Origin of the sequence: Chitinilyticum litopenaei DSM 21440, from assembly GCF_000428145.1 — a bacterium.
GTDB lineage: Bacteria > Pseudomonadota > Gammaproteobacteria > Burkholderiales > Chitinibacteraceae > Chitinilyticum > Chitinilyticum litopenaei.
Map to the genome: position 1 here is coordinate 110,522 of NZ_KE386629.1, position 57,671 is coordinate 168,192.

At 64.0% G+C, this 57,671-nt stretch carries 42 protein-coding genes (2 of these 42 running past the window's edge); 21 read left to right on the forward strand and 21 right to left on the reverse strand.

Annotated features, from left to right (window positions below; genetic code table 11):
• Together C515_RS0116955 and C515_RS0116960 are read left to right on the forward strand one after the other, a co-directional pair.
• A protein-coding gene (locus tag C515_RS0116955; RefSeq protein ID WP_028456463.1) for a methyl-accepting chemotaxis protein crosses the window boundary here: on the forward strand, positions 1–932 show its 3' portion. The gene continues 1,255 nt to the left of window position 1, outside the view; 932 of the gene's 2,187 nt are visible here — the last part of the coding sequence; the start codon falls outside the window, past its left edge; the stop codon is at positions 930–932.
• An 83-nt stretch (positions 933–1,015) separates the two neighbouring features.
• The gene (locus tag C515_RS0116960) at positions 1,016–7,084 is read left to right on the forward strand and encodes a hybrid sensor histidine kinase/response regulator (protein ID WP_028456464.1); all 6,069 of its coding nucleotides are present in this window, start codon (positions 1,016–1,018) and stop codon (positions 7,082–7,084) included.
• Between the two features lie 50 nt (positions 7,085–7,134).
• On the opposite strand, the gene C515_RS0116965 is transcribed toward C515_RS0116960, so the two are convergent.
• Complete coding sequence (locus tag C515_RS0116965) at positions 7,135–8,034, reverse strand: LysR family transcriptional regulator (protein WP_028456465.1); 900 nt, start codon at positions 8,032–8,034, stop codon at positions 7,135–7,137.
• A gap of 114 nt (positions 8,035–8,148) precedes the next feature.
• On the opposite strand from C515_RS0116965, the gene C515_RS0116970 reads away from it, so the two are divergent.
• Positions 8,149–9,042 carry an MBL fold metallo-hydrolase gene (locus C515_RS0116970; RefSeq protein ID WP_028456466.1) on the forward strand — a complete coding sequence of 298 codons (894 nt, stop codon included), beginning with the start codon at positions 8,149–8,151 and terminating at the stop codon, positions 9,040–9,042.
• Positions 9,043–9,304: 262 nt separating this feature from the next.
• Here the strand turns inward: C515_RS0116970 and C515_RS0116975 are convergent, their stop codons facing one another.
• Positions 9,305–12,913 (reverse strand): hypothetical protein, encoded by a 3,609-nt coding sequence (locus tag C515_RS0116975; protein ID WP_028456467.1) that lies wholly within the window; start codon positions 12,911–12,913, stop codon positions 9,305–9,307.
• Positions 12,914–13,124: 211 nt separating this feature from the next.
• Between C515_RS0116975 and C515_RS23800 the strand changes: the two genes are divergently transcribed.
• Positions 13,125–14,237 (forward strand): hypothetical protein, encoded by a 1,113-nt coding sequence (locus tag C515_RS23800; RefSeq protein WP_028456468.1) that lies wholly within the window; start codon positions 13,125–13,127, stop codon positions 14,235–14,237.
• A 28-nt stretch (positions 14,238–14,265) separates the two neighbouring features.
• Here C515_RS23800 and C515_RS22770 read toward each other — a convergent pair whose 3' ends face one another.
• Positions 14,266–16,113 carry a sensor histidine kinase gene (locus C515_RS22770; RefSeq protein ID WP_158380859.1) on the reverse strand — a complete coding sequence of 616 codons (1,848 nt, stop codon included), beginning with the start codon at positions 16,111–16,113 and terminating at the stop codon, positions 14,266–14,268.
• On the opposite strand from C515_RS22770, the gene C515_RS23805 reads away from it, so the two are divergent.
• Positions 16,070–16,714 (forward strand): response regulator, encoded by a 645-nt coding sequence (locus C515_RS23805; protein WP_211234100.1) that lies wholly within the window; start codon positions 16,070–16,072, stop codon positions 16,712–16,714. The genes C515_RS22770 and C515_RS23805 overlap by 44 nt on opposite strands.
• 117 nt (positions 16,715–16,831) lie before the next feature.
• On the opposite strand, the gene C515_RS0116995 is transcribed toward C515_RS23805, so the two are convergent.
• On the reverse strand, positions 16,832–19,117 hold the full coding sequence (locus tag C515_RS0116995; RefSeq protein WP_081687033.1) for a glycosyl hydrolase family 18 protein: 2,286 nt from the start codon (positions 19,115–19,117) through the stop codon (positions 16,832–16,834).
• Between the two features lie 808 nt (positions 19,118–19,925).
• On the opposite strand from C515_RS0116995, the gene C515_RS24835 reads away from it, so the two are divergent.
• Positions 19,926–21,797, forward strand: a complete 1,872-nt coding sequence (locus tag C515_RS24835) for a glycosyl hydrolase family 8 (RefSeq protein ID WP_051305056.1) — start codon at positions 19,926–19,928, stop codon at positions 21,795–21,797.
• Between the two features lie 158 nt (positions 21,798–21,955).
• On the opposite strand, the gene C515_RS22780 is transcribed toward C515_RS24835, so the two are convergent.
• The 4 genes from C515_RS22780 to C515_RS0117020 all read right to left on the reverse strand — a co-directional run bounded on the left by C515_RS22780 (position 21,956) and on the right by C515_RS0117020 (position 25,217).
• Positions 21,956–23,467: a S41 family peptidase gene (locus tag C515_RS22780; RefSeq protein WP_028456472.1), complete on the reverse strand. Its 1,512-nt coding sequence runs from the start codon at positions 23,465–23,467 to the stop codon at positions 21,956–21,958.
• A 104-nt stretch (positions 23,468–23,571) separates the two neighbouring features.
• On the reverse strand, positions 23,572–24,453 hold the full coding sequence (locus tag C515_RS0117010) for a LysR family transcriptional regulator (RefSeq protein ID WP_028456473.1): 882 nt from the start codon (positions 24,451–24,453) through the stop codon (positions 23,572–23,574).
• 57 nt (positions 24,454–24,510) lie between these two features.
• Positions 24,511–24,981: a DUF2938 family protein gene (locus C515_RS0117015; protein WP_028456474.1), complete on the reverse strand. Its 471-nt coding sequence runs from the start codon at positions 24,979–24,981 to the stop codon at positions 24,511–24,513.
• On the reverse strand, positions 24,978–25,217 hold the full coding sequence (locus tag C515_RS0117020) for a DUF2798 domain-containing protein (protein WP_028456475.1): 240 nt from the start codon (positions 25,215–25,217) through the stop codon (positions 24,978–24,980). Before C515_RS0117020 ends, C515_RS0117015 begins: the two co-directional genes overlap by 4 nt.
• A 134-nt stretch (positions 25,218–25,351) precedes the next feature.
• Here C515_RS0117020 and C515_RS0117025 point away from each other — a divergent pair, with 134 nt between their 5' ends.
• Both C515_RS0117025 and C515_RS0117030 read left to right on the forward strand, forming a co-directional pair.
• Positions 25,352–25,693: a hypothetical protein gene (locus C515_RS0117025; RefSeq protein ID WP_028456476.1), complete on the forward strand. Its 342-nt coding sequence runs from the start codon at positions 25,352–25,354 to the stop codon at positions 25,691–25,693.
• A gap of 123 nt (positions 25,694–25,816) precedes the next feature.
• On the forward strand, positions 25,817–26,074 hold the full coding sequence (locus C515_RS0117030; protein WP_028456477.1) for a hypothetical protein: 258 nt from the start codon (positions 25,817–25,819) through the stop codon (positions 26,072–26,074).
• A gap of 111 nt (positions 26,075–26,185) precedes the next feature.
• On the opposite strand, the gene C515_RS0117035 is transcribed toward C515_RS0117030, so the two are convergent.
• On the reverse strand, positions 26,186–27,631 hold the full coding sequence (locus C515_RS0117035) for an aminotransferase-like domain-containing protein (protein WP_028456478.1): 1,446 nt from the start codon (positions 27,629–27,631) through the stop codon (positions 26,186–26,188).
• A 384-nt stretch (positions 27,632–28,015) separates the two neighbouring features.
• Between C515_RS0117035 and C515_RS0117040 the strand changes: the two genes are divergently transcribed.
• Positions 28,016–28,639 carry a LysE family translocator gene (locus C515_RS0117040; protein WP_028456479.1) on the forward strand — a complete coding sequence of 208 codons (624 nt, stop codon included), beginning with the start codon at positions 28,016–28,018 and terminating at the stop codon, positions 28,637–28,639.
• A gap of 105 nt (positions 28,640–28,744) precedes the next feature.
• On the opposite strand, the gene C515_RS0117045 is transcribed toward C515_RS0117040, so the two are convergent.
• Together C515_RS0117045 and C515_RS0117050 are read right to left on the reverse strand one after the other, a co-directional pair.
• Positions 28,745–29,995, reverse strand: a complete 1,251-nt coding sequence (locus tag C515_RS0117045) for a hypothetical protein (RefSeq protein ID WP_028456480.1) — start codon at positions 29,993–29,995, stop codon at positions 28,745–28,747.
• A 64-nt stretch (positions 29,996–30,059) separates the two neighbouring features.
• The gene (locus C515_RS0117050) at positions 30,060–33,566 is read right to left on the reverse strand and encodes a Dyp-type peroxidase (protein ID WP_028456481.1); all 3,507 of its coding nucleotides are present in this window, start codon (positions 33,564–33,566) and stop codon (positions 30,060–30,062) included.
• 1,162 nt (positions 33,567–34,728) lie between these two features.
• On the opposite strand from C515_RS0117050, the gene C515_RS0117055 reads away from it, so the two are divergent.
• From C515_RS0117055 to C515_RS24140, 4 genes are all read left to right on the forward strand, one after another.
• On the forward strand, positions 34,729–36,336 hold the full coding sequence (locus C515_RS0117055; protein ID WP_028456482.1) for an alpha/beta hydrolase: 1,608 nt from the start codon (positions 34,729–34,731) through the stop codon (positions 36,334–36,336).
• 456 nt (positions 36,337–36,792) lie between these two features.
• Positions 36,793–37,644, forward strand: coding sequence for a protein NO VEIN domain-containing protein (locus C515_RS0117060; protein ID WP_051305058.1), 852 nt, complete (start codon positions 36,793–36,795; stop codon positions 37,642–37,644).
• A 70-nt stretch (positions 37,645–37,714) separates the two neighbouring features.
• Positions 37,715–38,380 (forward strand): DUF2026 family protein, encoded by a 666-nt coding sequence (locus C515_RS23305; RefSeq protein ID WP_081687036.1) that lies wholly within the window; start codon positions 37,715–37,717, stop codon positions 38,378–38,380.
• A gap of 352 nt (positions 38,381–38,732) precedes the next feature.
• Positions 38,733–38,870, forward strand: coding sequence for a hypothetical protein (locus tag C515_RS24140; protein WP_158380861.1), 138 nt, complete (start codon positions 38,733–38,735; stop codon positions 38,868–38,870).
• A 194-nt stretch (positions 38,871–39,064) separates the two neighbouring features.
• On the opposite strand, the gene gyrB is transcribed toward C515_RS24140, so the two are convergent.
• The 3 genes from gyrB to dnaA form a co-directional block, all read right to left on the reverse strand.
• Positions 39,065–41,482 carry a DNA topoisomerase (ATP-hydrolyzing) subunit B gene (gene gyrB, locus C515_RS0117070; RefSeq protein ID WP_028456485.1) on the reverse strand — a complete coding sequence of 806 codons (2,418 nt, stop codon included), beginning with the start codon at positions 41,480–41,482 and terminating at the stop codon, positions 39,065–39,067.
• 140 nt (positions 41,483–41,622) lie between these two features.
• Positions 41,623–42,729, reverse strand: coding sequence for a DNA polymerase III subunit beta (gene dnaN / locus C515_RS0117075; RefSeq protein WP_028456486.1), 1,107 nt, complete (start codon positions 42,727–42,729; stop codon positions 41,623–41,625).
• A gap of 97 nt (positions 42,730–42,826) precedes the next feature.
• Positions 42,827–44,257, reverse strand: coding sequence for a chromosomal replication initiator protein DnaA (gene dnaA, locus C515_RS0117080; RefSeq protein WP_028456487.1), 1,431 nt, complete (start codon positions 44,255–44,257; stop codon positions 42,827–42,829).
• Between the two features lie 249 nt (positions 44,258–44,506).
• Here dnaA and rpmH point away from each other — a divergent pair, with 249 nt between their 5' ends.
• From rpmH to C515_RS21765, 7 genes are all read left to right on the forward strand, one after another.
• A complete protein-coding gene (rpmH, locus tag C515_RS23310; protein WP_028452555.1) occupies positions 44,507–44,641 on the forward strand; it encodes a 50S ribosomal protein L34 in 135 nt (44 codons plus the stop codon).
• A gap of 15 nt (positions 44,642–44,656) precedes the next feature.
• On the forward strand, positions 44,657–45,049 hold the full coding sequence (gene rnpA, locus C515_RS0117085; RefSeq protein ID WP_051305059.1) for a ribonuclease P protein component: 393 nt from the start codon (positions 44,657–44,659) through the stop codon (positions 45,047–45,049).
• Positions 45,034–45,243 carry a membrane protein insertion efficiency factor YidD gene (yidD, locus tag C515_RS0117090; protein WP_028456489.1) on the forward strand — a complete coding sequence of 70 codons (210 nt, stop codon included), beginning with the start codon at positions 45,034–45,036 and terminating at the stop codon, positions 45,241–45,243. Before rnpA ends, yidD begins: the two co-directional genes overlap by 16 nt.
• 24 nt (positions 45,244–45,267) lie before the next feature.
• Positions 45,268–46,914 carry a membrane protein insertase YidC gene (yidC, locus tag C515_RS0117095; RefSeq protein ID WP_028456490.1) on the forward strand — a complete coding sequence of 549 codons (1,647 nt, stop codon included), beginning with the start codon at positions 45,268–45,270 and terminating at the stop codon, positions 46,912–46,914.
• A 217-nt stretch (positions 46,915–47,131) separates the two neighbouring features.
• Entirely contained in the window at positions 47,132–47,437 is a 306-nt protein-coding gene (locus tag C515_RS0117100; RefSeq protein ID WP_028456491.1) for a hypothetical protein, read from the forward strand.
• Between the two features lie 69 nt (positions 47,438–47,506).
• Positions 47,507–47,875: a hypothetical protein gene (locus tag C515_RS0117105; RefSeq protein WP_028456492.1), complete on the forward strand. Its 369-nt coding sequence runs from the start codon at positions 47,507–47,509 to the stop codon at positions 47,873–47,875.
• Positions 47,876–47,959: 84 nt separating this feature from the next.
• The gene (locus C515_RS21765; RefSeq protein WP_043650223.1) at positions 47,960–48,457 is read left to right on the forward strand and encodes a DUF6803 family protein; all 498 of its coding nucleotides are present in this window, start codon (positions 47,960–47,962) and stop codon (positions 48,455–48,457) included.
• 145 nt (positions 48,458–48,602) lie between these two features.
• Here the strand turns inward: C515_RS21765 and C515_RS0117115 are convergent, their stop codons facing one another.
• Positions 48,603–50,429, reverse strand: a complete 1,827-nt coding sequence (locus C515_RS0117115; protein WP_028456493.1) for an ABC transporter ATP-binding protein — start codon at positions 50,427–50,429, stop codon at positions 48,603–48,605.
• Between the two features lie 439 nt (positions 50,430–50,868).
• On the opposite strand from C515_RS0117115, the gene C515_RS0117125 reads away from it, so the two are divergent.
• Entirely contained in the window at positions 50,869–51,348 is a 480-nt protein-coding gene (locus tag C515_RS0117125; RefSeq protein WP_211234101.1) for a fasciclin domain-containing protein, read from the forward strand.
• Between the two features lie 118 nt (positions 51,349–51,466).
• Here C515_RS0117125 and cysN read toward each other — a convergent pair whose 3' ends face one another.
• The 6 genes from cysN to C515_RS0117155 form a co-directional block, all read right to left on the reverse strand.
• Positions 51,467–52,897, reverse strand: a complete 1,431-nt coding sequence (gene cysN, locus C515_RS0117130) for a sulfate adenylyltransferase subunit CysN (protein WP_028456496.1) — start codon at positions 52,895–52,897, stop codon at positions 51,467–51,469.
• Between the two features lie 133 nt (positions 52,898–53,030).
• Positions 53,031–53,957: a sulfate adenylyltransferase subunit CysD gene (gene cysD, locus C515_RS0117135; protein ID WP_043650228.1), complete on the reverse strand. Its 927-nt coding sequence runs from the start codon at positions 53,955–53,957 to the stop codon at positions 53,031–53,033.
• Between the two features lie 156 nt (positions 53,958–54,113).
• Positions 54,114–54,485, reverse strand: a complete 372-nt coding sequence (gene rsfS, locus C515_RS0117140; RefSeq protein WP_211234102.1) for a ribosome silencing factor — start codon at positions 54,483–54,485, stop codon at positions 54,114–54,116.
• A gap of 2 nt (positions 54,486–54,487) precedes the next feature.
• On the reverse strand, positions 54,488–55,141 hold the full coding sequence (gene nadD / locus C515_RS0117145; protein ID WP_158380863.1) for a nicotinate-nucleotide adenylyltransferase: 654 nt from the start codon (positions 55,139–55,141) through the stop codon (positions 54,488–54,490).
• A gap of 113 nt (positions 55,142–55,254) precedes the next feature.
• Positions 55,255–56,868 carry a flagellin N-terminal helical domain-containing protein gene (locus C515_RS0117150; RefSeq protein WP_043650229.1) on the reverse strand — a complete coding sequence of 538 codons (1,614 nt, stop codon included), beginning with the start codon at positions 56,866–56,868 and terminating at the stop codon, positions 55,255–55,257.
• Positions 56,869–57,558: 690 nt separating this feature from the next.
• On the reverse strand, positions 57,559–57,671 hold the end of the coding sequence (locus C515_RS0117155; protein ID WP_028456501.1) for a glutamate-5-semialdehyde dehydrogenase. 1,144 nt of this gene lie beyond the right edge of the window; only the last 113 of its 1,257 coding nucleotides appear in the window; its start codon lies off the right edge, out of view; the stop codon is at positions 57,559–57,561.

Sequence of the window (57,671 nt, forward strand, 5' to 3'; positions counted from 1 at the left end):
ACCTGACCGTGCGTGCGTCGGTAACCGAAGACCTGACCGGTGCGATTGCCGACTCGATCAATTACACGATTGAAGAACTGCGTACACTGATCGGCGGAATTAACCGCGCAACCGAGCAGGTAAACCAGACGGCAGGGCAGGCGCAAGCGATCTCCAATGAACTGCTGGCCGCGGCAGAGCGCCAGTCGCGTGAAATCGAGCAGACCTCAAGCAACGTTGACCAGATGGCCCGGTCGATTCAGGGCGTATCGGCGAATGCCGCGCAATCCGCGCAAGTGGCCCAGTCCTCGCTGGATGCCGCCGAGCAGGGCGCCGATGCGGTAAACAACCAGATCAAGGGCATGGGCGAAATTCGCGAGCAGATTCAGGAAACCGCGAAGCGCATCAAGCGCCTGGGTGAATCCTCGCAGGAAATCGGTGAAATCGTTGAACTGATTTCCGACATTACCGAACAGACCAACGTGCTGGCACTCAATGCCGCGATTCAGGCCGCAGCCGCCGGTGAAGCCGGTCGTGGTTTCTCGGTGGTGGCGGAAGAAGTACAGCGGCTGGCCGAGCGCTCGGCCGAGGCGACCAAGCAGATCGGCGCGATCGTGAAGACCATTCAGACCGATACCCACGACGCCGTTGCGGCGATGGAAGTATCGACTCAGGGCGTGGTGGAAGGTGCCAAGCTGTCCGATGCCGCCGGTACGGCACTGACCGAAATCGGTCGGGTATCGCGCGAACTGGCCCGCCTGATCGAGACGATTGCCCGTGAAACCGAGGCGCAAACCGAGCTGGCCGGGCGCGTGACCACGGCCATGCGCGACATTCTGTCGATTACCCAGCAAACCACGAACGGTACCAAGCAGTCCGCCGATTCGATTGGCCGGATTACGGCTCTTGCCGGTGACCTCAAGTCCTCGGTATCCGGCTTCAAGCTCTCCTGATCGGTTCCACGGTCATTGTTTTCACTGTGTGCTGCCGGCCGGGATAAGCCCGGCCGGGCGCCACTCTGCAACGGGGTTTCCCCATGAGCGTTCATACCGAATTCGATAAAGGTTCGCTGGTCTGGGTAAAGGGCGAGATTGACAGCGCCCTGCAACGTTCCCGCGAAGCCTTGCAGCAAGCCGCCACCAGTGGTGATGCCGCCTCCCTGCGCCATGCCCGTACCCATTTGCACCAGGCTTATGGTGCGCTGGAGCTGGTCGAACTGGCCGGCTTGGCACGATTTTGCGAAGAAGCCGAACAGCTGCTGATGCATCTGGAAGGGCAGGCCGAGGTCGAGGTGCCGCCGGTGCTCGACCAGGCCCTGCTGGAAATGGCCCAGTATCTCGAGCGGCTTTCCAGCGGCATGCCCAATGTGGCGCTGGCGCTGTTGCCCAGCTTTCGCGAGCTGGCCAGCGCGCGCGGCGCAGAGACATCCGGCGCGGAGCTGTTTTTCCCGCAACTGATGCTCGATTTGCCCGACAGCCTGCCGGTGCACAAGCTGGCCGCCAGCGACTGGCCGGCCTTTGTGCGCCAGCGGCGTGCGCTGTTTGAAAGCGGCCTGCTGCGCTATCTGAAGGGGCAGCCCAATATTGCCCGCGTCATGGCCTCGGCACTGGCCGATCTGGCCAAGGTGCAGACCAGCTCGGTGGCGCGCGCCTTCTGGTGGACGGCCACCGCGCTGCTGGATGCACTGGAAAGCTCGCGCAATCTGTCCGCGCTCGATCTGCCGCCACGACAGTTGCTGCTGCGCCTGAATCTGCAGTTGCGCAAACTGGCCGAAGGCTCGAACAAGGTAGCCGAACGCCTGTTCCGCGACATGCTGTATGTGCTGGCCCAGCTGGATACCGACAGCAATCTCGCCCATCTGCTGGTCAACAGCTTCGAGCTGCATTCGCTATTGCCGGATCAGGACAGCGACATGTCACCGGCTGCGCAATCCGCGCAGCGCGAAGCGCGTCGCCTGCGCGATGAACTGGCGCAGCTGAAAGATGCCTGGTCGCGACTGGCTGCCGGTCAGCGTGACCGCCTGCCCGCCGTGCGCCAGCAGGTGGACGACTTTGCCGCAAAGCAGGCCGCGCTGGCATTGCCGGAGCTCGCACGCCTGTGCAGTGGCCTGCAGCAATCCCTGACGCTGGCTGCGGATGCGGTCAGCGAAGCCTTTGCGCTGGAATTCGCCACCGGCCTGCTGCTGGCCGACCATGCGCTTGCCGCGTATCCGCTGCAGGCCGATGACTTTGAATTGCAGGTCGATGCGCTCCTGGCCCGTCTGCAAAACCCTGGCCAGGGCGGTGATCTGCCTCATCTGGACGTGGTGAGCCAGGCCGCGCAGGAACGTTTGCTGCTGGCGCAGCTGGCGCACGAAATGCGCATCAATCTGCGCGATCTGGAAGAAGTGCTGGATGCCTTCTTCCGCAATCCCGAGGCGCGAGCCGATCTCGGACGCGCCGAGCCGATGCTGCGCCAGGTACAGGGCGCGCTGATGATGCTGGAGCGCCCGCTGGCCGTCTCGCTGCTGGAAGAATGCCGACTGCGCATCCAGCGCTATGCCGGCACGGACGAAGCCATCGAACAACAGGAACTCGAGCGGCTGGCCGAAGCGCTATCCGCCCTGGGTTTCTTCGTCGACGATCTGGAGCAGGGCCGCGATCAGGAGCTGACCTTGCAGCCGCTGCTGGAGCAGCTGACCGGCAAGAAGCACGCCGCGACCGCCGCCCCGGAAGAATTGCAACAGGCGCTGGATGTCGAGCAGGAGCCGGAGCATCTCTTGCCGGCAGGCGCCGTGGCCGAGCTGCATGCACCGGTGGAAGCGGTGGTGCCGGCCGAGCCCGAGCCGCAGCGCCCGCTGCCGGTTTCCGAAGCCGCTGTCGATGCCGAGCTGCTCGAAGTCTATCTCGAAGAAGCCGTCGAAGTGCTGGCCACCATCGCCGAGCATCTGGCGATTTCGCAAGCCAATCCGCATGATCGCGAAGCGCTGACCGTGATTCGACGCGGCTTCCATACGCTCAAGGGCAGTGGCCGCATGGTCGGTCTCAATCAGCTGGGCGAGGTTGCCTGGGTGATCGAGCAAGTGCTCAACAAGTGGCTGCAGGCCGAACGCCCGGTTTCACGCGCGTTGCTGGAGCTGATCGGTAGTGCCCACCAGTCCTTTGCGGGCTGGGTGGCCCAGCTGCAGGCTACCGGCGTCGCTGCCGTGGAAGCCAGTATCATCGAGCATGCGGCGGAACAGGTGAAGGAAAGCCTCGACGCGCCAGCCGAAAGCGCCGATGCCCACGCTGGCGCGGCCAGTGATCTGGCCGAGCCGCTGACGGTCAGCACGCCCGACGAGCTGCAGATCGGCACCGTTACCGTGTCGACCACGCTGTTCGACATTTTCCGCGACGAAGCCGCCGAGCGGCTGGCCACGCTGCAGCATGGCGTGTCCGTCTTGCAGGAGCGCGGCATTGTCGAGGAAAGCTTTGTGCTGTCGGCGCACACGCTGGGCGGCATCGTCTCGACCACGGGCTTTCGCGAGCAGGGCGAGCTGGCCTACGCGCTCGAGCATGCGTTGCAGCAGCTGGGCGCCGATGCAGTGCAGCATGTTGCCATGTTTGTCGAGGCCGTTGGCCTGCTCAGCACCATGCTGGAAGACATTTTTGCCCAGCGCGCACCGCAGGCGGCTCCCGACTGTGTCGCCCGTCTGGAGGCCATGCGCCCGCAGGCCGCAGCAGACGAGGACAGCCTCGCCATCGAGCTGGACGCCGACGAGCCGCTGAGCGTGCCGCTGGCCGTTGAGCCGGCTGCAGACATGCTGCCGGCGCTGGACACGGACTTTGCAGCCGCCTTGCCGGCGGCAGAGGCCTTGCCGCTGGAGGCACCGAGCGCGGCTGAGCCGCTCTCCGAGCTGGTTTTGCCTGATTTCGACACCACAGCAGCTCCGCAGCCCGCCGCCCCGCAGGCAGCCGATGAGCCTGCCGCGGTATTCGCCGATGAACTGTTGCTCGCAGACGTGGGCGAGATGCCGCCACTCCGTGCGGTTCAGCAGTCCGCTGCCGAGCAGGCGTTGCCCGAGCTTTCCGCCTTCGAGCTCGACCTTGATGCTGCGCTGGCCGAATCTGCCCAGCTGCTTGCGTCCGACGCCGCTGCGCCGGCCCCCGCAGAAATCGCCGCGCCTGCCGAGGCTGCGGCTGAGTCTGTAGAAGCCCCCGCGTTTGCCGAATTGGCCAGCATCAGTCTGGATGAGCCCCTGGCCAGCGAGGCTGGCCTGCCCGAGCCGCAGCCGGAATTGCAGGATGCCGGCGAGGCGCTGGTGCTTGAGGATCTCGAGCTCTTGCCAGAACTGGAAGCCGATGAACTGCTGACGCTCGATCTGCAGCTTGGCGAGACAGTGGTTCCGGATGGTGCTGAAGTTGTCGCCGCAGAGGGTATGTCGTCAGAGCCCAATGAGGTTCAGGGTTCTGAGGCTATCGATCTTGGGGTATCCTTGCCGGATGAAGGCGATATCCTACTGGAGGCGCCGGCCGCCGCAGCCACGGAAACCGTTGACGCCTGGCTTGAGTCTCCGCGCCTTGCGCCCGAGTACGAGCCGGCGGCCGAAGCGCCTGAGCTGATCCTGGATGCCGTGACGGGCAGCGAAGTCAGCATCACGCTGGATGAAGCACTGCCGCTGCCCGAGGTACTGCAGGCCGAATCCGAAGCCGCAGTCGAGTTGCAGGCGCAGGCGGTCGAGCCCGCTGCCGGGCCGCTGGGGCCGGAGGCGCTGCTGTCCGGCCTGCCGCTGGCCGCCGCTGGCGTAGCCAGTGCTGCCGCCATGCCGGAAATGCTGGCCGGCGAAGCCGTGCACGCCGAACTCGACCCGGCACTGGCCGACGACATCGACGAACAACTGCTGCCGATCTTCATCGAAGAAGCCGATGAACTGCTGCCGCAGCTCTCCGGGCAATTGCGCGCACTGGCGGCACCCGATGCCCCGGTGGAAGAAGTCATCAAGGGCATCAAGCGCACGCTGCACACCATCAAGGGCAGCGCGCGGATGTCTGGCGCCATGCGCATGGGTGAAGTCGCCCACCACATGGAGTCGCGCCTGATCGAAGCCGGCGGCGACATCGGTCCGGCCTTGCTGGCCGGTCTGGATGCCGAATACGACCTGATGCTCTCGCTGTTTGACGAGCTCAATGGCCGTGCTGCTGCCGCTCCGGCGGCGCCTGCCGACGACGAGGCCGCGCCCGCCAGTGCGGTACTGCAGGCTGCCGTGGCGCGCGAAGCGCCGCGCCAGCTGCTCGCCGCCGCCGAAGGCGACAGCAAGACCTCGATTCGCGTGAAATCCGAGCTGGTCGACCAGCTGGTCAACCAGGCCGGTGAAGTGGCGATTTCGCGGTCGCGCATCGAAGCCGAAATGCTGGCGCTGAAGTCGTCGCTGATGGACCTGACCGAAAACGTTTCCCGGCTGCGCACCCAGCTGCGCGAGCTGGAAATCCAGGCCGAGTCGCAGATGCAGGCGCGCAATCGCGAGTTGCAGGACAGCCACGGCGATTTCGATCCGCTGGAATTCGACCGCTTCACCCGCCTGCAGGAAATCACCCGCTTCATGGCCGAAAGCGTCAATGACGTGGCGACCGTGCAGCACAACCTCTTGAAGAATCTGGACGAATCCAGCGCCGCGCTGCTGGCGCAGTCGCGCATGACCAAGGAGCTGCAGCAAAGCCTGATGCGCGTGCGCATGGTGCCGTTCGGCAGCGTGTCGGATCGTTTGTATCGTCTGACCCGTCAGGCCGGCAAGGAAACCGGCAAGAAGGTCAACCTGGAAATCAAGGGCGCGCGCGTCGACATCGACCGTGGCGTGCTGGAAAAAATGATTTCGCCCTTCGAACACATGCTGCGCAACGCCATCGACCATGGGCTGGAGTCGCCCGAGGCGCGTCTGGCCGCCGGCAAGTCCGAGTTTGGCGAAATCCAGCTGGAAGTGCGCCAGGAAGGCAACGAACTGGTGCTGCAGCTCAAGGATGACGGCCAGGGCCTGAATCTGGAGCGCATCCGCGCCAAGGGCATCGAGAAGGGCCTGATCCGCGCCGACCAGGAGCTTTCGCAGCAGGACATCTGTCAGCTGATCTTCGAGCCGGGCTTCTCCACTGCCAGCCAGGTCACGCAGCTCTCGGGCCGCGGCATCGGCATGGATGTGGTGAAGAACGAGATTTCCAACCTTGGCGGCAAGATTGATGTGAGTACCAGCGCCGGTCAGGGCTCGACCTTCACCATCCATCTGCCGCTGACGCTGGCCGTCACGCAAGTGCTGCTGGTCAAGGCCGGCGAACGGCTGATCGCCATCCCGTCGGTGATGATCGAGCAGGTGCAGGAACTGAAACAGGAAGCACTGCAGCGCCTCTACGACACCCGCGAACAGGAATGGCTGGGCCATCGCTACCGTTTTGCCTATCTGCCGCGCCTCTTGGGCGATGCCACGACGCTGCCGGAGCAGAAGCGCTACAGCACCGTGGTGCTGCTGCGCTCCGGCGCCGAGCGGATTGCGCTGCACCTCGACGAGCTGGTGAAGAACCTGGAAGTCGTGGTCAAGCCCATCGGCCCGCAGCTGGCGCGTGTTCCCGGTGTGGTGGGGGCGACGGTGCTCGGTACCGGCGAAATCGTGCTGATCATGAATCCGCTGGCCCTGCTGGCCATGGCGCCGCAAATCAGCGCCGCGGCCCAGCAGGCCACACCGCAGGGCCAGGCCGCCGTGGCTGGCGCCGCCGCGGTGGACGAGCAGCTGACCGTGGCGCCGGTGGTGATGGTGGTCGACGATTCGCTGACGGTGCGCAAGATCACCAGTCGTCTGCTGACGCGCGAAGGCTATCAGGTGGTCACCGCCAAGGATGGCGTCGATGCCCTGCAGCAGCTGCACGACGTGAAGCCCTCGGTGATGCTGGTCGACATCGAAATGCCGCGCATGGATGGCTTCGAGCTGACCCGCAATATCCGCGCCGATGACGGCACGCGCGAGATTCCGATCATCATGATCACCTCGCGCACCGCCGACAAGCACAAGAACTACGCCTTCGAGCTGGGGGTGAATGTCTTCCTCGGCAAGCCTTATCAGGAAGACGAGTTGCTGGGCCATATCCGCCATTTCGCCGGGCAGTAAAGCTTGCCCCCCAAGACAAAGCCCCGCTGCTGCGGGGCTTTGTCTTGGGGTCAGTTCACGTGCGGGCTGTCCAGTCGCTGCGCCAGAAAATCCAGCATGCTGCGCAGCGTGGCAGGCAGGTGCTTGCGCGAGCTGTAGACCCCCCAGATACCCAGCCGGCGCGGTGCGTAGTCGGGCAGCACCGCCACGAGGCTGCCGGCTTCCAGCATGGGCTGCGCCAGATAGACCGGCAGCATGGCCAGCCCGGCGCCGGCCGCGCAGGCCTGCTGCAGCGCGGTGGCATCGTTGGCGCTGAGGTTGCCGCTCACCGCCACGCTGGCAGGCTCGCCATCGGCGCGTCGCGTGAATTGCCACAGGCTCTTGCCGAAATAGCTGTGCGTCAGGCAATTGTGCCGGGCGAGATCGGCCAGCTCGCCCGGCATGCCGTGTTGCGCCAGCCAGGCCGGCGCCGCGCACAGCACGGAGGGGCAATCGGCCAGCCGGCGCGCGATCAGGTTGGGATCGAGCTCGCCGGCGATGCGGATCGCCAGGTCGATGCGCTCCTCGACCAGATTCACCGCGCGGTCGAGCAGCTGCATGTCCACCGTCACGCCGGGATGCGTCGCCACATACTCGGCAACCCGTTGCGCCAGCACCGCATGGCCGAAAGAGCTGCTCGCGGTGATGCGCAACAGCCCGCGCGGCGCGGCATCGCTGGCCGTGGCGGCGCTTTGCAGCTCGCCGCTGAGCTCCAGCAGCTGGCGGCAGCGCGGCAGCAGCTCCATGCCGGCCGGCGTGAGCGTCAGCTTGCGTGTCGTACGGTGCATCAGCCGCGCACCCAGCCAGTCTTCCAGCTCGGCCAGATAGCGCGAGACCACCGGCCGCGACAGATCCAGCCGTTCGGCCGCAGCCGACTGGCTGCCCGTATCGACGACGGTGACGAAAACGCGCATGGCGGTCAGTCTGTCCATGATTTGCCCGAATTTCGCAATAAATCTGTGCTGATTATGCGCTTTTTTGCATGGTTTGCCGCAACTAAGATGCCGCTCATGCATTCACGCACACACCAACACAGGAGCAAGATCATGACTCGCACCAGCACCTTCGCCCGCCGCCTGCTGGCCGGCGCCCTCGTTTCCTTTGGCCTGAGCGCCGCAGCTCCGGCGCTGGCCGCCGAGCCGCTGCAGCTCGACGTCTACAACCCCGGCCACGAGGCCATTTTCCCGGTGACCTCGGTACTGGTATCCGGCAAGCACGATGCCATCCTGATCGACGCGCAGTTTGGCCGTGCGCAAGCTGAAAAAGTGGTCGAAATGATCCGCGCCAGCGGCAAGCAGCTGACCGCGGTCTACATCAGCCACGGCGATCCGGACTTCTACTTCGGCCTGGAAGCCATCAAGGCCGCCTACCCGGACGTGAAGGTGCTGGCCACCAAAACCACCATCGAGCACATCGAGCACACCCGCGCCAAGAAACTGGCCTTCTGGGGGCCGAAGCTGGGCAAGGATGCGCCGGCGACCACCATCGTGCCGCAGGAGTTGCAGGGCGACACGCTGAAGCTGGAAGGCCAGACGCTGCAGGTGCGCGATCTGAAGGGCCCGCAGCCTGATCGCAGCTATGTGTGGATTCCGTCGATCAAGGCCGTGGTCGGTGGCGTGGTGAACTTCAACGGCCTGCATGTGTGGATGGCCGACACGCAAAGCGACAAGTCCCAGCTCGACTGGCTGAAGACGCTGGACGGCATCGCCGCGCTCAAGCCGAAAACCGTAATCCCGGGCCACTATGCCGCCGGCACCGCGCACGATCTCAGCGCCGTGACCTTCACCCGCGACTACATCAAGGCCTTCCGCGCAGCTGCCGCCAGGGCACAGAATTCGGCCGAGCTGATTGCCGCGCTGAAAGCGCAATACCCGCAAGCCGGTGAAGAATCCTCGCTGGAACTCAGCGCCAAGGTCGCCAAGGGCGAGATGAAGTGGTGATTTATACCTTGGTATATATATCCTGCTAGGCCTTTCCTATAAAGGGCTGTGTAGCAATACCCGATAAGGCCGCCTGCGGGTGGCCTTAAGCCGTACTGGGCTCTGCTGAGGGTTGATCAGTTATTACGCAGCCCCGCCAACTTGCCGGGGTGCGAAGCCAAGCACAAGAAAATGCGCGCATTTTCAAGCATTGGCGACAAAGCATCCGGCAAGCATGGGGGGGCTGCCCATCGCGTAAAAATCAATCAAACCTCAACAGAGCCTAGAGCTTCCAGCCCAGTCCGGTGCGGAAGGCCGGTTTGCCCTTGCCAGAATGTCCGGCGCCAATGTTCAGCTGCATGCCCGAGGTGCTGACATGGGTGAAACTTACCCCTATCGCGCTCTGGCCATCGTAATGGCCGATGCCGATGCCAAAGCCGGTTTCTCCGGGCGCCAGCACAAGCTGGGGTACTGCCGCCATGCTCGCCGCTATGCCTCGTGCCGCGATGGTCCGTGCCTGGTTCGATGCATCCAGTGCTTGGTCAAACTGGATGTCAACGTAGCCTTTGTTCGCGGCATCCGTGTCGAGCAGGGGCGCGGCTACATTGCTGATGCGCCGTTCATTGCCCGCGGAGCCGACCGAGAGCGTGTTCTCGGCCTGGGTGCGCGAGCCACTGCCGAGGGCGACCGAATTGTTGTGGCTAGCGATGGCATTCGCACCGATGGCCGTGGCATCGCTGGCTGTCGCCATGCTGCCATGACCGTAAGCTACGGCATTATTGCTGCTGGCGACGCTGTTGCCGCCACTGGCGATCGACCAGTTGCCACTTGCCGAGCTACCACTTCCCAGCGCGGTGGCCGCATCGCCGCTGGCTGAACTGCCATTGCCGAAGCTGCTGCTCTTGTTGCCGCTGGCGGCACTCAGTGCGCCAAGCGCGGTGGACTCGTTGGCGGCTGCGCTGCTGCCCTTGCCGATTGCCGTGCTGGCCAGACCGCTCGCCTTGCCGCCAACGGCGATCGCAAAATTGCTGCTGGCGATGCTGTTACTGCCGAGGGCCAGGCTTTGCACTCCGCTTGCGCTGCTGCCGCTACCGATGGCCGTCGCCTGCGCCGCCGCTGCATGGCTATTGCTGCCCAGCGCCGTGCTCTCATCCTTGCTGGCTACGCTGCCATAACCGAAGGCCGCCGCACTGTCGCCACTCGCCTTGCTGTCGCTGCCGCTGGCGACCGACCACATGCCGCTGGCCGAGCTGCCGCTGCCGAAGCTGCTGCTCTTGTTGCCGCTGGCGCTACTCAGGGTGCCAAGCGCGGTGGAGTCGTTGGCGGTTGCGCTACTGTCCTTGCCGATGGCCGTGCTGGCCAGGCCGCCGGCCTTGCCGCCGACGGCAATGGCGAAATTGCTGCTGGCGCTGCTGTTGCTACCGAGCGCAATGCTCTGCACGCCGCCTGCGCTGCTGCCGCTGCCAATGGCCGTTGCCTGCGCCGCCGATGCACTGCTATTGCTGCCCAGCGCCGTGCTGTTGTCCATACTGGCTTGGCTGCCAAAGCCAAAGGCTGCCGAGTTCATGCCGCTGGCCACGCTCTTGCCGCCGCTGGCGACCGACCACGTGCCACTGGCGAGGCTGCCGCTTCCCAGTGCCGTGGCCGTATCGCCCGTGGCTGAGCTGCCGTTGCCGAAGCTGCTGCTCTTGTTGCCGCTGGCAATGCTCAGGGCACCGAGCGCGGTGGAGTCATCGGCAGCAGCGCTGCTGCCCGTGCCAATGGCCGTACTGGCCTGGCCGCTGGCCCGGCCGCCGACGGCAATGGCGTAATCACTGCTGGCGATACTGCCACTACCGAGGGCGGTGCTGTGCACGCCGCTTGCGCTGCTGCCGCTTCCGACGGCTGTTGCCTGCACAGCTGATGCACGGCTATTGCTGCCCAGTGCGGTGCTGTTGTCCGCACTGGCCTGGCTGTCAAAGCCGAAGGCTGCCGAGTTCATGCCGCTGGCCACGCTCTTGCCACCGCTGGCGACCGACCACTTGCCGCTTGCGAGGCTGCCGCTTCCCAGTGCAGTCGCCATGTCACCGGTGGCGCTGCTGTCCGCGCCAATCGCCGTTGCATTGCTGCCGCTGGCCGTGCTGCCGGCTCCGAGCGCACTGGCGTTGCTGGCGGATGCGCTGCTGTTGTAACCGATGGCTGTGCTGGATGTGCCGCTGGCTTTTCCGCCTGCCGCAATCGCGTAATCATTGCTGGCGGTACTGCCGTTGCCCAGCGCGATGCTCTTGATGCCGGATGCGCTGCTGCCACTGCCGACCGCCGTCGCCTGTGCCGCCGATGCACTGCTATTGCTGCCCAGCGCGCTCGCCTCAGCGCCATGCGCTTCACTGCCATAGCCTAGGGCCACCGCATTATTGCCACTGGCCTTGCTGTTGCCGCCGGTGGCGAGTGCACCTTCTCCGCTGGCTGTGCTGCCGCTGCCCAGAGCGGTGGCGTGGCTGCCATCGGCGCTGCTGTCATGTCCCAGCGCCGTGGCATTACTGCCGGTGCTGCGGCTGTTGCTGCCGATCGCACTGCTGTTTTCGCCACTGGCATCGCTGAGGTAGCCAAAGGCGGCCGCGCCGGTGCCACCGGCCGAGCTGCTGGCGCCGGCCGCAATGGATTGATCGCCACCGGACACACTGCCCGAGCCGATGGCTGTTGCCTGCAGGGCATCGGCACTGGCTTCGCTGCCGAAGGCGCTGCTGCTGGCACCTGCGGCGGAGGCCAGGTTGCCGACGGCGACGGCGTTGCCGCCACCTGCAGAAGCCGTTTCGCCAATGGCGACGGCACGCTCGCCGCTGGCATCGGCATCACTGCCGATGACCACACTGGCAAGGCCGCTGGCATTGCCACCGATGGCAATGGCGAAATCATTGCCGGCAGTGCTGTCTTTGCCCAGCGCGATGCTTTTCTCGCCAGTGGCGCTGCTGCTGCTGCCCACGGCGGTACTGCCCTGGCCGCTGGCATTGCTGTTTCCGCCGACTGCCAATGCATCTTCAGCGGTGGCATGGCTGTCATTGCCGAATGCCGCGCTATAGATGCCGCTGGCCACGCTGGATGAGCCGACAGCCGTGCTGGCCTGTGCGGTGGCACTGCTGAAGCTGCCGACGGCCGTACTGGCTTCACCGCTGGCGCTGCTGCCAAAGCCTTGAGCCACGCTGGCTTCGCCACTGGCATTGCTGCTGCCACCGCTGGCGCTGCTCCACTTGCCGCTGGCCTCGCTATTGCTGCCCAGTGCAAGCGCGCTTTCGCCGTTGGCATTGCTGGCTGCCCCCAGTGCGATGCTGCTGTCGCCGGTCGCCTGACTGTTCGGGCCGATGGCTTGCGCATAGCTGCCCGTGGCCTGCGAGGCGTTGCCAATGGCCAGGCCATGGTCACCCGAGGCCAGCGCATCGCTGCCAATGGCGATCGATTCGCTGGCACTGCTCTGCGCAAAGCCACCGACGGCAATGCTGCGCGAGCCGGTGGCCTGGCTGTCCGCACCCAGCGCCACGCCGTAATAGTCCGTGGCCTGTGCCGTACTGCCGATGGCCACGGCACTTTCACCGCTGGCCGCGCTGTAGTTGCCAACCGCGCTGGCGCCGATGCCCGAGGCATTGCTGTTGAACCCAATGCTGGTGGCGGCTTCCGCTGTGGCATTGCTGTTCCTGCCCAGTGCCGTGCCACGGATGGCCGAGGCGGCGCTGCCTTGCCCGACGGCGGTGGCGTCCTCGGCAGTGGCTTCGCTGCCGGTGCCGATGGCCACGGAGCCGGTCGAACCTGCCGTATTGCCACCGGCCAGTTCGTCGCCGGCGCGGGCCAGCGGGCTGGCTGCCAGCCCGGCTAACAGCAGCGCGGCAAACAGGGGGGTAAAGCGCAGGGTGTTGGTCATGCTCGTCTCCTTGGTATTGTTTTTCGCCAGGCTGACGGTGCCCTGGCTGGACGCTGCGCATTGTCGTGAAGCCGCCATGCCGGATGAATACGCAAATCTGCGTAATTGCAGTGCCGTGAGCCTCTGTCATCCTGCAATTACGCAAAATTGCGTATTCAACGCGGGGTTGCCGGTTTGCAGAATGCGGACATTGCAAACAAGGAGAGCGGTAATGATGGGTGAACTGTGGCGCTGGCTGGTGGCGCTGTGCGATGTGCGCGGCTGGTGGCGGCTGCTGACCGGGCAGGCGGCGGTGGATGTGGTGTTCATCAGCAATCTGCGTGACGAGGCCGAGCGCCAGCGTTTCTTTGGCCGCTGGCGGCCGCGCAGCGGGCATGCCAATGGCCCGCGGGTGTATCTGAACGGTGTGGCCGGACGGATTCGTGGCATTGATGTGACGGCCGAAGAAATGCTGAGCAAGGAAGGGCGCAAGCGGGCGCAGCAGCTCTTCATTGCTGCCTGCGAATGGGCCGAGCAGCGCGGCGCCAGGGTGATTCTGCTGGCTGCTTCAACCAAGCGTCTGTTCGGGCGCGATGGCCGGGCGCTGAAGGCGCGCTTTCCGAATCTGCTCTTTACCATCGGAGACAATGGCACGGCCACCATGCTGTGGAGCGACATCCGCCGTGCGCTGCGCGAGGCGCGGCTGCTGCATCACGCCCGCGTGCTGGTCATCGGCCCCTACGGCATTCTGGGCGAGGCGGCGACCCGGCAATTGCTGGAGGCGGGGTACGAGGTGCTGGGCTATGGCGGCAACGCCAGCGCGCTGGCCGAGATCAGCGAGCGCTACGGCATCGCGGTGAGCACCGATCTGGCCCTGCTCGGCAAGGTTGATGCGGTGATTGCCTGCACACACAGCAGCACGGCCAAACTCGACCCGGCAGCCATCGAGTTGTTGCGCCAGCCGGGGCGGCGCTTGCTGGTGGTCGATGTGGCCGAGCCGGCCAATCTGGACATCGACGCTTATGCCCGTTGTCGCGATGCGGTCGTGCGCCAGGATGCCGGCAATGCCTTCAGCGAGCGCCTGCATTACGTGCTGGGGCCGCTGTCATGGTCGATGCTGATGCTCTCGAAAGGCGTGATTTTCGGCTGCTTTGCCGAGGCGATGGCGCTGTATCACGCGATCCATCAGCGCGGCGAAGTGCATCTGGCGCAGGTGGACTGGTTTGTCGTCGACGAGGTGAACATGCAGCGCGTGGCGCATGCGCTGGACCACGCCCGTGTCGAGGTGCCGTCGCCGCGCTGTTTCGGTACGGCAGTGCCGAGCTTCCGGCTGGGCGAAACCTGATCTGCTCCACATGAGCAGCCGAATAGGATCAGCTGCACGGGAGCGGGATGACGATGCTCATGCAGCTGCCGCGCCCCGGGCGCGAGGCGATGCGGAACTGATAGCCCGATTGCTGGCACAGCGTCTGCACGATGTGCAGCCCCAGGCCGTGGCCGTGGCGCTCGGCGGCCAGTCGCCCGCTCTGGCGGAAGGGCTGCAGCAGCTGCTGGATCTCGGTTGGCGCAATACCGCTGCCTGTATCCCAGATCTGAATAAGTATTTGATTGGGCTGCCGGCGTATACCCATCAGTACGCCGCCGGTTTCAGTATAGCGGATGGCATTGACCAGCAGATTGTCCAGCAGCCGTGCCAGCACGGTGGGCGAGGCGGCGAGCTGCAGGCCGGTGGCGACATAGCGCAGGCGCAGGCCTTTGGCTTCAGCGGCGCTCAGGTGGCGCTGGTAGGCGGCAATCAGCACGTCTTCCAGCGCCAGCAGATGTTCGCCCTGGCCGTGCCGCGCATCGGCGATCAGCTCGCGCAGCAGGCCTTCGGTGTAGGCCAGCGCCTGCTCGATGTGCTCGCTGATCCTTGCCGTTCCCGCTTGCGCCTGCAAGGCCGGGATCGCCAGCCGGATCGCCGCCAGCGGCTGCGAAAGGTCATGCCCGGCGGCAGCCAGCTCCAGTTGCTGCCGTTGGTTGCGTGCCTGCAGGGCGAGCTTGTCGGCTTCGGCCTGCGCCAGCTGCTCGGCCTCCAGCAGCCGCGCTTCCAGATGGCGGGCATGGCTGCGCTGCAGGCTGAACATGCGGTAGCCCAGTGCGGCGGCAAAGCACAGCGCTTCGAGCAGGTAGCCGATCTGCGGCAGCGCAAAGGTCGGCAGGCCGCTCAGTATGCCCAGCACGCTCAGGCCGAACAGCACATTGACGAACAGCAGCAGGCAGATTGCGCCGGCCAGATACCAGCCCGCCGCCGGCAGGCGCTGGCGCAGCGCCAGGGCGCCGGCCAGCAGTGGCAGCGGCAGATGCAGCAGCGCCAGTGGCAGCAGCAGGTCCATGCTGCCGCTGAGCTGGTAATGCACGGCACTGGCCAGCGCCGCCGCCATCAGGGCCAGATAGGCGCGCCACAGCCACGGCGCGCGGCGGCGCAAGTCGAAGAGATTGATGGTGAACGCCGCATGGCTGCAATGGATGGCCGCCTGCAGCCACACCGGTGCAGCCTGATTCCAGCTGCCGGCATTCGGCCACAGCCAGCCAAACAGAAATCCGCCGATCTGCAGCAGAAACAGCACCGCGCACAGCAGCGTCACCGCGTAATACAGATAGGCCGGCTGCTGCTCGATGGCGTAATGCAGCAGTGCCAGCAGCAGCAGCGCGAGCAGGCTGCCGATCACCAGGCCGGTCAGCAGATTGCCGTCGGCAAGGCGCCTGGCATGCTCTTCAGGGGTATGGAGCTGCAACTCAAGTGGTGTATCGCCATGCACGCGGTACTGCAGCAGGTATTCGTGCTGCCCGGCCGCGACATCCAGCGGCAGCGCCAGCCGCCGTCCGGGCCAGGGCCGGGCGGCGTAGGGGCTGTCGCTGTGCAATTCAATCAGGCGGCTGGCGGCCGGGCCGCTGCCGCGATACAGCGCCAGATACTCGATATCCGGCACGCCCACATCCAGCAGCAGGCGCTGCGGCGTGGCGCTGACGAACTGCACGCGCAGCCAGCGGCGCTCGTCATCGCCGCGTACCCAGCCCTCCACCCAGGGCGCGCTGGCGGCCGGAATGCCGGCCGGCGTGTGCGGCAGCGTCTGCACGCGCAGTGCCGGCGTGCCTTCGCCCGCGGCCAGCGGCTTGGCGAACAGCAGCAAACCAGTGACAATCAGCGCCAGCCAACTGCCCGCCATTCCGAATCTCATGCGCTTCATCCTTGCCGACGACCACGTCCTGTTCCGCGAGGGACTGAAATTCCTGCTCGCCCAAAACGCCGATTATCGCATCGTTGCCGAGGCGGGCGATGCCGCCACGCTGAAACAGCTGGTGCAGCAGCACGCCACCGACATGGTGCTGATGGATTACCAGATGCCCGGCGACGACAGCGCGGCCGTGCTGGCCTGGCTCAAGCAGCGCTACCCGGCACTGCGCATCATCGTGCTCACCGGTGTGCAGTCGGGGGCGGTGCTGCGGCAGCTGCTGGATGCCGGCGCCGACGGCCTGATGCTCAAGGAGGGCGCGGGAGCCGAGCTGCTGGCCGGGATCGCCCGCGTTGCTGCCGGCGAACGCTACCTCAGCCCGGCCGCCAGCGAGCGCCTGGGCAGCGTGGCAGTGACGCTGACGCCGCGCGAATTCCAGATCCTGCAGGCGATTGCCGCCGGCCAGTCCAGCCAGGAGATTGCCGCCCGGCTGGTGATCTCGGCGCGCACGGTCGACAAGCACCGCGAAAACCTCATGGCCAAGCTCGATGCCGGCAACGCCATCCAGCTGCTGCAGCGCGCACGCCTTCTGCAATTGCTGCCCTGAAGATGGTGCTGTGGGTATGTGGCTGCAGCCCTTTTCTGTAAAAGGGTGTGTAGTGATACCTGGGGGTGACTGCGGATTCCTGCCGCCTTGCGCAGCCCGGGCCGCAGCGCTGCCGGCTCAGCCGGCAAACCACTGCGGATAGCGCTCGCGCAGGCGCGGCAGTTGCTGGCGGCGGACTGGAATGCGTTCATTGCCGATGCGCAGCACATGCCGGCCCTTGCCCAGCTGTTCCACCCCGCGCACAAAGCGCGGATTGACCAGATAGGAACGGTGCACCGGCAGCAGCAGCTCGTCGGGAAAATACAGGCGGATTGCCCGCAGGCGCAGCGTGACGTGCAGCGGCGGGCTGCCGTCCAGGCAATGGATGCCGCTATACCCCTTGTCGGCGCGGATGAAGAGCAGGCGTTCGCGGCGCGCGGCAATTTCGTAAAGCTCGGAAAGCACATAGGGCTGGCGCGTCAGCTCGGTGAGATGCTCGCGCAGGGCGGCCAGTTGTGTCAGCAGCAATGCGAGCAGCGCTTCGTCGGCCGCGTCGGCCGGAGCATGGAACTGGACGGCCAGCAGCTGGCCGGCCTGTGCGTCGCTGTCCAGCCAGGCGCGGGTGCGGTCCGCGCTGAAGCGCAATCCCGCGCCGGTGGTGACGGTGTCCTGGCTGGCATCGTCCTCCTCGTCACCTTCCTGCTGCAGGGCAACCGCGCGCACCGCAGGTTCGCTGGCGAGAAAATCCATCACGGCTTCCAGCATTTTCTCGACGCTGCGCTGCCTGCCCAGCGTCTGCGTCAGCCGGTTCAGCGCCTGCAGGCGTTTGGCCAGCGCCGGCAGGCTGGCGGTCTCGCCCAGGCTTGCCGCCTGCGGCATGGGGAGCGCCGCTGGCGGGCGGGAAGCCAGCGCCAGGGGCAGCAACTGCTGTTCCAGCTGTGCCAGAGCGGATTGGCCGTGCGCCGGCAGGCGCTGCCGCACCCGCGGCGGCGCGGCCTGCAGCCCGGCGAGCAGCGGCAGCGCATGCCACAAGGCCGTCTGCAGGCGGATTACCTCACGGCATTGGGCCTCCAGCAGCAGCCGTCGCCGCCGGTGGCGCAGGCCGGCCAGCAGCAGGGCCAGGGCCAGCAACGCGCCCAGCGCACCCAGCAGCGGGTCGAGCCAGGCCGGGCGAGCCTGCCAGAGCAGGCGGCCATATTCCAGCCGGCCCCGCCAGGGATGGTAATGGCGGTAGGCCTGCAGCTGCAGGCTGTCCCGGCCGGCCGCATCGCTGCCCAGATGCCAGAAGGCCACACCGGCCAGCCCGGCCCGGTCGCTGAAGGCCAGTTTCTCGGCCAGCGCGCGCGGGCTTTCATAGCTGATGAACTGCCGCTGGCTGCTGCTGTAGAGAAAACTGGCGCGCGCCTGGGCGTCCCAGTACTCGCGAAAGGCCGGGTCGGCGCGGTGCTGCAGCACCTCGCCCAGCGTCAGCGCACCGCTCGGGCCCGTGGCCGGGTCGTCAAGGCTGCCAAAGGGTCGTCCGCTGGCCGGCTGGCCGGCGGCTGGCGCCGGCACGCCCTCCCAGGCGGTGGCTTCCAGATCAATCATCAGCACCAGCCGGTCTGGCGGCACACCCAGCGCCGCCAGCCGGCGCACATTGCGCGCCACGCTGAGCGGGTCGTCGGCATCGCGGCCGTGAAGCGGGGCGCTGTGGCGCGTGCGCAGCAGGCTGCCGCCGTGAAAGTCAAAGGCATCGACCAGGGCGAAATCGACATGGGCGACCTCCTGCCCGCTGAGTGCCGGCTGCAGGTGCGAGCCGTTGATGCCCAGCGTGGTGGCCAGCAGATAGGGGCGGCCGCGCTGGCGGGCGCGCTCGTCCATGGTCTGGCGCAGCGTCTTCAGCAGCTGCAGCTTGTGATACTGGTCGTCGGCACGCGCTTCCTGCCCCGGCGGGCCGCCGATCACCGGGTATTGCCAGTCGATGTCGATGCCGTCAAAGCCGTGCGTGTCGATATAGTCCAGCGCCAGACGGGCGAAGCGCTGGCGCAGTGCCGGGTCGGCGGCCACGCGCGGGTAGTGGGTGGACCAGCTCCAGCCACCGATGGCCAGCAGCGTGCGCAGCTGCGGATGGCTGCGCTTGAGGTCGCGCAGCAGCGCATAACCGCCACGCAGCGGCGGGCTGCCGGGCGAGGGGCGAAAGGCATAGCTGAGGTCGGCCACGTGATCGCCGGGCGCCACGCTGCCATCGGCATTCAGCCGGGCGTGGGCGTAGATCAGGTGGGTCAGTTGCGCCAGCGGCTGCGCGGGCAGCGAGTTCTGGTTCTGGTAGATGGTCCAGAAGGGGTAATAGCCGACCAGCAGCGGCGCATTGCGGGCGAGCGCCGGCGTGGCTGGCCAGCACATCGCCAGCATCAGCAGCAGCCAGCGCCATCCTCCTCGTCGCATCGTGTCTCCCCCGTGTCGAGCTGCGCGCCATTCTAGCGCGCGGCCCGGCCGCCAGCCGACGAAAACCCGGTGCAAACGCTGCCGTTCATGAAGTTATCGATGCGATGAAATGGTGGTAAGTGGCTGATTGTTATGATTTTGTTTTAGCGTTTCGTGAAGTCGGCATAGCCCCTGGCGCGCAGCGCGCGCGGGCGCACGTACACTGGCCAGCGGCACGTTGCGCAGGCTCGGTCACTCCCGTCCTGTGCCCTGCGCAGCGGCGCCGCAACAGCAAAAAACTGGCCATGTCCCGGAAGCGTGTTGCTCGCGCTGATTGCTTCGCGGCAGTGTGCAAGAGGCACTTCGGCATACCGGCGTCCCACGGGGATTCTGCGGTCAACGCTGGCATCCAGACGGCATGATCAGCCGAAGTCACTGGATTCCGGCCTGCGCCGGAATGACGTGCAAATCAATCAGCGCAACAGGGTTTTTGGTACATCGCCAATAAAAACGGGATCAGCAGGGCACTGCAGTCAATGCCGTGACAGAGACACAGAAATCGGCAGACGGTCAGTCCCGGCCGGCAATTCATGGTGTGCGCGTGCAGTCCGGCGCGTCACTGTGCTGCATGCTGTTCATGCATGTGCCGGCAGCCCTGTGATTCATGAAAGCGGCCAGCCAGGGCGGCTGATCTGGAGTGTGTCTTGATGGGTATGATCGTATAGCCCTTTCCCAGAATGGGCTGTGGCGATATACCCGTGAATGCATGCTCCGGCTCATGCCACAAGCTCTGGTCGGCCGACAAAACCGATGATGGAGGATGACAAGCATGCAGCAGCACACCCCCCGCGCAACCCTGCGCACACTGGCGCTGGCCGTCTGGCTGGCGGGCGCTCCGCTGGCGCTGACCGGTCAGGCACAGGCGGCCAGCCCGGTACTCGCCATGGCCTATGTGCCGGGCAGCATACAGCCCAGCCACCTGGGCAGCAGCCAGGTCCAGGCGCAGGTCGACGCCGCCTATGCGGCGTGGAAAAGCCGCTACCTGAAAACCGACCCGCAGGACGCCAACCGCATGTACGTGTGGTTCGGTTCGGCGTCGGGCAAGCAGGTGGTGTCCGAAGGCCAGGGTTTCGGCATGGTCGCCGTCACGCAGATGGCCGCGCGCGACCCACAAGCACAGCAGCTCTTCGACAAGCTGTTCCGCTACTACCGCGCCCACCCCAGCCAGAACAGTCCCTACCTGATGGCCTGGGCGCAGGCGCTGTCCGGCGGCAGGCTCGTCGATACCGAAGGCGCCAGCTCCGCCACCGACGGCGACATGGATGCCGCCTACGCGCTGCTGCTGGCCGACCAGCTGTGGGGCTCGAACGGCGCGATCAATTACAGGGCCGAAGCGCTCAACACCATCAATGCGCTGATGACGCTGACGGTGAACCAGAGCCAGTGGACGCTGAAACTCGGCGACTGGGCGCGCGACAGCGACGCCACCTACGGCAAGAGCACGCGCGGTTCGGATTTCATGTTCACCCACCTGCGCGCCTTCCACGCCGCCAGCGGCGACGCGCGCTGGCAGTTCGTGCTCGACAAGTCCTACCAGATCGCCGACAGCGTGTACCGCAATTACGCGCCGGCCACCGGCCTCTTGCCCGATTTCATGGTTCCGGACGGCAACGGCGGCTTCAAGCCCTCGCCGCCGAACTTCCTCGAAGCCGATACCGACGGCAAGTACAGCTGGAACAATTGCCGCGTGCCCTGGCGCTTCAGCCTCGACTATCTGGTCAACGGCGACACGCGCGCGCTCGCGCTGCTGCAGACGCTGAACCGCTGGGTGCGCACGACCGCCAGCAATGGCGACCCGGGCCGGATCTATTCCGGCTACGAGCTCAACGGCACGCCGCTGAACAACTGGACGTCCAATGCCTTCACCGCGCCGTTTGCCGTCAGCGCGACCATCGATGCCAGCAACCAGGCCTGGCTGAACGCGCTGTGGGATCGCGTGGCCGCCACGCCGAGCAACGAGTATTACGCCGACTCGATCCGCCTCTTGTCGATGATCGGTGCGGCCGGACTCTGGCGGCAGCCAGGTGCGGCCAGCGTCACGCCAACGCCCACCGCCACTCCGACGCCAGGGCCGAGCGCGACACCAACGGCCACTCCCACGGCCACGCCGACCACGACGCCCACGCCAACTGCCCCCCCGACCGCCACGCCCACCCCGGCCAGCAATTGTTTTGCCGCATGGCATGCCGGCAGCGAATACCAGGGAGGCGCGCGGGTAACGTTCAATGGCCGCAATTACGAGGCGAAGTGGTGGACGCGCGGCGATGATCCCTCGAAATCCGGCCAGTGGGGAGTCTGGAAAGACCTGGGCCCCTGCGGCGCAGCCGCCACACCGACCGTCGCTCCGAGTCCGACGGCGACGCCGACCGCCATGCCCTCGCCCACGCTGACGCCAGTCCCGACCGCGACCCCGCAACCGACCGCCACGCCGACAGCCGTGCCAAGCGCCACGCCGACCAGTTCGCCCACGCCGGGCAGCTGCGGGCTGGCCTGGGAAGAGGGCCGCAGTTACAAGGCGGGCGAACGGGTGAGCTACAAGGGTGTTGGCTATCAGGCACTGGTCGCGCATACCGCTTATGCGGGTGCGGGCTGGACACCGGAAGCGAGCCCGACGCTCTGGAAGACGCTGGGCCCCTGCTAGCCTGGCCCTGTGCCGTTATTGATCCGCCCCTCAGAAGTTTGAATTTCCTACGAGTAAAACATCAGAGGGCCGGATCAATAGCTGATTGGCCAGCTGGCTGGCGATCAGCAAGGTCGCGCGCTTGCGCCTGCTACCGGATGCAAATCCCGGGGGACTCATCAAGGGCGCGGCAGCATGCCCTGCAGCACTGCCCGCGCCTTGAGCAGGCCAGGGTCGCGGCGCAGCGCTACATCGCTGTCGGTCGGGAAGGGCGCGGCGTGGCGCACGGGAACGCCACTTCCCTCGAACCATTCGCCCTGCGGCGACAGGTAGTATTCGTTGGACAGGCTGAACTGCACGCCGCCCGGCGTGCGCTTGTGCAGCGAATCGGACAGCGCGCCGCCGGTGGCTTCGCCCACCAGCACGACATTGGGCAGGTTGCGCAGGCTGAGGGCGAGCACTTCGGCGGCGCTGAAGGTGCTGCTGCTGGTGAGCACCACGATGGGGCCGGCATAGCGCTTGCCGGCCGCCGGTTTGACGGTGACCTTGCGCAGCGGTGTGCGCCCGGCGCCCAGCCGGGCCTGCTTGCCGTACACCACGGTGGGGCGCTCGACAAAGCGGCTGGCGATGCGCATGGCGTTTTCGTCGAAGCCGCCGGGGGCGAAACGCAGGTCGATGATCAGCGCGCGCGCATTCTGCACGTCGCCCATGATGCGCTCGAGCGCGGCGTCCAGTACCGGCAGATCCTTGGCCAGCTCCTCGCTGCCGCTGAATCCGGAGAGCTGGCGGATGTTCAGGTAGGCGTAGCGCTCGGGTGTCATGAACCAGCTCAGCAGATTGTTGGCCGCGCGCTGCACCGGCTTGCCCGGCGCCGCGTAGCGCTCGGGCAGCGCGGTCAGCTGGCGGGTCTGCTTGCTGACGTAGCGGTCGATGGCCTGTTGCTGTGCGGTGGTGAATGGCGGCGACCAGTTGCGCTGGCGCGCGAAGTCGGCGGCGGATTGCAACAGGTACATCGGTTTGCGCGTGACGGTGTGGCTCTGATCCTGCCAGTAGACCGACACATGGCCGTCCCGCAGCGGCGTGACCAGCTGCGTGAGCACGCCGTAGAGTCTGGCGTCGCCACTGGCGGGCTTGAGCGGCTCGCCCAGCTGGCGCTGACCCGCCCAGTCGGTGCGGCTCAGGCCAAAGTCGTGATACAGCTCGGCGTAGGTTTGCCAGACCAGCTGGAAATCGCGCTGGCTGTCGGCCCGGTAGCCGGCCTCATCCTGCGTGGGCAGCAGGCGCTCGGGCTGGCAGGGGGCGGGCAGCGCACCGGTGCGCTGAAAGCGGATTCCCGGCGTGACCTGCTGGCCGGCTTCAAGGTAATCGAGCTGGTTGGCGCCGTGCAGGCGCAGCAATTGCGCCAGATCCGCCGCGCTTTGCGGGGGCAGCCGGTCGGCAACCAGACAGTACTGGCTGCTGAAGTCGTAACGGGTGAGCCGCAGCTGGCCGCCGGCATCGCTGTCGAGCTGCAGCGCGTAGCCATAGGCGGGCGCCAGCCAGATTCCGGCCAGCTGGGCCGGGCTGGCTGCGGTGGCGAAAGCGCTGTTTTCGGCGTCGTCGCCGGCAAGGTCGGCATCGCTGAATTCGGCGGCCTGGCTGGCGCCGGCCAGCAGGGCCAGCAGGCCGGCGGCGATCGGGAACGAGGGCATGGGCAACTCCACGGTTTCAGGAGCGGCCATGCTGCCAGCATGCCGTGTGCCAATCCGTGTGAAGTTGTGAAAGAGTGTGAGCGGGCCGCTGCGGGCGTGACGGCCTACCCGCCTTGCAGTTCGCGCAGCAGATCGGCGACGGTGGCCAGCAGCGGCTCGTCCTGTCGCGCCGGCAGGCAGGCAAAGCACAGCAGCACGTCCAGCCCGGCCGGCCCCAGCAGCACGACCTCGCCGCGCGCGGCCGCTTCCTGCGCGGCGGGCTCGTGCAGCAGGCCCAGCCCCACGCCGCCGGCGATCAGCGTGCGGGTGGCGCTGTGCTGCTCGACGTGAAAGAGCTTGGCCGGGCGGATGCCGTGACGGGCAAACAGCCGCGCGATGGCTTGCTCGCTGCAGGCACTGTTGGCCTGGTGTATCCACGGCAGGGCGGCAAGCTGTTGCCAGTCCAGTGGCTGGCCGGCATCGACCCAGCCCGGCGGCGCAGCCAGTTGCAGCGCGTAGCGGCCCAGCTCCAGCGTGGCAAAGCGCTCGGGCAGTTCGTCGAGCACGCTGTAGAGACCGGCGTCGAGCGTGCCGTCCTGCAGTCCGCGCTCGATCTCGTCCGGGCTGCCCTGCTGCAGCTGCACATCGATCTCCGGGTAGTCTTCGGCCAGACGCACCAGCAGCCGGCCCAGCCATTGCGCATCTGGGCTGCGGCTGGCGCCCAGGCGCAAGGTGCCGCCGGCCTGCTGTTTGATGCGCGCGGCTTCGGTGAGCAGCTCGCGATGTCCGGCCAGCAGCCGTTCGGCGTGCGTGAGCAATTGCACGCCGCTGCCGGTGAGCGCCATGCCGCGCGGCGTACGCACGAACAGCGTCAGCCCCAGCTCGTCTTCCAGCGCCTTGATGTGCGCGCTGATTGCCGGCTGGCTAAGGAAGAGCTGCTCGGCCGCGCGGGTGATGCTGCCCTCGCGCGCGACCGCGACCAGGGTTTTCAGTTGGTAGATTTCCATCGTCTTCCTTGCGCCTGCGTCTGCAGCATGACGATGCCACAGCCGCGCTGTTTCGTGTCAGCCGGCAACCAGCAGGCCACCCAGATACAGCCCCGTGCCGAACACCGTATGCGTGGCCAGACTCTTCAGCCTGGCCGCCCACGGCGCCGGCGCGCGGCTGGCGGCAATGCCCAGGCCCAGCGCCGGCTGCATCAGCAGATAGGGAATCAGCACCGTCGCGATTCCCACCAGCAGGGCCGGCCCCGGCTGCGGCCTGGCGAACCAGTCATCCACCGCCAGCAGCAGCGCCGCAAATGCCATGCCGGTGGCGTAGTGCGCCAGCCAGCCCAGTGCGCATTCGTGCCGTCTGGGGGCGGCCTTGCCGATATGGGCATGGGTGAAGGTGCCGGTGGGCATGTGCGCCAGCCAGCGCCCGATCAGGCAATAGCTCAGCGAGGCAATGCCAAACCGCCTGAGCAGCAGCGCCCAGCCATCCATCAGCAGCGTTGCGCTCACGCCGACGGCGAGCACCTGCGCGAGCGTGTTCACGATGCGCTCCGCGCCGGGGCGACCAGCAGGCCGACCAGCTTGCGCACGGCAGGGATGACCAGCAGCACGACGGGAAACGCCACGGCAAAGGCCAGCAGCCAGGCGCGCAGCCAGATCGCCGCAACGCCGACCACCGGGCCGAGGTGGATCAGCGTCAGCAGCAGCGACATCAGGCCGGACATGAACAAGGCCATCAGCAAGGCAAACAGCAGGGGGGCAAAGCGCGGGGCAATCATGATTCCATCTCCTTCATCCCGGCAGCGCCAGGCTGGCGCGGCACCGATGTCGTCATCATGAAATCAGCCCCGGATCGCGTCCAATGGCAAATCCGGAGGGCTGGCCTCGGGTTTTTCGAGGGCTAGATGCCCGCATGCTTCTGCATGTCAGCTATCTGCTGCAGTACGGCTCGAATTTGACCGCTCTGGGGCTGTCGTCCGCCGCTGCGCCTTACCCCCTCGCCCAGGCCCAGTTCGCCGCCAATCTCGCCGCGCCCAGCAATGACACCGTCCCTGCCGGCGGCAATGACATCCAGGTTGCCATCGCCTATGTCAACTACCTGCACAGTCAGGCGAGCCCGAAAACGGCTGGCGGTTCGCTTGTCGCTGCCGCCGTGCCCTGCCTGTGCCCCTCCTGCGACAACAATGCGGCCTGCGTGGCTGGGGATGCCTGCCTCGGCGTGGCAAATCGCGGCGCCGAGCCGGTCACTGCCTGAGTCGGGCTGGTTAACATAAAGCAAACAGTCCGCTTGCTGGATTTGGAAGAGAGTGCCGCCGGGTCGCACAATGTGCTGCAGCGTCGCAGCATTGCGGCCCGTTCACCCTGCAAGGATAAATCCATGACCGAAATGAAGTCCCACCTGAAAATCGCGCTGCAATCGATCTCCTGCTTTGCCAACGACGGCAAGGTTGACAGTGGCGAGCTGAATTACCTGCTCGGTATCGCCAAGGCCGATGGACGCATCGATGCCGATGAGGCCCGCGTGCTCACCAGCATCATGCAAAAGAGCCTGCAAGCCGGCGTGGACAGTGGTACCTCGGCTCGCATCAACGACATCATGGCCGAGATCGCCAGTCAGGCTAAGTCCTGGGCCTGAACGCACCAGACCGCCAGCATGGCCGGACGGATGTCCGGCCATTCTTTTGTAACGAGCCTTGATGTATCAATCCCGGGCCTTTGATTGTGAAGGGGTATAGCCAGATACCTGTCATTGTATCTGGGGCTGGCCGCCGCTGGCCTGCGCCTGCGCCAGCTCGCCCAGCCGGCGCAGGGCGGCGACAAAGCGTTCGTTCATTTCATGGCAGCAGGAAATGCGCAGGCAGTGCCGGTAGCGGCTGCCGCTGGAATACAGATTGCCCGGCGTGACGACGATTTTCTCGGCGAGCGCCGCGTGAAACAGCGTCAGCGCGTCGACCTGCGGCGGCAGCTCCAGCCACAGCAGGAAGCCGCCGGCGGGTTGCGTGGCGGTGGTGCCGGCGGGGAAATGCGCGGCGATCAGCCCGCGCATGCGGTCGATATTCTGCGCATAGCGGCGACGCAGGCCGCGCAGGTGGCTGTCGTAATGCCCGGCTTCCAGAAACAGGCCGACGGCCTCGGAGAGCAGCGCCGATTCGGCAATGCTCGAAGCGAATTTCAGCTCGCGCACGCGCGCGGCAAAGCGTCCGGCGTAGAGCCAGCCGATGCGGTAATCGGGCGCCAGCGTCTTGGTGTAGCTGGCGCAGATCATCACCCAGCCGTCGCGATCAAAGGACTGCACGGTGGGTGACAGCGCTTCGCCGAACTGCAGCTCGGCATACAGCGCATCCTCGATCAGCGGAACTTCATACTGCCTGAGCAGCTCGGCCAGCCGGCGCTTGGCGTCCAGCGGCATCGTGCAGCCCAGCGGATTCTGCACGGTCGGCATCGCCAGGATGGCGGCAAGGCGCTTTTCCGCCAGCAGCAGCTCCAGCGCGTCCAGCGACAGGCCGGTTTGCGGGTGCGTGGGGATTTCCAGCACCTTCAGCCCCAGGCTCACCAGCAGCGGATAGAGGTTGAAATAGGTGGGCGATTCCACACCCACCGTGTCGCCGGGCTGCGTCACCGCGCGCAGCGCCAGTTGCAGCGCCTCCATCGCGCCGTGCGTGATCAGGATGTCGTCCGGCGGCAGGTGCATGCCCAGCGCCAGCCCGCGCCGGGCGATCTGCTGCGGCAGCCGGCCGGGGCCGGGCGGCAGCGCGTAGCGGCCCACCAGCCCCGGCTGGCGGCGCAACAGCCCGGCGGTAAGCCGCGCGAGCTTGTCGGCGGGGTAGAAATGCTCGCCATCGGGGCAGGCCAGCGCCAGATTGACGTGATCGCCGTGCGCCTGCGCGGCCAGCACCATGGCCACCAGCTGCTCCGATTCGCGCGTGGGCGTGATGGTCGCCGGGCTGTGGCGCAGCGGCTGCGCCGGCTGGCCCAGCGCGCTCTTCACGAAATAGCCCGATTGCGGCCGCGCCTCGATCAGGCCGCGATCTTCCAGCTGGCGATAGGCCATCGTCACCGTGTTGAAGCTGATGCCGCGCTCGGCCGCGCAGCGGCGCACCGAGGGCAGCCGGCTGCCGGCCGCGAGGCTGCCGCAGGCGATGGCGGCGGCGATGTCTTCGACCAGTTGCGAATACAGAAAGGGGGCGTTCATGGCGGGCTCCGCGTGTTATTCCTTCCTGATTGGCAAGTCAGTCCGATACATGCCAAAACCCGTTTTAACCACAGAGACACAGAGTGCACAGAGAAGGCAAACCCTTGAGAAAGGCAGAGGTTTGCTCCCGTTTGCTCCCTGCACGCTGTGCCGCTGTGATGGATCTGGTTTTGCCGAAGCGGCCTGCCAATCAGCTTGTTATTTGGCGCGAAAACAGGAAGGCAGGCCATCCCGGTTTTCCGCGCGCTGTGGCTGTCACCATGCTGTACATGGTGACAGCCGTAAATATCCGAAATTGTCACCATGACAATACCGAATTGTTGCTGCTGTTTCCATTGCCGCGGGGCGGCTACGATAGGGCACGGTTTCAACAAGGAGAACGCCATGATCGAATGGCTGGCATTTGCGAGTTACATCGCCGTGATGTCGATCACGCCGGGCCCGAACAACATCATGCTGGCCAGCTCGGGCGTGAATTTCGGCTTTCGCCGTACCGTGCCGCACATCTTCGGCATCAGCCTGGGCTGCGCGCTGCAGCTGGCGCTGTGCACCGTCGCGCTTACGCTGGTGTTGCGCTGGATCGGCCCGCTGCGCCTGCCGTTCGCGCTCGCCGGCTGCGGCTATCTGCTGTGGCTGTCCTGGCAGCTGGCGCGTGCCGGTGCGCCCGGCGAAGCGGCAGGTCGGGCCGCGCACCGGCCGATGAGCGTGTGGGGCGCGGCCATTTTTCAGTGGATCAACCCCAAGGCCTGGGTGATGGTGGTGAATACCGCCATCCTCTTCGCGCCAGCGCAGAGCCAGCTGCTGCAGGGGGCCGCCTTGCTGTCGCTGGGCATCGCGCTGATCAATCTGCCGTGCATCAGCGTCTGGGCGCTGGCCGGTGATGCCCTGCGCCGCCAGCTGCAGCATCCCGCCGCGCTGCGCATCTTCAATCTCACCATGGCCGTGCTGATGGGCGGCACCGCGCTGTGGCTGCTGCATGGCGAGTTGCTGCAGGCCGGGGCGGGCTGAGCTGCGGGTGGGCCCGCGCGGCATGCCGATGATGACTTTTATGGGTATATGGCCACAGCCTTTTTCCTTATTGGGCTGTGGCCGTATTCCCTTCAGGGTATTGGCTTACTGGAAGAAGGCTGGGCAGGTGCTGGGCAGCGCGGCGCTGGGGATGGCTTCGCAGGTGTTGCGGAAGGTCAGATTGCCCTGCTTGTCGGTGGCCAGCTCCCACACGCTGTCATAGTCCTCGAAGCTCCAGGCCGGAACCTGTGCGGCGGCGGCCGGGTTGCGGTACATGCCGGCCAGCAGGTACTTCACGGCCTTTTCGATGTGCGCATGCTCCCAGCCCACCAGGATCGTGCCGCCTTTCTCCGCGCGGCTGAAGTAGGGTGAGGCGCGGTTGAACAGCGCCTGCGCCAGGTCGGTGGCGTCATTCCACTGGAACTCGGCCAGCGTCAGCGGCATGTTGTGTTCGATGGCGAAGGGCGCCACCGTCAGCGCCGGGCGGATGTAGGAGCAGGTGCCGCTGCAGCCGATGATGTTGTTGGGGTTGGAGGTGAAGATGTAATCCGGCTTGCGCTTGCCCATGATCTCGCTCAGCCGGCCATTGGCGCCCAGCGCGCGCCATTGCCCCTGGCAGACATAATTGCCGTTTTCAAAGTTGCCGCTGGGGTGCGCTTCGACATGGCGCACCAGATACACCTTCTGCTCGGTGTAGGGCTGCCAGCCGCCCGGCGCCCTGGCCTGGATGGTGACCGGCGCTTGCGGGCAGGTGCTGCGCGGCGGCAGTGCTACCTGCGGGAAGCGCGCATCGTCGGCAATGCCGTCGTCGTAGCTGCTCACGGTAAATGGCGTGCTCTGGCCCGACAGCACCACATACTGGTGCGTGCCGTTCAGTGTCAGCGTGTCGCTGCTGACGCTGGCGATCATGGCCTGGATCATTTCCGGCGGCATCGCCATCACGTAAGTGCCGCGCGGCTGGTTGCCCAGCAGCTGCTGCAGGAAATAGGCCGGCGAGTTGTACACGCTGGCGTCGCCCTGGTTCAGGCTTTGCGAGGACACGCCCTGATTGTTCAGCAGCGCATACGGCTCGATGGTCTGCAGCGGTGCCAGGCTGGGTGCGCCTGCATAGGTGAAGGCATACACCTGGCGCAGCTGTGCCGACTTGCCGGCCATCAGGCCACTGAGCAGCTGGCCGAAACGCAGCGCGTGGTTGAGCCCGGTGGGTGACAGGTTGTTGCCCTGGCCGCTCTGGCTGGCAAAGCTGGGCACCAGCACGATATTCCAGTCGTTCGGATTGAGTGCCGGCTGGGCGGCCAGCGCGGCGCGGCTGAAGCTCAGCGCGCACAGCAGCATGAGGAAGAAACGGATCGTCATCGGGAAGCTCCGGTAAGCCCCGGCCGGGCACGGTGGCGCGGCCGGGGTAAGGGCGGGGGAAGGATCAGGGGGTGAAATACTGGCGGCGCTGATGCTGTTCCTGATGCATGGGGAACATCACGGCGTAGAACTCGGTCCAGCCGCCCATGCGCACGCGCAGCAGGTCGTAGCGTTCCGGATCCTTGCTGGCGGCCTGATAGGTGGCAAGGTCGGCGCAGGTCAGCGTGATCAGGTTGGAGCCGGTGCCGCCGTCGGCGTAGACGCGCAGGAAGCGCTTGAGGTCGGCCAGCGGGAAGTTCTCCGGGATGTTCATGTCCACCGGCGAGGCATTCGACAAACCGTAGTCGATGGCCTCGTTGCGCCAGCTTTCCAGCGACTGGTAGATGTTGCGGAAGGCTGGCGCGGCCGGCAGATCCTGCGGGGCCGGCACCGGCGACAGGTCGGAGGCGATCGGCATGCCGTTGCGACGGCCGTCGGCGGTAGCGCCGCAGGGGGCGCCATCGCCGACATAGCCTTCAAAGGTGCCAATGCCCGGCGTGACGACAAATTCAAACTCGCCGTAGCTCTTGGCGATGCCGTCCAGCACCGGCTGCAGCGCCGGGTGCGGCTTGCGGATCACGTCGACACACAGGCGGATCAGGTTGTCCATCACCCAGTTGCCCAGCGCGTCGACATCCTGGTTGCCGCTGCCCCATTTCGGCAGCTGCAGCGCGATGTCGCGCCATTCCTGATAGCGGCGCGAACGCTCGCCGGCGGCGGCCGGCCCCATCAGCTCGTTCTGGTAGGGCTCGATCAGCGTGTAGCCCCAGTCGTTGATCAGGCAGTCGACCAGCTCGGGCAGCGTGGCAATCGCCGTGTCGCGGTCGTACACCAGCTTCTTGATCGCATACAGCGAGTCGATGGTGTTGGATACGCCCACGCACAGCGGCGCGATCATGTGGAAGCGCGCGCCGGCATTGGTCAGGTCGCGGCCGGATTCGACGCAGCCGTCGATCAGCGTCGAGAGCAGCGGGCTGGGGCAGATTTCGCCCAGATTGCCATAGGCGCCGAGGATGACGTTGTAGGTCTGGATCACCAGCCATTCCAGCTGGTGCAGGAACTGCGCCTGCAGTTTTTCGAAGCTGTCGAGCTCGTGCGCCGGCGGCGAGCGGAAGGTCTGCTTCAGGCCGCGCAGGTAGATCGGCCCGGCCGCGCCATAGGTCGCGCCCTGATTCAGCGCCTGCTCCAGCGCCGCCATCGGCGTGACGTTGGCAAAGGCGAATTCGGTGGCGCCGGCCAGCATGGGCTCGTAGCAGCCATCGGCCGCGTAGTCGCGCGACCAGCGCAGCGAGACCTCCTTGCCCGAACGGTGCAGCGCTTCGCACAGCTTGTCATCCTGATACAGTATGGGGTGTGCGCCGCCAGCCAAGAGTGACTCTGCTGCTGCGTCCAATACCTCCTGAGGCATGTCCTTGTAGACGCGCAGCGACAGCGTGGGCGCATTGACCGGAATGCGCCGTGCCGCCTTCAGGCACAGCATGGTCACCGGGTTGACGCCGCCGGTGGGCGTCGCGTCGTCATTGGCGACATAGCCGCCAACGGTGATCTGCTGCACCCACTGGTTGATGCCGCCGCCCTGCGGGAAATTGCCGCCCAGGCCGCATACCGCCGTGGTGCCGTAATTGACGTAATCGGTGATGTTGGCCCGGTTGACGAAGGCGTTTTCGCCCATTTTCAGCCACAGGCAGTCGATGATGTCCTGCGCGCGCGCCTCGTCCAGCGGCTGCTTCTGCAGCAGCGGCCACAGGATCTGGTCCAGCCGGCCGATGGCGGTCAGCTCGCCCAGCAGGTGCAGACAGCAGTGGAAGGAATAAATCAGCTGCACGCCGTCATGGAAATCGCGCGGCGGCTGACTGCTGAGGTGGCGCAGACGCGCAGCCACGTCGCGCATGTTCTGCGCATCGTCCGGCGTGCCGGCCTGCGCCACGGTCTGCTCGGCATGCTCGGCCCAGTTCAGCAGATAGCGCTGCACGCCTTCCAGCGAACAGATCGCGCCCTGATAGAAATCCTGCTGCGCCTGGCTCAGGCCCGGCTGTGCCTGCTTTTGCTGCAGCTCGGCCAGCAGTCCGCCCAGGCCCACATCGACCAGACGCTGATAATGCGGCACCACATGGCCCATGGCCGACCATTCGTTCAGCTCGCCCTTCAGCCAGGCGGCGATGGTTTCGTCCTCATCCAGATAGGGCACCACTTCCTTGCCACGCCCCAGCGTGAAGTCGGGGATGATCCCCACCAGCAGTTCTTCCGGATAAATGCGCAGCAGCTGATTGTCGCGCGCCAGCCGCGAGTGCGGCGCCGACAGCAGTTCGGCCAGCGTTTTCTTGTTGGCCAGGCCCTTGCGCAGCAATGCCGAACCCTTGAGTACCGGCGCTTCTTCTGGCGTCACCAGCGTGGCCAGGTGCGGCAGGCGCGGGAAGGGCTGGCGGCGCAGCCAGCCATCGTTCCAGTGCGAAAAGGTGCGCCCCAGCAGCGCCAGCAGGCGCGGGCTGGGCGGATCGCCCGGCGCATAGCCGCCTTCGGCCATCTGGTGCAGATAATCCTGCGAGTTGTAGAACAGATAGCCATTGCTGCTGCGCACATCCCAGTGCGGGTCTTCTTCGGTGTCCGCCACGCTGGCGACGTGCGCCACGGCCAGCTCGGCCGCGGCCGGCACATACCAGTAAGCGCCGGCCACGCCCTGCACGACGCTCATCAGCCGGTCGACCGGGCGGTCGGGCATGTCGCCCATCAGGTGATGCAGGATTTTCTCGAACCGCTCCTGTTCGTTGCAAAAGGCCACGAACATCAGCCCCGCCTCGCGCGCCGCGTGGCCGGCCTGCTCGCCAAAGGGCAGCGCCTGGCGCAGCAACTTGCGATTGTCACCATTGGCATCGCGCACATGCGCACGATGAATGTGCGCATCGGCCGGGCCCTGCGGCAGGATCGCACCGCTGGTATCGCGGCCGATCATCGCGTCCTCGCTGTCCGGCGACATGGCGGCGATGCTGCGCCAGTCGAAGAGGAATTTCTGCGTAAAGGCAAACGCCGCCCCGGCGTACTCGCCGCCGAGCAGAATGTCCTCGGCCAGGCTGACCGGATCGTTCGGATTGGTGATGCCATCGAGATAGCGCCCACCGATCACGCGGCCATCATCGCGCTTGCCGGCCTCGACCGCCTCGATGTGGCTGGCCAGTGCGTCCAGCGCCGGCGTGAATTCCGCAAGGAGCCGCCGCGCCGTCTCGGCATCCGGCGTCTTCAGGTAGAGCAGCACATCGCCGCCGGTATCGCGCAGCTTGGGCGAATGATTGAGCACCTTGCGACTGACCGGAATGTCGCGGCCCTGCCAGCGCCCCCACAGTTCCGGCGCAAACGCCGCCACCAGCCCGCCGGGCTGGGCCGCCGCCTCGCTGGCCTTGTCCAGCTGGCGGATCACATCGAGCACGGCCTGCCGGCTGGCCGGGCCATGGTCGCGCAGTGTGAGCGTGATGATCTGGCCGAACAGGGGCCGCAACAACAGGCCGCGTTGCGCGCCCTTGACGATATTGGCAAACATGCGAATTCCTTGCGAGAGGGGTTAAGCCGAACAGCTTGCTTGTAAGAACAGTGCAGGTGAAGTGTGTGAAACGATGGTTTTCTGAGAAATGAAAACGCAGTGCATACGGTGGTGCGAAGTAAGAATATTTGTAATTTATGCCAATGGAAAGTGAGCAGCCATGCGTTGTATGGCTTTGTTCACAGGCAGGCGCGGGATGATGAGTGGAGGTGGCCACCGGGCAGCGTGACCTGCCGGCCGCAGCGGCACTGCTGACAAAGCCGGCTTTGCAGCGACCGGCAGCCGCCGGATTGCCCCCGGCACAAAGCGTGACCTGATTGGGTAGCTAGCTCAGCAAAACCCAGCTCCTCATTCCGGCATCCCCTTGGGGCGCCGGTATGACGATTTGCTGAGCTGGCTACCTATTGATCCAGCCCTCGGAAGTATGAATTTCCGTAGGAGCGAGCTTGCTCGCGAAGCCTTGCTGATCGCGAGCAAGCTCGCTCCTACGAGTAAAAACATCAGGGGGCCGGATCAATAATCAGGAATGAGGACGCCGTGGCTGATTTCGGCTTGCTGCCTTGTCCTGGCAGAGCCTGGTGGCTGCCGGCTGTGTGGCCAAGCCAGCCGGCAACGACATCGCCGCCCGCCGTTCTGGAGCAAACGGGCCGGGCAAGACCCGCGAGTGCACACTGCGCCAGCTCGGCATGGCTTACGCGGTTTTCCACGTACTCCCGCGGTATTTTTGGACAAATATCTTGTGACGTTTGGACATTCTAATTGCACTCGGCGGGTGCATAGAATGCAAACGGCATGCTGGCTTGGCCAAGGCAAAGCCGGAGTATGCGAGTGCCACAATGGGCTGCAGATCGTGCATCGAAGCCCAATGCATTACCCATCATTCCCGAACTGTTGACCACTTATGCCGTCGCTCTGCGCTTAGCAAGTACGTTGTGCCATGCGTGCGCTGCCGGCTGCGAATGGTCGGCAAGATTGCCCAGGATTTGCGGTTTTCGCTGCAGCGACTTCGGCTGTGGCGGGAAGGTTTGGCGATGGCAATACCGCCAGACCGTGCAGTAAATCAGCCGCCATCAGGTGGCTGGATTCAAATCTGAAGTCAAATTCAAATAAGTCAAATTCAAATCAATAAGCGCCTTACGCGCATTCTGGATGGAGACAGACAATGAAAATCATCGCCCCCCTGTTCGGCGGCATGCTGCTGGCGGCCAGTTTTCCGCTGCTGGCGGCTTTGCCACTGACGCCGAAATTGAGTCACGATAACTACGCCGCCGAGTGGCGGCCGGATGTGGCCTATGTGGCTGGCAATGTCGTGAGTTATCAGGGCCAGCAGTACCGCACCAAATGGTGGAGCCAGAACACGCCGCCACAGCCCACAAACTGGAGTTCCTGGCAGCGGCTGGATGTCATCCCGGATGGCGATTACACCCTGAAACTGCAGTCGGGGCACGCCAGCCGCGTGGACTGGTACGAGAATGATGTGCTGATTGCCACGCAGAATCTGACCCCCGCTGCGGCGCAGACCACCGAACTGGCTGTGCGTGGCCGCAGCAAGGGCAGTTATACCTACAAGGCGGTGCTCAGCAATGCCGAAGGCCAGACCAGCAGCACGCCGCTGCCGGTGCAGGTGCTGGATGAAGAAAAGTACAAGATCGGTGTACGCACCTTCAATTTTACCGATATGAACCGCCTGGACCCGCTGGCCGATACGCCACGCCAGCGCGAACTGATGGTCAAGCTCTGGTACCCGGCCAGCCTGAACAGCAACCAGCCGGTGCTGCATCACTGGTATCACAGTGAAAAAGCCATTACCGGTTCGCCGGGTGACGACTGGCTGAAAGATGTGCCCAGCCAAAGCCGCCTCAATGCGGAGCTAGCCGCGAAGGAATCGCCGTTCCCGGTGCTGCTGTTCTCGCCGGGCTATTCAGCCAACCTCGAATCCAGCCAGTTCCTGTATGAAGCGCTGGCCAAGGCAGGCTATGTGGTGGTGGTGATTGGCCACACCCACCAGCACTCCTTGGTCACGATGGCCAATGGCGAGGAAATCCGTATCGACTGGAGCAAGCGCGCCAACGATTTTGATGGCGGCATTACGTTCGATGAGCTCAATAGCCTGATGGCCAGCCTGAAAGACCAGCCGCTGACCGACGCCGTGAAGCAGCAGATTTATGACGCCTTTGCCAAATGCACAGGCGATCACCGGCAGCTGAAACTCTGGCAGGACGACACCCGCTTTGTGCTGGCCGAGCTGGAAAAACTCAATGCCAACAGCAACAGCGTGTTTGCCAAGCGGCTGGACTTGTCGCGGATCGGCCTGCTCGGCACATCCTACGGTGGCAGCAAGTCACTGCAATACCTCAGCGAAATCGACAATCCAGCCATTCGCGCGGCCGCCAATATCGATGGCCAGGATTACTACCTGACCGCACAGCACCAGTTCAACAAACCCATCCTGATGATGTCCACCGAGAGCTGGGTGAGCAAGGATTTCGAGCTGATCTTTGACAAGGCCCGCAGTGATGCCTACCACGTGAAGATCAAGGGCAGCCTGCATGGTGACATCACCGACAGCACGGTACTCGCCGCCCAGTTCAAGCCATCGGAATTTCTGGGGCCGATCAACGGTGACACCATGCTCGCCATTACCAATGGCTCGGTGCTGGCCTTCTTCAACCAGTACGTGAAAACCCAGCCGCAGGCCCCGGTGCGCAAGAATGTGCTGGAATTCCTCAATGGCTACAGCGAGCCGCAAGTGCAGTTCAAGCTGCAGTAATCGGCCAGGCTGGGCTGCGGCCTGGGCGCAAGGCAACGCCAGCAGCCGTGCTGACGAGTGCCCAAGCCCGAGCCGTGGCGCAGGCGTGGCCGGTGATTGCAACGAAAAGCCTCGCGCACGCGAGGCTTTTTTACGCGCAGAGCTTGCCGGCCAGCGCCAGGCGCCGCTGCGGCCGCCAGCGCTGCAAATATAAGGTACAGCAGCTCGGCGCAGCGTAGCGCTTTCATCGTCGCTAGGGATAGGGCGGCAAGCGATTTCATGGGTATGCGCCTGTAGCCCTTTTTCTGAATTGGCTTATTGAATATGCTGTGTAGGGTATGTGCCTTTGCCGCTCTTGCTCGCAACCTTGTGACGCTGAAACGAAGCACTTTGCGCGGCTTGCCGAAACATCATGGCCGGCATTGAAGGCGGGGCAGGAATGGGGGTAAGCTTTCCTGAAAATAAACAGGGGCTAACATGGCGGAACGGAAAGACTGGTCACCGCAGGAAATCGCCGCCACCGTGGCCGATTACATGCACATGCTGCAGCTGGAGCTGGCCGGGCAAAGCTACAACAAGGCCGCGCACTATCGCGCCTTGCAGGACAAGCTGGCCGGCCGCAGCAAGGGCGCGGTGGAAATGAAACGCCAGAACATCAGTGCCGTGCTGCAAGCCAGCGGCCGCATGTGGATCGCCGGCTACAAACCGCTCACCAATGTACAGGCCGCGCTGGGTGAAGAAGTGGAAAACTGGCTGCTGGCCAACCCCGACTTCGATGCGCTGCTCGCCACCGCCATCGACCAGCCCGCCGTCGCCCCGGCGCACCTAGATTTCCGCCAATTCCTCGTCGCCGCGCCCGAAAGCAGAAACACCGCCCGCGAACCCGCCGCCCCCTACCAACTGAAACGCCCCGCACTGCAACGCGACTACGCCGCCCGCGAAGCCAGCAACCGCAAGCTGGGCTTGGCCGGCGAACTGCTGGTGTTGGAGTTCGAACGGCAAAGCCTGATCGCGCAGGGCAAAGGCCATCTGGCCGACAAGGTGGTGCACGCATCGAAAGACATTGGCGACGGGCTGGGCTACGACATCCACTCCTACGCCCCCAACGGCCGCGACAAACTGATCGAAGTAAAAACCACCGCGTTTGCCAAGGAAACGCCGTTTTACGCCAGCCGCAACGAGGTCGACTTCTCCCGCGACCACGCCGATCTATTCGTCCTCACCCGCGTCTTCGACTTCCGCAAAGCCGCCAAGGCATTTGAATTGCCGGGCGCGATTGCCACGAATTGCCGGATGGATGCGGTGAGTTATGTTTGCGGTGTCCTTTAGGTGATTCTGTCGTGTGGCAGACTGATTTTTAATCCCATGTTACGAGAAATACGAATTACTAGGTGACCAAATGAGTAAAGCAAGACGTCCACCACTTCCAGTAGATTTTATTGACTATCAACGGCTATACCGAGTTATTGTTACCGTCCTTAATGCCGTAAATGCAAATACGGCCCATGCCTGTAAATTTTTTTCAATTGCTGGCTCTTACATTCTTTCGGAGATTCATGGCCTAGATGCGAAGCCTAGATTTGGCTCCGCCTTCTATCGTGTTGACGACAAAAATGATCTCATTCTGGCTTTTACTGATATGGATGCATTTCAGCGGCGAGAGATATGTAGCCACAGTGAAGCCTTTCATGCATGGATTGAGTGTAATGGAGTAGTGATTGACCTACTTGCACCCCTTTTTCGTGAAAATCAGCAGGCAGGAATACATGATTCTCTGCGTCTTATCCCAAGGAAAATGTTCCAGCGCCCTTTGAATAAGATGAGTAACTCACCTTTTGATTTGACGCGTGAAGGCGATTTCTTTCTCACAATCAACCCAACGCTAACAAACGAGATGACCATGGAATTCATGTCAAAATACATGAATATGGATCTTGCTACGATTTGCAAACATTGGTACAAGCCAAGCCCCAAGCTCATGCAGTCACAGCTTGAAATGGGGTGTGACGATGGCACAGTGACGTTGATGAAGCTCGACAAAACCGAACTAATCGGCATGTGGTAAATTCAAATGGCGTATTCGTCGCCGCGAAGCGGCAATACGCTGAACGACAATCCAGTCATCATGCTTCATCCGGCGCCCTACCATTGGATGGTCGCCGTAACGGCCAATTAGCACGCCATGCCCTTGCAGCCGCCGAGAAGCGCAGCAGTCAACAGGGTTTCGCGGGAGAGATGTTTGAGCCCGCAGGGCGAGTTTCGAACCCGCGCTGTTGACTGCGAGCATCGCAGGGCACCCCGCGCAGCGGGGCGGCGGAACGGGCTCGGCTTTGGGGTGAAGGGGGATTTGCCGAGACAAATCCCCCTTCCCGTTGGTGGCGGCGACCGGAGGAAGTCCCTGTGGGACGGAAACGCGCATGAAAACACCGCGCCGCAGGCGCTTAAAACCCTGGATGCCGGCCTGCGCCGGCATGACGAAGAAACCTAAAGGGTATTTGGCTGTAGCCCATCAGCTTAAAAGGCTTCGGCGGCATACCCAGCAAAAAACAACCTGATTATGTCTCTCTTTCAGAAACCCTTTTTCCGTCATGCCCGCGAAGGCGGGCATCCAGAGCGAAGCTTGGTTTCACACCCTTATCTGGATTCCCGCGTACGCGGGAATGACGATTCTGAAGCAGAGACGTAATCAGAAAAAACAAAGCCACCGCATGCGGTGGCTTTGTCGTTTACTACTGCTCGAACCGAAATATCACACGTCGATATTGCGCGCAATCAGCGCGTTCTGCTCGATGAAGTGCCGGCGCGGTTCGACCTGATCGCCCATCAGCGTGGTGAAGATCGCATCCGCCGCGATGGCGTCGTCAATCGTCACCTTCAACAGCCGCCGCACGTTCACGTCCATGGTGGTTTCCCACAGCTGCTCGGGGTTCATTTCACCCAGGCCTTTATAGCGCTGGATGGTCATGTTGCGGCGTACTTCGGCCATCAGCCATTCCAGCGCGTCCTTGAAGCTTCTGGCCGGCGCTTCATTGTTGCCGCGGCGCACGATGGCGTCGGCTTCCAGCAGGCCGTCGAGCATGTCGGCGGTCTTGCGCAGCTGGGCGTAGTCGTTGCTGCGCACGAAGTCGGGCTCGATGTACTGTACGGTGATCACGCCATGCAGGTTTCGCTCGATTTTCAGCAGGTGGTTTTCGTCGAGCTGCTGCGCGGAAATCGTGAAGGCCGGGTGGGCGACGGCGGCGGTGAGCGCGGCGGCGGACGCGGCGGCGGCGTCGGCGCTGGACAGGTCCAGTACCGGGCTGCGCAGCAGCGCGGTCAGCACCGTCGGGTCAACGAAGCGGCTGTAGCGTTCGATGATGCCGTCGGTGATGAAGGTCTGCTTGGCAATGGCGTCGAGTGCGTCGCCGGCAATCGGCGTGCGCCCGGCGCCCGGCAGCAGTTCGGCGCCATTGAGCGCGAGTTGCAGCAGGTATTGCTTCAGCTCGGCTTCGTCCTTCAGGTAGCGCTCCTGCTTGCCGTGCTTCACCTTGAACAGCGGCGGCTGGGCGATGTAGATGTAGCCGCGCTCGACCAGCTCGGGCAGCTGGCGGTAGAAGAAGGTGAGCAGCAGCGTGCGGATGTGCGAGCCGTCCACGTCCGCATCGGTCATGATGATGATGCGGTGGTAGCGCAGCTTGTCGATGTTGAAATCGTCCTTGCCGATGCCGCAGCCCAGCGCGGTGATCAGCGTGCCGACTTCCTGGCTGGCCAGCATGCGGTCGAAGCGCGCGCGCTCGACGTTGAGGATCTTGCCTTTCAGCGGCAGGATGGCCTGGAATTTGCGGTCGCGGCCCTGCTTGGCGGAGCCGCCGGCGGAGTCACCCTCGACCAGGTAGATTTCCGACAATGCCGGGTCTTTTTCCTGGCAGTCGGCCAGTTTGCCGGGCATGCCGATGCCATCGAGCACGCCCTTGCGGCGGGTAAGTTCGCGTGCCTTGCGTGCCGCCTCGCGGGCCCGTGCGGCTTCGACGATCTTGCCGCAGATGATCTTCGCGTCGTTGGGGTTTTCCAGCAGGTAGTCGGCCAGCATCTGGCCCAGCACTTCCTGCACCACCGGGCTGATTTCGCTGGAGACCAGCTTGTCCTTGGTCTGGCTGCTGAACTTCGGGTCGGGCAGCTTCACGCTCAGCACGCACACCAGGCCTTCGCGCATGTCGTCGCCGCTGGTTTCCACCTTGGCTTTCTTGGCAACTTCGGCCTGTTCGATGTACTGGTTCAGCGTGCGCGTCATCACCGTGCGCAGTGCGGTCAGGTGGGTGCCGCCGTCGCGCTGCGGGATGTTGTTGGTGAAACACTGCACGGTTTCGGAGTAGCTGTCGTTCCACTGCATCGCGCATTCGACGGTCATGCCGTCCTTCTCGCCGATGGCGTAGAAGATGTGCGGGTGCAGCGTCGACTTGGCGCGGTTCATGTACTCGACAAAGCCCTTCACGCCGCCGGAGTAGGCAAAGTTTTCCTCGCGGCCATCGCGCTTGTCGATCAGCGTGATGTTCACGCCATTGTTGAGGAAGGACAGCTCGCGGATGCGCTTGGCGAGGATTTCGTAGTGGAATTCAACCACGCCGAAGGTTTCCACCGAGGCCATGAAGTGCACTTCGGTGCCGCGCTTGTCGGTGTCGCCAATGATCTTCAGCGGCTCGACGCGCTCACCCTGGCGGAATTCCATGGTGTGCACCTTGCCATCGCGGCGGATGGTCAGGCGCAGCCAGTCGGACAGCGCATTCACCACCGACACGCCCACGCCGTGCAGACCGCCGGATACCTTGTAGCTGTTCTGGTCGAACTTGCCGCCGGCGTGCAGCTCGGTCATCACGATTTCGGCAGCCGAGCGCTTGAATTCGTCGTCGTCCTTGATCGCGGTCGGAATGCCGCGGCCGTTGTCTTCGATGGAGATCGAGTTGTCGGCGTGAATGATGACCTTGATCGTGTCGCAGTGGCCGGCCAGCGCTTCGTCGATGGCGTTGTCGAGCACTTCGAACACCATGTGGTGCAGGCCGGTGCCGTCACCCGTATCGCCGATGTACATGCCGGGGCGCTTGCGTACGGCCTCCAGACCCTTGAGGATCTTGATGCTGTCTGCGCCGTATTCCTGGCCGTTCTGTTCCTGCGGGAGATTGTTTTCGCTCATTGCTCTGTCGTGAGGGGTGAGGGGTGAGGAGTGAGGTGCGGGGTATGTGCCGACAGCCCTTTTTTAGAAAGGGCTGTGTTTGTATACGGCTGAGGGTGTGGAGGTTTCCCCGCACGCCTCACCCCTGAGGCCTCACATCACTAAATGCGCATCGGCATCACGATGTATTTGAAGTGCGCGTTGTCCGGCAGGGTGACCAGCACCGAGGAATTGACATCGCCGAAGGTGAATTGCAAGGCTTCGACCTGCATATTGGTCAGCACATCGAGCAGGTACTGGATGTTGAAGCCGATATCCAGCGGCTCGCCGCTGTAGCTGACTTCCAGCTCTTCCTGGGCTTCTTCCTGTTCGTTGTTGTTGCAGAGAATCTTCAGCGAGCCGGAGGTCAGCACGATGCGCACACCGCGGAACTTCTCGTTCGACAGGATCGCGGCGCGCTGCATGGCGGCCAGCAGCTGCGCACGGTCGATGGTCAGCAGCTTGTCGTTGTTCTGCGGGATCACGCGGTTGTAGTCGGGGAACTTGCCGTCAACCACTTTCGAGTGGATCACGATATTGCCGAAGCTGAATTTCACCTGGTTGCCGGCGATGTCGATGGCGACTTCGTCGTCCACGTCGGCCAGCAGCTTGTAGAGTTCCAGGATGGTCTTGCGCGGCAGGATGACTTCGTTCTTGTCAAAACTGGTGGCGAGTTCGGCCGAGGCGAACGCCAGGCGGTGGCCGTCGGTGGCGACCAGCTTCAGCAGATTGCCCTCGGTGACCATAAAGAGGCCATTGAGGTAGTAGCGGATGTCCTGATGCGCCATGGCGAACTGGGCGCGGCCCAGCAGCGCCTTCAGCTGGCCTTGCGGCAGGCGCACGGTGGCGCGCAGATTGGTGTCGACGGCCAGCGTGGGGAAATCGGCGGCGGGCAGGGTCTGCAGGTTGAAGCGGCTTTTTCCCGCCTTGATGGTCAGACGGCTGTCGTCTTCATCCAGCGTGATGACGGTCTTGTCCGGAATGGCGCGCAAAATGTCGCTGAACTTCTTGGCGGCAACGGTGATGGCAAAGTCATTGCCCGAGAAGCCTTCGACCTGGCTGCTGGCGATCTGGATTTCCAGATCGGTGCCGGTGAAGGTGAGCGCGCCGCCTTCCTTGCGGATCAGCACATTGGCCAGAATCGGCAGGGTGTTGCGACGCTCGACGATGCCGGTGACGGTGGCCAGCGGCTTGAGCAGCGCATCGCGTTCAGCTTGCAGCAGTTGCATATCGGCTTTCCCGGTAAGAGGTGGTCTTTGAACTGCGGAATTTTACCTGAATTCCGCAGACAGCGATGCTTGGCAGCAGCGCAGCGAGAGGCGGGTGTCAGCTGCGCAACATCTGCAGCAGCACGCCGTACTGGTGGGCGATCTCGCTGTCGTTCTGGCGCATTTCCTCGATGGTGCGGCAGGCGTACAGCACGGTGGTGTGGTCGCGCCCGCCAAAGGCTTCGCCAATGGCTGGCAGGCTCATTTGCGTGAGTTCCTTGGTCAGCGCCATGGCCACCTGACGCGGGCGGGCAATGTCGCGCGCACGCTTCTTGGAGTGCATGTCCGGCACCTTGATCTTGTAGAAATCCGCCACGGTTTTCTGGATGTTTTCCACCGAGATCATGCGGTTGCCCGCGGCGAGAATGTCCTTGAGCGCTTCCTTGGCGGCTTCCAGCGTGATCGGCTGGTGCGTGAAGCGCGCATAGGCCAGCACGCGCTTGAGCGCGCCTTCCAGTTCGCGGACATTGGAACGAATGTTCTTGGCGATGAAGAAGGCCACGTTGGCGTCAAGCTTGAAATGGTCGGCCTCGGCCTTCTTCATCAGGATCGCCACGCGCATTTCCAGCTCGGGCGGCTCGATGGCCACCGACAGCCCCCAGGAGAAACGGCTGGTGAGGCGCTCCTGCAGGCCTTCGATTTCGCGCGGGATGCGGTCGGACGTCAGGATGATCTGCTTGCCGCCTTCGACGAGCGCATTGAACAGATAGAAGAATTCTTCCTGCGTGCGGTCCTTGCCGACGAAGAACTGGATGTCATCGACCAGCAGCAGGTCGAGCGAGTGGTAGTACTTCTTGAACTCGTCAAAGGATTTGTGCTGGTAGGCCTTTACCACGTCCTGCACGTATTTCTCGGCGTGGATGTAGCGGATGCGCGCCTGCGGATTATATTGATGCACCAGATTGCCGATGGCCTGCACCAGGTGAGTCTTGCCCAGGCCGACGCCGCCGTACACAAACAGCGGGTTGTAGCCGGCGCCGGGGTTTTCGGCGACCTGCTGCGCGGCGGCGCGCGCCACCTGGTTGGCCTTGCCGGTCACCAGTGTTTCAAAGGTGAACAGCGGGTTGAGGCGGGTGACTTCATGATTGCCGGCGCTGGCGTCAAAGCGGCGCGCGGGTTTGCGCTCGGCGGCCGGGGCGGCGTCGACCGGCTCCCCGGCTGGCGCGCTGGGCGCCGGAGCGGCCGCCGGGCGTGGCTTGGCCGGGCTTGCCGCCGGTGCGCTGCCCGCTGCGGCGCCGGGGCGTGGCCCGACCTTGAGGTTGATCATCGGCGGCTCGCCCGCGCAGTATTCGGCGGCGGCCATCTCGATCAGGCCGAGATGCCGGTCGCGGATGAACTGCAGGAAAATCTGGTTGGGCACGCTGATCTGCAAGGCGCCATCGACCAGTTCGGCGGCAAGCGGCTTGATCCAGATGTTGAACTGGCTGGCGCCAAGGCGTTGCTCCAGTTCAGTCAGGCAGTGCTGCCAAAGAGAAGACATATCGGGCATGGCGAATGGAAACGGGTCGCGGGCCTCGCGTGCGCTGTTCATCGGTCTTTAAACCACGATACAACACGTCGCTGGCGAGGCAGCACGACCCGTCTTGAATAGGATTGAATAGGCGGCGATTGTACTCCGCCGCACCGGACTTATCCACAGGGCGCCGCAAAGAAAGACTGGGCGGGCTTGCTTGACAGTGTGCGGTCTTGCTGCTCTAATCGCGTGTTTACTAAAGCACTTTTCGGTTTAGGACTCGTCATGAAGCGTACATTCCAGCCCTCCGTTATTCGCCGCAAGCGCAACCACGGTTTCCGTGCCCGTATGAAGACCCGTGGTGGTCGTGCCGTGCTGAACGCACGCCGCGCCCAAGGCCGCAAGCGTCTGTCTGCCTAAGCAGACTTGCCCGGCATGAACGCCCCGCCTGCCGCGGGCGCCAGGGCCGCAGGCAATTATCGCTTTACGCGCGCCATGCGCCTGCTAAAAACGGATGATTTTTCATCCGTTTTTAGTTTGCGCCTCAGTGTCAGCAACGAGTGGTTCCAGTTGCTGGGCCGGCGCAATGGCACGGCCGCAGCCCGCATTGGCCTGGTCGTCGGCAAGAAGACCGCCAAGCGTGCCGTCGCGCGCAATTACATGAAGCGCTCCCTGCGCGAAATCTTCCGCCACGAACACGGGCCGCTCGCCGGTCTGGATGTGGTCGTGCGCGTGCGCCAGCCCTTCGGGCGCGAACAGCGGGCCGCCGCCCAGGCCGCCCTTCTGCAACTGTTTGCCCGTTTGCCGAAGAAATGTCGCGCCTCCTGATCGGCTTGATCCGGCTCTACCAGCTGTGCATTAGTCCACTCATCGGCCCGCGCTGCCGTTATACTCCGACCTGCTCGCATTACGGCATCGAAGCATTGCGCCGGCACGGCCTGTGGCGTGGCGGCCGGCTGCTGTTGCGCCGCCTGGCGCGCTGCCACCCCTGGGGGGGACACGGGCACGACCCGGTACCCTGACACCAACCAGCTTCCGAGTATTGAATGGATACCAAGCGTTTAATCCTGTTTATCGCCGTCTCGTTCGCCATCCTGTTCTTCTGGCAACAATGGATGGAACAGCGCTACCCTGCACCGAAACAGGCCTCAGCCGTGGCAGGCGCTTCCGCCGTTGCCGCTGCCGCCAGCGCACCCGCCGCCGCACCGGCGTCCTCCGCCCAGCTGACCGCCGGCCAGAGCGTGAAGGTGGAAACCGACTATCTGCGCGCCGAAATCAGCACCGTCGGTGGTGATCTGCGCCACGTCGAGCTGCTCAAGCACGGCGCGACCGACGATCCGAAAAAGCCCTTCGTGCTGCTGCAGGACAAGGGCGAGCACATTTATGTGGCGCAGACCGGCCTGCTGGGCGATGGCCTGCCGACGCACAAGAGCGCATTCACGGCCACGCAGACCGCCTACAAGCTGGCCGATGGCCAGAATGCGGTGGATGTGCGCCTGGAAGCCCAGGGCCCGGAGGGCGTCAAGGTTGCCAAGATTTTCACCTTCAAGCGCGCCAGTTATGTAGTCGACGTGAAGTATGAAATCACCAACGGCAGCGCCAAGCCGCTGACCGCTTCGGCCTACTACCGCCTGCTGCGCGACGGCAAGGTGGAAAATCCGGGCATGTTCGGCACGCATACCTACACCGGTCCGGCCGTTTACACCCAGGAAGGCAAATTCCAGAAGAATGACTTCGACACCATCCGCAAGGGTGAAGAGAAGTATGTGAAGGCGAGCAAGGATGGCTGGGTAGCGATGATCCAGCACTACTTTGTCAGCGCCTGGCTGCTGGACCCCATCGGCCAGCCGTCCGCCTGCACGACGGCCTCCTGCCGCTTCGAGCTCAATGCGCTGGACAACAATATGTACAGCGCCGGCGTCGTGGTTGATCTGCCGGCCGTGGCGCCCGCGACCACGCTGGTCAAGCCGATGAGCCTGTATGTCGGCCCGCAGGAAACCCGCATTCTGGATGCCACCGCCAAGGGTCTGGACCATGCCAAGGATTACGGCATGTTCGCGATCTTTTCCGAGCCGCTGTTCATGCTGCTGGACCTGATCCACGGCTTTGTCGGCAACTGGGGCTGGGCGATTGTCATCGTGACGCTGCTGATCAAGGCCGCCTTCTACCCGCTGTCGAACGCTTCGTATCGCTCGATGGCGCGCATGCGCAAGCTGGCGCCGCGCATGGAAGCGCTGAAGGAGCGGCATGGCGACGACAAGATGAAGTTCCAGCAGGCCGTGATGGAGATGTACAAGACCGAGAAGGTCAACCCGCTCGGCGGCTGCCTGCCCATCCTGATCCAGATTCCGATCTTCATCGCCTTCTACTGGATGCTGATCGCTGCCGTGGAAATGCGTCAGGCGCCGTGGGAGCTGTGGATTACCGACCTGTCGGTGAAAGACCCGTACTACATCCTGCCGGTGATCTATGCCGTGTCGATGTACATCCAGCAGCATCTGTCGCCGCCGCCGCCGGATCCGATGCAGGCCAAGATGATGAAGATGATGCCGGTGATTTTCAGCGTCTTCTTCCTCTTCTTCCCGTCCGGTCTGGTGCTGTACTGGGTGGTGAACAACCTGGTGTCGATCGCCCAGCAGTGGTGGATTACCCGTCAGATCGAGCAGGAAGACAAGAAGCTGGCCAACAGCTGATCGTCTGCTGCCCTGCAAAAAGCCGCCCTTGGGCGGCTTTTTGTTGTTATGGCCTTGGGGTATTGCCCCATAGCCATTTGCCATAATGGCCTTCCAGGGTAAACGTGGCTATGTATGCAGGAAGGTGGCAGGCTGCTCTGCCGCCGGGCAAGGGCAGGGGCTATGCTGAAGCAGCGCGCCAGGTTGCCAGGCCGGCTGGTCGCGCAAGGGAAGGGTCATGCATATCCAGACTTACATTTTCCGCCTGCATGCCGATGTGCCGGATCATGCCTTCTTGCCGCTGGTCGCCGAGCTGCATGACTGGTTGCGCGAGCAGCCCGGCTTTGCCTCCTATGCGCTGTATCAGGGGCGCGGTGAGTGGATGGACCAGATCTTCTGGCTTTCCGAAGCCGAAGCCGAAGCCGCGCGCCAGCGCTTTCTGTTTTCCGATCTGGGCCAGCGCCTGCTGGCGATGGTGGATACCGACCACCACGGTTTTTCCGGCAGCAGCATCGACCTGAGTGCCTGGCGTGATGGCTTCTGAAGGCCGGCACTGCGCCAAAGCTTGCGCTGGATCATGCCGGGCTCGCCTGGCCCGTTTTAGCATGATGGCATGCTGCGACTTTCTGCCTGCCTCGCCTCCTTGCTTGCCGTGCTGATCGCTGCCCTGCTGCTGGCCGGGCCGGCGCAGGCGGCTTCTGCCGGCCATGCCGGACGACATGGCGAAACCCAGGCTGCCCTTGCGCATTGCCCGGATACGGCTGCTGCGTCGGCGGCCGCCGCCGCGGCGGAAGAGGGCGTCTGCCAGAGCGCCGAGCGCTGCGCCGCGCATTGTCTGGCGCACTGCCTGCCGGGGCTGACCGGCGTGGCGCTGCCGCCCGTCTGTGCCGTGCGCGCCGTGCTGCGTCCGCATCCGGCTACCACGCTGTCCGCCCTGCGTCTGCCGCCGCCCGCGCCGCCACCCCGATCCCTGTCGTTCTGAACGAGCTTCCGTTTCAGTGCGTGTGCGCCCAGAGCCGCACGCTTCATCCCGGGCGACTATGCCCGCACGACAAGGAATCCCATCATGTCCATGACCCATTACATGGCGCTGCTTGCCGCCAACCAGCCCTGGAATCTGCTGATCTTCATGGCAGTTCCGGTCATCCTCGCCGAAACCGTCGCCATTTCCGAGTTGTACCTGCTGTTCACGCGCCGCCTGCATGGCCGCGTGCGCCAGCTCAACCGGGTCGCCAGCATTCTGGGCGGCCTGTGGTTCAGCGGCATTTTCGTCTATCTGTTCACAACCGCCGTGATCCCGCTGACGGTGAGCGGCGGCTGGCTGGGTGCGGCCGACGTGATCGCCGTGGGCTTTTACCTGTCCGGCATCGTGCCGCTGGGCGGCATGGCGCTGCTTGATCTGGGCCTGCTGGCGCGCGGGCGCGACGAGGAATACCGGCTGCGTCTGCATGCCATCCTCGTGGCCGTCTTCCTCGTGGTGGCGCACGTGGCGATGATCTTCGGCATGCTCGATCCGGCGCTGCTGATGAGTCATGCCGCAGAGATGCCGGGGATGGCGCATTGACGCGCTGATGCGCTGGCCCTGCGCTATCGGCATGCCGGCCTGCGCCGGCATGCCGGGTAAAACGCTGCAAGGCTCATTCAATCACCAATAAGTGTGGGTATCTGCCTGTAGCCATTTTGAGTAAATGGCTGCAGGCAGATACCCTTCACGCCTCTTCGCCGAGGAAGCCGCCGCTCTGGTGCGCCCACAGCCGGGCGTAAATGCCACCCCTGGCCAGCAATTGCTGGTGCGTGCCTTCCTCGACAATGCGGCCCTCGTCGAGCACGATCAGCCTGTCCATCGCGGCGATGGTCGAGAGCCGGTGGGCAATCGCCACCACCGTCTTGCCTTCCATCAGTGCGTACAGGCTCTGCTGAATGGCGGCTTCCACCTCCGAATCCAGCGCGCTGGTCGCCTCGTCGAGCAGCAGGATGGGGGCATCCTTCAGCATCACGCGCGCGATGGCGATGCGCTGGCGCTGGCCACCGGACAGCTTCACGCCGCGCTCGCCGACGTGCGCATCGTAGCCCTGCCGGCCGTGCGCATCGGCCAGCCCCTGGATGAAGTCATGCACCTCGGCGCGGCGCGCGGCGGCGAGCATGTCGGCGTCGCTGGCATCGGGCCGCCCGTAGAGGATGTTGTCGCGCACCGAGCGGTGCAGCAGCGAGGTGTCCTGCGTGACCATGCCGATCTGCCGGCGCAGGCTGGTCTGTGTCACCGCGCGGATGTCCTGCCCGTCGATGGTGATGCGTCCGGCGTCCAGGTCGTAAAAGCGCAGCAGCAGGTTGACGATGGTCGATTTGCCCGCGCCCGAACGGCCGACGAGCCCGATCTTCTCGCCTGGACGGATGGTGAGGTTCAGCTGCTCCAGCACGTTTCGCGAACTGCCATAGCTGAAATCCACATTTTCGAAGCGGATCTCGCCACGGCTGACCGTCAGCGGCGCGGCATCGGGCGCATCGGTCACCGCCAGCGGCCTGGACAGCGTGTTCAGCCCGTCCTGCACCGTGCCGATGTTTTCGAACAGGCCGGCCATTTCCCACATGATCCAGTGCGAGATGCCGTTGAGCCGCAGCGCCATCGCGGTGGCCGCCGCCACGGCGCCGATGCCGACTTCGCCGCGGCTCCACAGCCACAGCGTCATGCCGGCGGTGCCGGCGATCAGCAGCATGGCGGTGAGGTGATTGACGATTTCGAAGGCGCTGACCAGCCGCATCTGCCGGTGCACGGTCAGCATGAATTCCTCCATCGCGCCGCGCACGAAGCCTGCCTCACGCTGGGCATGCGAAAACAGCTTCACCGTGCTGATGTTGGCGTAGGCATCGGTGATGCGTCCGGTCATCAGCGAGCGTGCATCGGCCTGCGCGCGCGACACGCGCGAGAGGCGCGGCACGAAGACCACCAGCGTGACCAGATACAGCGCCAGCCAGGCAAAGAAGGGCAGCAGGAGGCGCGCATCGAAGCCGGCGGCAATCCCGCTCATGGTGACAAAGTAAATCACCACGAATACCAGGATGTCGGTGCAGACAAGTACGGTGTCGCGCACCGCCAGCGCCGTCTGCATCACCTTGGCGGCGATGCGTCCGGCAAACTCGTCCTGATAGAAGGCCATGCTCTGGTTGAGCAGGTGGCGGTGAAACAGCCAGCGCAGGCGCATGGGGAAATTGCCCGCCAGCGTCTGGTGCTTGAGCAGGGTCTGCAGCGCCACCAGCAGCACGCTGCCGAAAATCACCGCCAGCAACAGCAGCAGGCGGCTGCCCTCCTGCCGCCAGAGTTGCGCCGGCGGCACGTTGGCCAGCCAGTCGACGATCTGCCCCAGCCAGGCAAACAGCAAGGCCTCGAAGGCGCCAATGCCGGCCGTAAAGAGCATGAGCAGCAGGATATACAGGCGCATCCCGCGCGTGCAGGCCCAGACAAAGGGCAGAAAACGGGTCGGCAGTTCCGGCCGGTGTTCAGGATAGGGGTGGATCAGGTTTTCGAAAAAGCGAAACACGGTAGGGTCCCGGCAGTGATGAGACAGCCTCGGCGCGAGGCTGCCAAGTTTGGCATGGTGGTGTTATCGCATGAATGCCGGCCGTCTGTCTGTCTGCAATTGCGCATCTGCTGCACGGAGGGAGTGTCCGGCGTGGTGCACGAGATGCAGCAGCGGTTGAGGCGCATGGCTGCCTTTGCAGGTCAGCAGTTAGGAGCTGACGCCGTGGTCGTACCGGCGAATCAGGTCGATTGGTCGGCAAGTATCGCCTGACCTGGGGACGCGATTTCGCAGCTGAAAGTGCCAAACGGTCTGCATCCAGGTCGGGTGGCCTCCACAATGTGGTAATCCGCATGGCCGCCGTCTGTCGGGCAGAGAGCGGCCAGGCTTGTAAATACTAATTGGTAATTGTAATTTACTGATCGGTATTTTTAATACTTATTGGTAAAAGGAGAACCTCATGAAGCACATCCGTTCCACTATTGCCGCAGTCACCATGGTTGTCAGCAGCCTGGCCGTCGCCGGAGATCACGGCGGCAAGAAAGACCTCGTCGACACTGCTGTCGGCGCGGGTCAGTTCACCACGCTGGTCACTGCCGTCAAGGCGGCCGGCCTTGTCGATACGCTCAAGGGGCCGGGCCCGTTCACCGTGTTCGCGCCCACTGACGCGGCTTTTGCCAAAGTGCCCAAGGCAGATCTGGATGCGCTGCTGAAGGACAAGGCCAAGCTCACCAAGGTGCTGACTTACCACGTGGTGCCCGCAAAGGTGCTCGCCAAGGACGTCAAGGCCGGCCCGGTGAAGATGGTATCCGGTGATACCGCGACGATTGCGGTCGCCAATGGCAAGGTGATGATTGACAACGCCACCGTGACAGCCACGGATGTCAAAGCCAGCAACGGCGTCATTCATGTGATCGACACCGTGATCATCCCCAAGTAATCCCGCAGTACCCGCGTGCCCGGCATGCGCAGGGCACGACGGGCATTGTCGTTATAAGTTATGGTTATAAAAAAACCCGCGACAAGCCAGGCTTGCCGCGGGTTTTCAATGCTGCGTATTACTTGTTGAGAATCGCCTTGGCATCCCAGTGCGGGAAGTACTTGCGCACCAGGGCGTTGAGTTCGACTTCGAAGGCGCGCAGGCGGCTGAGTTCGTCCAGATCGCTGGCGTTCGTGCTGCTGGTGGCGGCTTCGATCACCATGCCGGCGCCGGCAGTGGCGTTGGACAGGCGGTCGATGATGATGAAGCTGCCGGTGCCGCGGCACTCGCTGTAGGCGTCAAATACCACAGGCGCGTTCACCTCGATGGTGACGCGCGCAATTTCGTTGAGCTTCAGTTCGTCTGCCGCAACGTGTGCGAGGGTATTCACGTCAATGCGGTGCTGGATCTGGGCTACACGGCCATACACCTGCTTGCCGGCCAGTTTGAAGGCGTATTCCTTGCCAACCGTCAGTGCGCTGTCGTTCATCCAGACTACGTGCGCGACAAAGGCCTGGCTGACTTGCGGCTGGGTATCCTGCGCGCGCACGATCATGTCGCCGCGCGAAATGTCGATTTCGTCTTCCAGCGTCAGCGTGATGGCCTGGCCAGAGAAGGCCGCGGACAGGTTGCCGTCGAAGGTAACGATGTCCTTTACTTTCGAGCGACGTCCGGACGGCAGCGCGACGATTTCGTCGCCCGGCAGGATGTGGCCGGCGGCGATGGTGCCACAGAAGCCGCGGAAATCCAGATTCGGGCGGTTGACGTACTGCACCGGCAGGCGGAAGGCGTCGAGCTTGGCATCCTTGCTGACTTGCACGCTTTCCAGCAGGCCCATCAGCGTATCGCCCTCGTACCACGGGGTTTGCGTGGATTCGTTCACCACATTGTCGCCGCGCAGCGCGGAGATCGGCACGAAGCGGATGTCGGCGATGTCAAGCTGCTTGGCGAATTCGAGGTATTGCTGCCTGATTTCGTTGAAGCGCGCTTCGCTGAATTCGACCAGATCCATCTTGTTGACCGCAACGAGCACGTGCTTGATGCCCAGCAGGCTGACGATAAAGCTGTGGCGACGGGTCTGCGTCTGCACGCCGTAGCGCGCGTCGATCAGGATGATGGCGAGGTCACAGGTCGAGGCACCGGTGGCCATGTTGCGGGTGTACTGCTCGTGGCCCGGGCAGTCGGCGATGATGAACTTGCGCTTTTCGGTGCTGAAATAGCGATAGGCCACGTCGATGGTGATGCCCTGTTCGCGCTCAGCCTGCAGGCCGTCCACCAGCAGCGCCAGATCGATTTCCTGGTCGGTGGTGTTGTACTTCTGGCTGTCTTTCTGGATCGCGGCCAGATGGTCTTCGAAGATCAGCTTGGAATCATGCAGCAGGCGGCCGATCAGCGTGGATTTGCCGTCATCGACGTTGCCGCAGGTGATGAAGCGCAGCAGATCCTTGTTCTCGTGCTGCTTCAGGTACGCCAGGATGTCGCTGGCGATCAGGTCGGATTGGTGGGACATGGTGGGTCTCGCGTAGGGTGGGTTAGCCGCTTTGCGGCGTAACCCACCGGGCAATCAATAATGGCGTCGCTGCGGTGGGTTACGGTCTGCGACCTAACCCACCCTACGTCTCTTATTGCTGTGGTGAAGGTGTTTAGAAATAACCTTCCATTTTCTTTTTTTCCATCGAACCGGCGCTGTCATGATCAATCGCGCGGCCCTGGCGCTCGCTGGTCGTGGTCAGCAGCATTTCCTGGATGATTTCCGGCAGGGTCTGCGCCTTCGACTGCACGGCGCCGGTCAGCGGGTAGCAGCCCAGCGTACGGAAGCGCACCCATTCCTTGCGGCGGGTTGCGAGCTGTTCCGGGCTCAGGTACTGCAGGCAGCGCTCATCATCAATCATGATGGTGGTGCCGTTGTAGTCGACCACATCACGTTCGGCCGAGAAGTACAGCGGCACGATCTCGATGTTTTCCAGATAGATGTATTGCCAGATGTCCAGTTCGGTCCAGTTGGAAATCGGGAACACGCGGATCGACTCGCCCTTGTCGATTTTCGAGTTGTAGATGTTCCAGAGTTCCGGACGCTGGTTTTTCGGATCCCAGCGATGATTCTTGTCGCGGAAGGAATACACGCGCTCCTTGGCGCGGCTCTTTTCCTCGTCGCGCCGCGCGCCGCCAAATGCCGCATCGAAGCCGTACTTGTTCAGCGCCTGCTTCAGGCCTTCGGTCTTCATCACGTCGGTGTGCTTGGCCGAGCCGGCGGTGAACGGGTTGATGCCAGCTTTCACACCTTCCTCGTTCACATGGGTGATCAGCTTCCAGCCTTCGGCACGCTGCTTGTCGCGCAGCTTGTACATGTCCTGGAATTTCCAGGTGGTATCGACGTGCATCAGCGGGAAGGGCGGGATGCCCGGGGCAAAGGCTTTGCGCGCCAGATGCAGCATCACGGCGGAATCCTTGCCGATGGAGTAGAGCATCACCGGATTTTCGAATTCGGCGGCGACTTCGCGGATGATATGAATGGATTCGGCTTCCAGCTGCTTCAGGTGGGTCAGCCTTGCTTCACTGATGGTATTCATGGGGCGTGGTTCTGGCTTGGTTTTCAAGGGCGCAACAGGCGCCAAGGCAATGTACAGGAATAAGTCGCAAATCAGAAATAAGCTGTGATGCTATCGATATGCCGACAAGAAAAAAGCCGATGGCGCAGCCATCAGCTTTTGCGGGGCAGGCAGCGATCAGAGTGCCGACCAGGCTTTGCCCAGCGGGTTGAAGGTCGGCTTCTGGCCGCCCCACAATTGTTCGAGGTCGTAGTAATCGCGCACCGGCGGCAACATCACGTGCACGACCAGCTCGCCGGCGTCGACCAGCACCCATTCGCCGGATTCTTCGCCTTCGGTGGAGATGATTTCATAGCCCTTGGCCTTCAGCTCCACGGCCACATTGTTGGCCAGCGCACGTACCTGGCGGTTGGAGTCGCCGGTGGCGACGATCATGCATTCAAACAGTTCGGTGAGCTGGGTGGTGTCCAGTGCCAGGATGTCCTTGCCCTTGATGTCTTCCAGGGCGGCCACGGCGATGTCGCGCATGGCGTGGGTGATTTCATTCATGTTCAATCCTTGTGATGACCGCAGGCCGGGGGCGCCTGGTACAGGCCGCTGGCCGTGATGGCCGCCGCGACGGGGGTGAGGCTGCCGATGTCCTGGCCCCGGGCCAGACGCGCGCGCAGTTCCGTACTCGAGACGGGCAGCAGTGGCGCGGGCAAAACGCTGATTTTACCGTGACTTAAGGCTTCTGGCGACGCAATTGCCAGTCTTTTCTGCAATTCGGCGGCGATGGGCGGTGCCACGTGCTCCAGATCAACGCCGGGGCGTGCAGCTACGACCAGATGGCCGGCATCCAGCAAGTCCTGCCAGCGTCGCCAGCCTGGCAGATTGGCCAGGGAGTCGGCGCCAATCAGCCAGACCAGCAGGGTGTCCGGATGTTCCCGCTGCAATTCCGCCAGCGTGTCGATGGTGTAGCAATAGCCCTCGCGGCGTACCTCGCGCTCGTCGAGTGTCAGTCCCGCTTGACCGGCAATCGCGGCGCGCACCCAGTCGGCCCGCTGTTGCGGACTGACCGGCAGGGCCGGGCGGTGTGGCGGCAATCCGGTGGGTATCAGCTTCACCTCGTTGAGCGCAAAGGTGTCGCGGAATATCCGTGCCAGCGTAAGGTGGCCGTAGTGGATTGGATCGAAGCTGCCGCCAAAAATGCCGAGTGTTTGCATGAGGTCGTTGCCCATGGGGAAGGCGGGCGGGGCGGAAGGAGGGGCTGGCGAAGTGCGGCGTCACGCGCCGCAAAATGCCCGAAGCCGGCATGGCCGGCTTCGGGGGAAGGCTGTTAACCCCCGAGCAGGCTGAGCACCTGCTGTGGCAGCTGGTTGGCCTGCGAGAGCATCGCGGTGCCGGCCTGCTGCAGGATTTGTGCCCGCGTCAGTGCTGCGGTTTCCGCTGCGAAGTCGGCATCGCGAATCCGGCTGCGGGCGGCCGAGAGATTCTCGGTGGTCACGGCCAGATTGCTGATGGTAGCGCCAAAGCGGCTTTGCAGGGCGCCGAATTTCGAGCGCTGGTCGTTGATTGTGGTCAGTGCATCGTCGACGATGCGCAGCGCCTGAGTGGCGTTTTCCACGTTCGAGACATCGAGTTTTTCCACCGTTTTCAGGTCGGCCTGGTAGGACATGCCCGAGGCAAAGACCGAGGAGCCGTCTGTCGCGGTGTAGAACACCCCCGAGGTGAACGACGCCGTGTTGGTGGTCACCGAATAGGAGTTCGACGAGTTCAGCACCACCTGCCCGGCAAAATAGGCCGTGCCGGTCGAGCCGCCCGGGAACACGCTGCCGCTGCTCATGTACTGATTGTTGCCGACCGAGGCGACCGGATCGAAATTCCATTGCGTCACATCGCCGCCAAAGCCGCTGGCCACGCCGCTGGCCGAGCTGAGGGCAATGTTCGAGCCGTCGGATGCCACCAGCTTGACGCCATAGGTGGTCGTGCCCGCGCTATTGGTAAAGGTCTCGACCTGTGCCGTCACACCGGTTTGCGAGGACTTGGCATTGAAGGCGGCGACGGCCTGCGAATATTCGTCGGCATCGATGCTGCCGTTGTTGTTGCCGTCGGCGATATTGAAGGTCACCGACTGGAAGGTGCTGCTTTTCGAGGCCACGGCCAGGGTAAAGGTGCCGCTGCCCATCGACAGCACGGTTTCGGTGCGCGCGCTGGCGAGCACGCCGGTGCCGGCCTGGTTGATCTTGGCGGCGATTTCGCGCGCCATGTCGGTGGTTTCGACCGAAATCGAAATGCCGTTGATGCTGAATGTGCCCGAGGCCGCTACGGCCACGCCGGCTGCATTGACCGTGCCGGTGGCCCCCGGTGCGAAGGTGGCGCCGCTGGTCAGGACATTGCTGATCGTCTTGGCGCCGGTGCCATTGCCGTTGCCGATCTGGTAGGTGCCGTACTGGTTGGTGCGCAGATTGGCCGTGGTCGCCAGGATTGTTTCGTTGGCGTTGGCGCCGATCTGGTAGACCGCCGCGGTGAAGGTGCCGTCAAAGAGCTTCTGGCCGTTGAATTGCGTGGTCTGGGCAAAGCGCTCCAGCTCGCTGGTCAGCTGCGTGACTTCGGCATTGATCGCCTGGCGGTCGCCTTCGGAGTTGGTCGCGTTGCCGGATTGCACCGCCAGTTCGCGAATGCGCTGCAGGATGTTGGACATTTCGCCCAGCGCGCCTTCGGCGGTCTGCGACAGCGAAACGCCGTCGTTGGCATTGCGCTGCGCCTGGGTAGACCCGCGAATCTGGCTGGTCATGCGCTCGGAAATCGCCAGACCCGCCGCATCGTCCTTTGCGCTGTTGATGCGCAGGCCGGAAGACAGGCGCTGCAGCGATTGCTGAAGATCGCCCTGGCTCTTGTCGAGGTTGCGCTGCGCATTCAGCGAAGGAATGTTCGTATTGATGACTTGCATGATGACTCTCCTTGGCGGGCCTGCTGCGGTCCGAGTGTCGGCAAGCGCTGGGCGCCGCCCGGTTCGGCAGCCACGCCATGCGTGCTACCCATTGCAGCCCCCCATGAGCAAATGCCATGCCAACACGATTTTTCACTGGCAGATCATGGGGGTATGCCCTTGCAAGCCTTTAAGTAAAAAGGCCTTGGCGATATGGGTGCCTGGCGAATTGCTCATTTGCCTGGCTGGCGCGGGGGGGGCGGGGGCGAACTGGTCGGGAGGTGTGGCGGCAAAAAATCCGCAGTCGCGGCAAAAGTTGCCGTGCCGGTGCCGTAGGGATACTGCGGGATGAAGAGACAGCATCAGGCCGCAATGGCGCGTTTTGCCGCAGCCCCTTTCGAAAAGCGATGTACCAAAACCATGTTGCGGCCTTTCAGGCGTCATTCCGGCGAAAGCCGGAATCCAGTGGTTTCGGCTAATGCTGCTGTCTGGATACCGGCTTTGACCGTAGGGAATCCCCGTGGGACGCCGGTATGACGAAGCGCCACTCTCACGCGTCTGCGGAGCAATCACCGCGTGCAACACGCTTCTGGGACATCGCCTTTCGAAACGACAATGCCCGCCGGTGCGGGGCGGGCATTGCGAGAGGCTGGCCGGGGAATGGCCGGGGTGCTGGCATTTCCGCCCCCGGCCGGCCCCGCTGTGCCGATTTCAGGCGCGGATTTCGCCGTCGCCCAGCACGATCCACTTTTCCGAGGTCAGCCCTTCGAGGCCAACCGGGCCGCGCGCGTGGATCTTGTCGGTGGAGATGCCGATTTCCGCGC

Excerpts from the sequence above, each read along its gene's own strand:
- C515_RS21765 (WP_043650223.1), top strand. The coding sequence starts at position 47,960 with ATGTCCATGACCCATTACATGGCGCTGCTTGCCGCCAACCAGCCCTGG.
- C515_RS23800 (WP_028456468.1), top strand. The coding sequence starts at position 13,125 with ATGATGGGTGAACTGTGGCGCTGGCTGGTGGCGCTGTGCGATGTGCGC.
- C515_RS0117025 (WP_028456476.1), top strand. The coding sequence starts at position 25,352 with ATGCTTCTGCATGTCAGCTATCTGCTGCAGTACGGCTCGAATTTGACC.
- C515_RS0117030 (WP_028456477.1), top strand. The coding sequence starts at position 25,817 with ATGACCGAAATGAAGTCCCACCTGAAAATCGCGCTGCAATCGATCTCC.
- C515_RS24140 (WP_158380861.1), top strand. The coding sequence starts at position 38,733 with ATGAAAACACCGCGCCGCAGGCGCTTAAAACCCTGGATGCCGGCCTGC.
- C515_RS0117010 (WP_028456473.1), bottom strand. The coding sequence starts at position 24,453 with ATGGAAATCTACCAACTGAAAACCCTGGTCGCGGTCGCGCGCGAGGGC.
- C515_RS0117150 (WP_043650229.1), bottom strand. The coding sequence starts at position 56,868 with ATGCAAGTCATCAATACGAACATTCCTTCGCTGAATGCGCAGCGCAAC.
- C515_RS0117060 (WP_051305058.1), top strand. The coding sequence starts at position 36,793 with ATGGCGGAACGGAAAGACTGGTCACCGCAGGAAATCGCCGCCACCGTG.
- C515_RS0117055 (WP_028456482.1), top strand. The coding sequence starts at position 34,729 with ATGAAAATCATCGCCCCCCTGTTCGGCGGCATGCTGCTGGCGGCCAGT.
- yidC (WP_028456490.1), top strand. The coding sequence starts at position 45,268 with ATGGATACCAAGCGTTTAATCCTGTTTATCGCCGTCTCGTTCGCCATC.
- cysN (WP_028456496.1), bottom strand. The coding sequence starts at position 52,897 with ATGTCCCACCAATCCGACCTGATCGCCAGCGACATCCTGGCGTACCTG.
- C515_RS0117100 (WP_028456491.1), top strand. The coding sequence starts at position 47,132 with ATGCATATCCAGACTTACATTTTCCGCCTGCATGCCGATGTGCCGGAT.
- C515_RS0116995 (WP_081687033.1), bottom strand. The coding sequence starts at position 19,117 with ATGCGACGAGGAGGATGGCGCTGGCTGCTGCTGATGCTGGCGATGTGC.
- dnaN (WP_028456486.1), bottom strand. The coding sequence starts at position 42,729 with ATGCAACTGCTGCAAGCTGAACGCGATGCGCTGCTCAAGCCGCTGGCC.
- C515_RS0117050 (WP_028456481.1), bottom strand. The coding sequence starts at position 33,566 with ATGTTTGCCAATATCGTCAAGGGCGCGCAACGCGGCCTGTTGTTGCGG.
- C515_RS0116970 (WP_028456466.1), top strand. The coding sequence starts at position 8,149 with ATGACTCGCACCAGCACCTTCGCCCGCCGCCTGCTGGCCGGCGCCCTC.
- C515_RS0117020 (WP_028456475.1), bottom strand. The coding sequence starts at position 25,217 with ATGATTGCCCCGCGCTTTGCCCCCCTGCTGTTTGCCTTGCTGATGGCC.
- C515_RS0116960 (WP_028456464.1), top strand. The coding sequence starts at position 1,016 with ATGAGCGTTCATACCGAATTCGATAAAGGTTCGCTGGTCTGGGTAAAG.
- C515_RS24835 (WP_051305056.1), top strand. The coding sequence starts at position 19,926 with ATGCAGCAGCACACCCCCCGCGCAACCCTGCGCACACTGGCGCTGGCC.
- C515_RS23305 (WP_081687036.1), top strand. The coding sequence starts at position 37,715 with ATGAGTAAAGCAAGACGTCCACCACTTCCAGTAGATTTTATTGACTAT.
- C515_RS0116965 (WP_028456465.1), bottom strand. The coding sequence starts at position 8,034 with ATGGACAGACTGACCGCCATGCGCGTTTTCGTCACCGTCGTCGATACG.
- C515_RS22780 (WP_028456472.1), bottom strand. The coding sequence starts at position 23,467 with ATGCCCTCGTTCCCGATCGCCGCCGGCCTGCTGGCCCTGCTGGCCGGC.
- C515_RS0117035 (WP_028456478.1), bottom strand. The coding sequence starts at position 27,631 with ATGAACGCCCCCTTTCTGTATTCGCAACTGGTCGAAGACATCGCCGCC.
- C515_RS0117125 (WP_211234101.1), top strand. The coding sequence starts at position 50,869 with ATGAAGCACATCCGTTCCACTATTGCCGCAGTCACCATGGTTGTCAGC.
- C515_RS0117040 (WP_028456479.1), top strand. The coding sequence starts at position 28,016 with ATGATCGAATGGCTGGCATTTGCGAGTTACATCGCCGTGATGTCGATC.
- rsfS (WP_211234102.1), bottom strand. The coding sequence starts at position 54,485 with ATGAATGAAATCACCCACGCCATGCGCGACATCGCCGTGGCCGCCCTG.
- C515_RS0117105 (WP_028456492.1), top strand. The coding sequence starts at position 47,507 with ATGCTGCGACTTTCTGCCTGCCTCGCCTCCTTGCTTGCCGTGCTGATC.
- rpmH (WP_028452555.1), top strand. The coding sequence starts at position 44,507 with ATGAAGCGTACATTCCAGCCCTCCGTTATTCGCCGCAAGCGCAACCAC.
- gyrB (WP_028456485.1), bottom strand. The coding sequence starts at position 41,482 with ATGAGCGAAAACAATCTCCCGCAGGAACAGAACGGCCAGGAATACGGC.
- C515_RS22770 (WP_158380859.1), bottom strand. The coding sequence starts at position 16,113 with ATGAGATTCGGAATGGCGGGCAGTTGGCTGGCGCTGATTGTCACTGGT.
- C515_RS0117045 (WP_028456480.1), bottom strand. The coding sequence starts at position 29,995 with ATGACGATCCGTTTCTTCCTCATGCTGCTGTGCGCGCTGAGCTTCAGC.
- nadD (WP_158380863.1), bottom strand. The coding sequence starts at position 55,141 with ATGCAAACACTCGGCATTTTTGGCGGCAGCTTCGATCCAATCCACTAC.
- dnaA (WP_028456487.1), bottom strand. The coding sequence starts at position 44,257 with ATGCCCGATATGTCTTCTCTTTGGCAGCACTGCCTGACTGAACTGGAG.
- rnpA (WP_051305059.1), top strand. The coding sequence starts at position 44,657 with ATGAACGCCCCGCCTGCCGCGGGCGCCAGGGCCGCAGGCAATTATCGC.
- yidD (WP_028456489.1), top strand. The coding sequence starts at position 45,034 with ATGTCGCGCCTCCTGATCGGCTTGATCCGGCTCTACCAGCTGTGCATT.
- C515_RS0116975 (WP_028456467.1), bottom strand. The coding sequence starts at position 12,913 with ATGACCAACACCCTGCGCTTTACCCCCCTGTTTGCCGCGCTGCTGTTA.
- cysD (WP_043650228.1), bottom strand. The coding sequence starts at position 53,957 with ATGAATACCATCAGTGAAGCAAGGCTGACCCACCTGAAGCAGCTGGAA.